Raw genomic sequence first — 57,671 nt, 5'->3', positions numbered from 1 at the left:
GCGTCCGGCCACGATGATCAGGTCACTGCGCTGCAGGCCCTGGGTCATGGCGTCCAGGTCGTAGAAATTCACCGGGATGCCCGCCACGGAGGTGCCCAACGAGCGGCTCTCGATCTCGTTGAAGGTGCTGGTGAGAATTTCGGCGGTGGGCGTCAGACCCTGCGATGGTTTTTCCTGACTGATCGCGAAGATGGTTTGCTCGGCCTTGTCGAGCACCTGCTCCATCGGCAGGCCCTGATCAAAGCCCAGCTGGATCACTTCGTTGCCCGAGCGGATCAGCTGCCGGCGCAGATATTTATCCATCACCAATCGTGCCACCTGTTCGATCGAAGCGGTGGAGGCCACGCGTTCCACCAGCTCCACCAGCCTGCTGCTGCCACCGACCTTTTCGAGAGCACCGGTGTCCGCTAACCAGGCGGTCATTGCTGTGAGGTCAGTCGGTTTGCCCTGGCTATGGAGCATCACCGCCGTGCGGAAGATCTCCCGATGGGCATTGAGATAAAACGCTTCCGGTTGCAGCACGTCGGCTACGCGACCGATGGCATCCGGGTCGAGAAGGATGCCGCCCAGCACCGCTTCTTCCGCTTCCAGGTTTTGCGGCGGGATTGAATCGGGCAGTGCCTCGAAGCTGGGTTCTTCACGCCGTCGACCTTTGCCGAAACCGCGGCGTTCCCCCTCGGTGAACTCGCCACCGGACTCTGACAAGGGAACGCTCACCATGGCGGCAGCAGCTCAGAAAGAAGATTCACTCTGACGCACCTTGTCGATGACATCAGAGTCATTTTTGCTCTGTGCTCAGTAGCTGACCACTTCCAGGTTGATCTCAGCGATCACTTCGCTGTGAAGCTTCACCTGAACCTTGTAGTTTCCGGTCCGATGGATGTCGGGAACTGTGATGTCACGGCGATCCACTTCTTTCTTGGTGGCTTCTTCGATCACTTCAGCCACATCACCATTGGTGACGGTGCCGAAGAGCACGTCGTCTTCTCCGGTTTGCTTCTTCACGGTGAAGCGACCAATGGTGTCGAGGGCGGTGCGGAAGGCGACTGCTTCTTCTTTGAGTGCGGCCTGCCGCTCAACCTCCTTGGCCCTGCGGTGCTCCACCTGCTTCATCACCGCAGGGGTGACAGGCACGGCTTTGCCGAATGGCAGAAGGAAGTTGCGGGCGTAACCAGGCGCAACTTCCACCAGATCTCCATCCCGGCCGAGGCTGAGAACGTCCTCATTCAGTACGACTTGTACGCGCTTGGCCATGGGAGAACGATCCTGACGACATCTGTTTAGCGATCGATAACTTTACGACTTCACGGGCAGGCGCACTTTGGTGGCCAAGCCCAGGGCGCGCATTAGGCGGATGTGCTCCCAGGTGAGGTCGATCTGACCCGCTTGCAGGCCGTGACGAGCCGAGTGGGGAAAGGCGTGGTGGTTGTTATGCCAGCCCTCTCCGAAGGTCAGTGCTGCGACCCACTTGTTGTTGCGGGACGCGTCGCCACTTTCAAAGGCCACGGTGCCCCAGGTGTGGGTGGCGGAATTCACAAGCCATGTGACGTGATACACGAGCACCAGGCGTAAAGGAATGCCCCAGAGCACTAAGGCCCAGCCGCCGGCACCTGTGGCGCTGCCGATCCAGAACAGCAGACCAGCCAGGGGCAGCTGCAAGACCAGGAACCAGTTGTTTAGCCAGCGGTAGTAGGGGTCCTTGGCAAGATCGCCGGCCATGCGGGGAACTTCTTTCATGGCCGGGATCGCATTGAACATCCAGCCCATGTGGCTCCACCAGAAGCCTCGATGGCTGTTGTGGTGATCCGCATCCGTATCGGAATACTTGTGATGATGCCGATGCAGTCCCACCCAGTCGATGGGTCCGTGCTGACAGCTCAGTGCGCCGCAGGTGGCAAAGAATCGCTCAAGCCAGCGAGGCACTCGGAAGGAGCGGTGTGAGAGCAGTCGGTGGTAACCGACGGTGACACCTAAGCAGGCGGTGACCCAATACAGCACCAGCAGGCTGGTGACGGCCGGCCAACTCCAGAAGCCAGGAGCGAGTGCCAGTAGTGCCAGGGCATGGATCACGATCATGAATCCGATCGTTACCCAGCTTTTTTCGGTCTTGGCAGCCATAGGCGCCTTGCTCTTGGAGCGCTGGTAGGGCTTGATTGCCAGCTTGGGGCCACGATGCGAAACTGATTTCCGACTGGGTGGCGACGGCGTTCTAATAGCGCTTGGTGCCATGACTTAGTCCCGGTTGATCTCAGCACACTACACGTGATACGGATACGTATCAATCAATGGATAAGACAAGCGGTTCTGATCATGTGACCAAGGGTTACCGCCAGCGTCTCGAGGAAGGGCGCCAGGCGATGGCCCATCTGATTCATGTGTGGCATGAGCGCAATGGCTGGTCGCACAAGGTGTTGCCTGCCCTGGCTGAAGCGTTGGACCTCGGTCGCGTGCACAATTCACAGATCTCCAATCTCCGCAACGGCAAGCTCTCGTCTCCAGGGCCGGAAGTGTTTCTTGCGCTTGGCCAGGCGAATGCCGTGCTGCATCAGGGCTTGGATCCGATCCGCGATCAGCTGGCGGAAGTTCACCCCGATCTGTTGCGAGTGCTGAGCGACAGTGCAGTTCCTCTGCTCGCGGCCCATGGAGAGCCGCTCGGTGCTGGCGAGCTGCTGGAGATCTTTGTCGGCCTCGGGCCATTGCCGCCAGGTTTCGATTGGCGGATTGATCAAGCGGAAGCGGCTGCCCTGAGTGCGGCGATTGCAGACAGCCTTTGCCGCGGTCAGGCCTGGCGTCAGTGTCGTGATCAGGTGATGGAGGCCTATCCGGTCACCAAAAATCAACGCCGTGATCGTTTTGCCGAAGTGATGGCTGGCCTACGCGAATACAGCGCCGAGGAACTCGATGGAGAGTTCCTCGACCTTCATGCCACACATATGGCCTTAGAAGGCAGCAAGGGCCAGAGTGCTGAAGCGTTTCTGGCCGAATTACGAGCTGCTGCTCAGCCGGGATAACGGGCTTGGCGCACCCGCCTGGTCAGGCCAAGCTTCTGCAGCATCCGGATGTGCATCCACGTGATGTCGAACTCGAACCAGCGCAGGCCGTGGCGTGCGCTGCCTGGATGGGCGTGATGGTTGTTGTGCCAACCCTCTCCGAACGACAACACGGCCACCCACCAGCAATTACGTGAGAGATCAGGGCAGTCGAAATTGCGGTAACCGAAGGCGTGTGTCGCCGAGTTCACCAACCAGGTGACGTGATACACGACCACCAGACGCAGAGGGATGGCCCACAGCACCAGGCCAACGCCGCCTCCATGAATCTGGGCAGCATTGCCGTAGTAATAAAGAGCCAGTCCGATCGGAATCTGCAGCACAAGGAACCAGCGGTCCAGCCAGACATAGAAGGGATCTTTCAGCAGGTCGCCGCCAAATCGTTCCTTGTGCTCAAGAGCGGGAATTTCGTGCAGCATCCACTCGCTGTGGCTCCACCACAGGCCCCTGCCTGCATCGTGATGATCATTGGGTTGATCGGAGAACTTGTGGTGGTGACGATGCAGGGCTACCCAGTCGATCGGTCCGCTTTGTGCGGCCAGGGTGCCCATGATCACCAGCACCCGCTCGAGCCAGCGGGGCACCTCAAAGCTCCTGTGTGCCACCAGACGGTGCAGGCCGAGTGTCACCCCGAGCACCGTTGCCCAGTAGAGAATTCCGAAGGCAATGGCTCCTTGAATGCTCCAGAACCGTGGCAGCAGAGCAATGGTGGCCAGCACGTGCATCGCCACCATGAAGGACGTGGTGCCGCCTTTGAGCTTGCGCTGTTTACGCGGCAGTCGTTCACGGGGCGCCATCACTGCCGCGCGCATGCGCAATTCGCGGTTTGAGGTGGTAGCTGCCGGAGTGGTTGTAACCAAGAAGTTTCTCCTTGAACCAGATCTGTCGAGGTTGGAACGGCTACAGCCGAAACCAAAACAGTTGGTTGGGAGTGTGAATGTAAAAGAAAACAGCAGGCTTTTTGCGGTTCTCCCATGCCACAGGCTTCAAATCGCTACGGAGAGAGCTGTGGTGCAGAGGGGATGAATCTCAGTGAAGCCAGGGAATTTGCTTGCAGCAAGGTCGCTTCTGTACGCGAGCGTCAGCAGCCTTTTGCCCGTCAACGCACCGCGGCTGTGGCCGATCGCCTGCAAAAGGTTCTGGCCGCGTTTGAGGCGGAGCGGGTAGGGACTCAACATTTCGCCTCCGTCAGCGGTTACGGGCACGGTGATCAGGGCCGGGAGGTGATCGACCGGGTGTTCGCACGCGTTCTGGGCGCGGAAGCAGCCGCTGTGCGACTTCAGTTTGTGAGCGGCACCCATGCCATCGCTGCTGCTTTGTTCGGTGTGCTCCGTCCAGGCGATCGCATGTTGTCCATCACCGGGCGTCCCTACGACACGCTTGAAGAGGTCATTGGTCTGCGTGGAGAGGGGCAAGGATCCCTCAAGGACTTCGGCATCGACTACGACGAGTTGCAGCTCAGCGATGCCGGGACTGTGGACGAGCAGGCCCTTGAGCAGGCCTTGGCTCAACCGCGTCGACTGATCCTGATTCAGCGCAGCTGTGGTTACAGCTGGCGCCCCGCGCTAAGCGTGCAAGCGATCGGTCGCCTTTGCTCCCGCATTCATGCACGGCAGCCTGACTGCGTCTGCTTCGTGGATAACTGCTATGGCGAACTGGTTGAGGCCCAAGAGCCGCCTGAGGTGGGTGCGGATCTGGTGGCTGGTTCATTGATCAAAAACCTGGGAGGAACCATCGCGCCCGCCGGTGGCTACATCGCCGGACGCGCCGATCTGGTGGAACAAGCCTGCTGTCGTCTCACGGCACCAGGGATCGGCAGCGAAGGGGGGACTGGTTTTGACTTGCACCGGCTGTTGCTGCAGGGACTGTTTCTGGCGCCGCAGATGGTGGCTGAAGCCTTGATCGGAGCTGATCTCGTGGCTGGTGTGTTCGCTGATCTCGGATTCCCGGTGCAGCCCGTTGCCGGTGCGGCCCGCAGTGATCTGATCCAGGCCGTTCAGCTGGGGGAGCCTGAGGCGCTCAAGCTGATCTGCCGTGCCTTTCAGGCCTGTTCCCCGGTGGGCTCTTACCTGGACCCTGTGCCGGCGGCGATGCCCGGTTATGCCAGTGATCTGGTGATGGCCGGTGGCACCTTTATTGATGGCAGCACCAGTGAGTTCTCCGCTGACGCGCCGTTGCGCGAGCCCTTCAATCTCTACGTTCAGGGCGGGACCCATCACGCCCATGTCGAGCTGGCGCTGATCAAGGCGCTGGAAGCACTGGCTGCGGCAGGACATCTGAATCTGGCGCACACTGATTGAGAGACGCTGGTGCGGCCCGATGGCCTTCGACTTCCCTGCCTCCTACCGCTATGCGGACAGCCATGAATACGCCTGGCAGGACGCTGATTCGATTCGCATCGGCTTGAGCGCCTATGCCGTGGATCAACTCGGCGACATTGTGTTTGTGGATCTCCCCGAGGTGGGTGCTGATCTCAGTCGTGGATCCAGTTTCGGCACTGTGGAGTCGGTGAAGGCTGTGGAAGAGATGTATGCCCCCCTCAGTGGCGCGGTTGTGCAGCGAAATGAAGCTCTGCTGGCCAATCCCGAAGAACTGCAGAAGGACCCCCATGGCGAGGGCTGGTTGCTGGTGATTCGTCCTAGCGATGTCACGCAGCTCGAGCAGTTGATGGATGCCGCCACTTACTCCGCAAAAGTTGCCGCGACCTGATATCACATCGTCGTTCAGCGCAAGTTGCCTAAAGTCTGCGCCTTCTGACGCTGCACCATGACCCTGCTGGACCAGCGCATGGTGGAGACGGCTTCAGCAAAGATTCTCCCGCCCTTCGCCCAGCGCCATATCGGCCCTGGATCTGCAGCCAATCAGCTCATGCTCGATCGGCTCGGCTTCAGCGATCTTGAGCGCTTTCTGCAGGCTGTCGTCCCGCAGGACATTCTTGATTCCAGTCCGCCGCATGGGCAGCTTCCGGACGGAGTTGGAGAAGCCCAAGCGCTCTCTGAACTGCGTCAGCTGGCCGGTTTGAACCGCGTGACGCGGTCGTTGATCGGCCTTGGCTATTACGGCACTGTCACGCCCGCGTTGATCCAGCGGCAGGTGTTGGAAAACCCCTCCTGGTACACGGCTTACACCCCTTATCAGGCCGAAATTGCTCAGGGACGCCTGGAGGCACTGCTCAATTTCCAGACCTTGGTCAGTGAGCTGACCGGTCTGCCGATTGCCAATGCCTCGCTTCTGGATGAGGCCACTGCGGCAGCAGAGGCAATGTCGATGAGCTTTGGGGTTTGCAAGCGAGCTGAAGCCAGCCGTTTTCTGGTGGATGCCGCAGTGTTGCCACAGACTCTGGCGGTTCTGCGCACCAGGGCCCAGCCAATCGGGATTCAGCTCGAGGTGGCTGAGCCGGATCAGTTCGCTTGGGGTGACGATGTGTTCGGAGTGCTGTTGCAGCTGCCTGGACGCTGCGGCCGGCTCTGGGACCCCCGTTCCTGTATGTCCAGGGCCCATGAGCATGGCGCTTTGGTCACGGTGGCCATTGATCCATTGGCGCAGGTCCTCCTTGAGCCGGTGGGTGCTCTCGGTGCAGATATCGCCGTAGGCAGTGCCCAGCGTTTTGGCGTGCCGATGGGTGGAGGCGGCCCCCACGCGGCGTTCTTTGCCACCCGCGATGCCTACCGCCGGCAGGTGCCCGGGCGCATCGTTGGCCAGTCAAAAGATGGCGAAGGCAATGTCGCCCTCCGTCTGGCCCTGCAGACCCGTGAGCAGCACATCCGCCGAGATAAAGCCACCAGCAATATCTGCACCGCCCAGGTGCTGCTGGCGGTGATGGCTTCGTTTTATGCCGTTCATCACGGGCCGGAAGGTCTCGAGGCGATTGCTCGACGCGTGCTGCAGCTGCGCTGTCAGCTCGAAGAAGGACTGAGCTCGCTTGGACTTGCTCTGCCGAAGGGATCTCGCTTCGACAGTGTTGATGTGGTCTGTGCTCAAGCGCCGCACGTGCATCAGCTGGCAGCCCGAGCTGGTTTCAACCTGCGTGTCCTGCCCGATGGTGCGGCGATCGAACAGGCGGAAGGCTTCGGCATCAGCCTGGATGAGCTCAGCGACAACAAGGAGGTGTTTCGGCTGCTGTCGCTGGTGGCTGAGGCCACCGGAGGCCATCTTTCAGACCTGTCGGATACCGCAAAGCAAGAGCAAGCTCTGGCTGGCTTGCCGCTGCGTTCTACCCCCTGGTTGCAGCAGACGGTGTTTCACCGCTATCGCAGTGAGACCGAGCTGCTTCGCTACATCCAGCGTCTGGTCAGCAAAGACCTTTCGCTGGTGCACGGGATGATTCCTCTTGGTAGCTGCACCATGAAGCTCAATGCGGCAGCGGAGCTGGCGCCTGTGAGCTGGAGAGAGTTCGGGAGCATTCATCCCTTTGCCCCCGCTGACCAGCTGAAAGGCAATCAGCGCATGGCGCAGGACCTCGAGAGCTGGTTGGCTGAGCTCACCGGTTTCGCCGGTGTGTCTTTGCAGCCGAATGCAGGTTCCCAGGGGGAGTTCGCGGGTCTGCTGGTGATTCGCGCCTGGCATCAGGCAAGAGGCGAGGGCCATCGCGATGTGTGCCTGATTCCCACGAGTGCCCATGGCACGAACCCAGCCAGTGCCGTGATGGCTGGCATGCGAGTGGTGCCGGTGGCCTGTGATGAGCAGGGGAATGTCGATGTCGACGATCTGCGCAGCAAGCTGTCTAAGCACGCCGATGTCCTGGCGGCACTGATGGTGACGTATCCCTCAACCCATGGGGTCTTCGAGACCCGAATCCGTGAGATCTGCAGCCTGGTTCATGACCATGGCGGTCAGGTGTATCTGGATGGCGCCAACCTTAATGCTCAAGTCGGTGTGTGCAGGCCAGGAGCATTTGGGGCCGATGTCTGCCACCTCAACCTGCACAAAACGTTCTGTATTCCCCATGGCGGTGGTGGACCAGGGGTTGGCCCCATCGGTGTGGGTGAGCATCTGTTGCCATTTCTTCCCGGTCATCCCTTGATGCCCTGCGGCGGTGACCAGTCCATTTCTGCGGTATCGGCTGCCCCCCTGGGCAGCGCAGGCATCCTGCCGATCAGCTGGATGTATCTGCGTTTGATGGGCCCTGCTGGCCTGCGGCAGTCCACCGCTGTGGCCTTGCTGTCGGCCAATTATCTGGCACATCGGCTGGATTCCCATTACCCGGTGCTGTTCCGGGGAGAAGGCGGGCTTGTGGCCCACGAATGCATTCTTGATCTGCGCGATCTGAGGCGCAGTGCCGGCCTCGAGGTGGATGATCTGGCGAAGCGTCTGATGGATTACGGCTTCCACGCTCCGACGGTGAGCTGGCCAGTGGCGGGCACCGTGATGGTTGAACCCACTGAGAGCGAGAGCCTCGAAGAGCTGGATCGCTTCTGCGATGCCATGATCGCGATCCGCGCAGAAGTCGCGGCGATCGAAAACGGTGATAGCGATCGTGAGAACAATCCCCTACGCCGCGCTCCCCACACCTTGAGTGCTGTGACCGCCGACCACTGGGGTCGTCCCTATTCCCGGGAACAGGCTGCCTTCCCGTTGCCGGATCAGCGGCAAAACAAGTTCTGGCCGGCCGTGGCCCGGATTGATAACGCCTATGGCGATCGCAATCTGATCTGCACCTGCCCCAGTGTTGAAGACATGGCTGCCGCCACCTCTGAGGCGATGGGTTAAATTTTTACCGAAATCGGAAATTAATCTTCGATTTTTGATCGTGCAATGAGAACTTTGATCACACTGCACAACATTCACCGTCGCAAATGGGGAATCAATGAGTCGCGACACCAAAAAATCAATTGAATCGACGGAGCAGACCTCAGACTCGCTGCAGCTTCCCGACATTCCTGATTGCCTTCAGGCTGCCCTCGGCCGAGGCCATACCTTGCCGATCGAAGGCACCAATGTGCTGAGAGTTCCCTTTGGAATTCGTCAAGCACGACGTCAGCGTCCCGAGCGTCCTGACCGCTGGGCAACTCTGGTGATCCCTATTCAGTCTCAGGGATCTCCCACGCCACCACCTCAGGCGGCCTGAGTTTTCAGGCGACTGAGATCAGGCTTTTGTCCTGCTCCAGTCGCCAGTCCAACATTGCTTTCACATCCGTCAGCGAGCAGGTCGGGGTGCGAAAGGGCAATAGTCTCATCGGGCTACGTTCGGGTCTAACCAGCCAACTGTTGTTGCGTTGTTGCAACAGAACAAAGCCGCGGTAGCGAACTGCGTACTGAGGATCCCGGGTCAGGTCCATTCGTGGAATGGAAATTGTTAGTGACCTCGCTATTTCAGTGCGCTAGATGTGGTGTGTGTATGAAATCCCGATTCTCTTTTGAATTGATTTCTGTTTGAGTTCAGTGGCCAATCTTGATTCACTGCTTGTTTCTGAATCATTCGCCGGTGAATGCATTCACAGTTGCAGTGGTTTCATTTGCATGAGGCGATCGATGAGGTCGGCAATGCTGTCGTCTTTCGCTGCTTTCGAGTAGTTGCTGAGCAGTTGGCGCCCCACCACCTGTGCGCCGAGATGGGTGAGCTGGATCCGCAGCGACACCAGCAGCTCCATTCCGCCGCCACCTGAGAAGCTGGCCATGGCGATCGGCCGACCGTTGAAGAGCGACCGGAAGTCATCTCCCTGAACAGACAGCCATGCGATGGCGTTGGTCAGAACCGGCGGAATCGAACCGTTGTATTCCGGCGCGCAGATCACCCATCGCGGAGCTGCCATCAATTGTTTCTGTAAGGGCTGCACGCCGTTCGGCATGCCTTGGTCCTTCGCGCGCGGGGTGAATAGGGGCAGCTCGAGGGTGGTCAGGTCGAGCAGATCAGCGCTGCTGCCCTGCGCCTTTGCTTGGTTCACGAAGCGTTGGGCCAGTTTGAGGTTTTCGCCGTTGCTGGCAGCAATCACCAGCACATCAGCACTGTTCTCCTTGCTCATGATCAGCGTTCACGTCGCAGGTTTGAATTGTGACGACTTTTTCAAAAGAGCGACTGCCGAATGGTCGTCGTCGTGTTGGGGTCGCTCTTTAGTAGTTAGCGCCGCTGCGCCGGTGGTGGACTGCTGTGGAGGCTTCCTGATCCAACACCCCGCCGTGATCCAGCTCGGCGTAGATCAGCCAGTGATCTCCGCATTCCATCCGCTGGCTCACGCGACCTTCCAGCCAGGCCAGCGCCTCGGGGATCAGCGGTTGTTCATTCGGACTGGTCTCGAGTTCCAGCCCACTGAACCGGTCGGCGCCAGGTTGAAACGGTTGCAGGAACTGTTTCATTGGTCCGCTTTCTCGCCCCTCAGCCAGAACGTTCAGTGCAAAGCGATCGCCTTTGTGCAGCAGAGCTTCCACGGCGCGGTCTTTGGCCACGGCCACCGTCAGTCCAGGAGGCGTGAAGCTGGCCTGGCTGACCCAGCTCGCCACCATTGCACCACTGAGTTCTCCCTTACGCGTGGTGAGAATGCACAGGGATCCCACCACGCGTCCGAGGGCCAGTACAGCCGGATCGCTGCGGCTTTCGCTCATGCTTCCGGCGTTACGGCGTTGGGCGCGCTTCTCCGCTTGCAGCAGTTTGCGAGCGAAACGGGTGCCGGTTTCCTCCAGCTCCTTCACCTTGGCTCGATCAGGGCTGAATTTGACCCGGATCGGCTCGAAGCCGAAACTGAAGCCGCCATCTCGCAGCTTCGTTTCCAGCAGGTCCACGGCTTCACCGCTCCAGCCAAAGCTGCCGAATACGCCCACTGGCTTGCTGCGGTCACCTTCTGCCAACAGGGTTCCTAAAGCGGAGACCACCGGGGTGGGAGCGTGACCACCGAGGGTGGGTGAGCCGATCAGGATCCCATCCGCAGACTGGATCGCAGCAACCAGTTCTTCCGATGGTGTGAACTCGCAGTTGAGGCTGGTGACTCGGATGTCGGTGCGATTGATGCCCCGCGCCAGGGCATCGGCAATCGCTGATGTGTTGCCATAAGCGCTGGCGAACAGCAGAACCACATTCAGGCTGGATTGCTGGTGACTTTCACCCCAGCGGCGATAGTCATTGAGCAGGCTGCGCCAGCTGGCATCGATGGCGGGCCCATGGGCTGGCGCAATTGTGCGGATGCTCAGTTCCTCCAGCCGCTCTACCAGCAGGTCAACCTTGCGGGCCATCGGTGCCATCAGGCAGTCGTAGAAATGGCGACGCTCTTCTTCGGTGCTGCTTCGGTTGGCTTCAGCCCAGGTGTTGGTGCAGAGGTGGGCGCTGAAGAACTTGTCGCTCATCAACAGTCCCAGGCTCTCTTCGAAGGCCATCAGTCCGCCCGGCCAACGGGGTGTTGGTGCTGGCAGCAGCAGCAGGCTGCGCCCATGGCTCAACTCCAGCGTCTGCTCCCTGCGAATCACTCGCAGCGGCGGGAACTGGGGAAGTGGTGGTTGCTCTTCTTCCACACCGGGGGGCGAGGGCTTGCGTTGGTTCCAGAGCTCCTCCAGCAGCTTGGCCCCGGGATTGGATGCGATCAGCTCGAGGCCTGGATAGATCCCGGCCAGTTCCTTCAGCAACGCCACACGGTTGGGATTCACGTGCCCCACCACAATCAGCAGGGGCTGATCCGTGGTCGGCAAAGCTTCCAGCAGGGCAGGGAGGAAAACGCTGCTGTAGGCCATCCCCGGGGGATGCACCAGAACGCCGGGTTGCTGGACTCCTGCTGCATCCAGCCCGGCTTCAAACAGGAAACTGTTGGCCGTGCTGCCGCGCTCCAATGCGTATTCCAGCTCGAACCGCAGACGCTGAGGGCTCAGTCCGCGCAGGCAGATCAGACTCTGGTCAATTGGCAGGCTGATCACCTGCCGGTCAGCGGATGCCGAGCTGGCCGCGACGGTGGTGACCATCAGTAGTGGTTGCCTGTTTTGCGGTGATGCACGGCGGTTCGCCCGTCGATGTCGGCCACATTGCCTTGCTCCACCAGCGCGTAGATGATCCAATGATCTGGACCTTCCATCCGCTGTTCCACTTGGCAGCTCAGGTAGGCCAGCGCATCCGTGAGCACCGGGCCACCTTCAGCAGCGCCGTGCAGAATGTTTACCCCTTCGAACCGATCGGCGCCGGGGGGGAAGCGCTTGAGGAAATGCTGCATCAGAGGCTTATAGCGGTCTTGCCGCAGCACGTTGATCACAAAGCGATCGCCAACCTGCATCAGCGCTTCAATCGCTCGATCCTTGGCCACGGCAACACTCAGGCCAGGTGGGCGGAAACTCGCCTGGGCGACCCAGCTGGCCACCATCGCGCCACTGCGGCGCGCATCACCTTCGCCCTGGCTCGCTGTCACGATGTACAAACCACCGGTGAGGCGACCCAGCGCCTTGTCGAGGTTGGCGTCAATACTGCGCAGCGCTTCGATCGATTTCTTTCGGGTCAGAATCTGGCCAAGGTCGGTGCCTGATTCCTCGCAGCGTTGGTAATCACCGCCTTGTGGCAGCTGGCGGATGCGCAGCGGTTCAAAGGCAGGTTTCAGGCCTTGGTTACGCAGCTGCTCGGCGACAGCATCGATCGGCTCATCGTTGCCCCCGAAAGCGTCGTAGACCCCCACCAATTGCTTGGGCTGCAGTGCAGCCAGAAGAGTTCCGATCGAGGCCTGCAGTTCACCATCCGGTTCCGCCGGCCAGGTGGGCACCACCACCGCCTTCGCTTCGCCAACCAATGCGGTCAGTTCCTGTGGGTCGGTAGCCCGTAGATCCACCAGCTGAACCTGTGCATCGGCTTTGCCGATGCCGTGGGCGATGGCCTGGCTGAGACGGTCCGAGAAGCCGTACTGGCTGAGATAGCAGACGGCCGCATAGCTGTCGCCCTTGCTGCGTTGGCTGCTCCACTCCCTGTAGTCGTTCAACCAGTGGCTGAGGTGTTGGCGCAGCAGGGGGCCATGACCTACGGCGACGGTGTTGATCTCCGGTAAGGCATCCATGCGCTTCAGCGCTTGCAACACACTGCGGGCATTGGGGCCCATCAGGCAGTCGTAATAGAAGCGGAAGTCCGGTGCGATGGCCCCGGGATCCGTGTCGAACAACTCATCGGAGCAGTAATGCAGTCCGAAGGCATCACAGGTGTAAAGGATGCCGCTGCCGTGATCGAACGAAAAGATCGTGTCGGGCCAGTGCAGGTTCGGGGCACTCAGAAACTCGAAGCGATGCTGCACGTCGCTGTCAGGATTGGTGCCCAGATCCAGCTCGTCGCCGGTTTTCACCGCCCGTGAGTTGAAGGGCCGATGCACCTGGTCCTTGAGGAACTGGATCGCCACCTTCGAACCCACGATCTCGATGTCTGGATTGAGATCGATCAGATCGCCGATCAGTCCTGAGTGATCTGGTTCGGTGTGACTCACGATCAAATGGTCGATCGCTTTTGGATCGATCTGCTCCTTCAGCAGTGGCACCCAGGTGTCGCGGAATTTGGCGTGGCTGGTGTCGATAAGGGCGGTGCGTTCGCCCCGCACCAGGAATGCGTTGTAGGTGGTGCCGTTGCGTAGGCCGAATTCAATGTCGAAACGGCTGCGTTCCCAGTCCAGGGAACGGATGGTGGTGCTGTCTGCCGCGATCGGCTGGCACTGGAGTGAGAGGCGGGGGGTCACAGCAGAGGAGTTCGTGCTGTTCAGGCTTGCCGTGACCATGACCGAATCGAGCGTTGTAACCAACTTTACGGAGATCTTCAGGTCATCGGACCCGGGCTGAGGGCTCCAGCCAGGCGGGGTAACCAGTCCACCAGCCCTGGCACAGCGATGATCAGGGCCAGAACCGCAACCTGCAGACCGACAAACGGCAGGGCGCCTCGATAGATATCTCGCGTGCTCACTTCATCGGGAGCCACGCCGCGCAGATAGAACAGCGCAAAGCCGAAGGGCGGCGTGAGGAAGGAGGTCTGCAGGTTGGCGCCAATGATCACGCCAAACCACACCATCGCTTCGGGCCCCAGCAGCTGGCGTGCTGCAGGCAGCAATAGCGGCACGGCGATGAAAGCGATTTCGAAGAAATCGATGAAGAAGCCCAGCAAGAAGATGATCAGCATGCTGAACACCAGGAAACCCACTCGCCCTCCCGGCAGGTTGAGCAGCAGTTCAGAAATCAGCTGATCGCCGCCCACACCGCGGAACACGAGGCTGAAGGCGGTGGATCCCATCAGGATGGCCATCACCATGGCGGTGGTGCGCATGGTGCTCTCGCAGACATTCGAGAGTTGTTGACGGCTGAAACCGCCATTGAGGCCTGCCAGCACCATGGCGCCGACTGCTCCGATCACGCCCGCTTCAGTGGGAGTTGCAATGCCGAAGAAGATGCTTCCGAGCACCGCCACGATCAGAGCGATCGGTGGCAACACCGACTGCACCAATTGCAGAGGATGACCTGAGCCGGTGAGCTCGGGCTTGAGTTCGGGTGCCAGCTCCGGCTTGAGCGCACTGATCACCAGCACGTAAATGGCGAACACGGCTGACATCAGCAGGCCAGGTAGAAGGGCTCCGATGAAGAGATCGCCCACTGAAATGCCGAGCTGATCACCCAGCACCACCAGAACAATGCTGGGGGGGATGATCTGCCCGAGCGTGCCCGACGCCACAATCACACCTGTGGCAAGGCTTTTGTCGTATCCGGCCCGCAGCATGGCCGGCAAGGAGATCAGCCCCATGGTGGTCACGGTCGCTGCCACCACGCCGGTTGTCGCCGCCAGAAGTGAACCAACAAGAACGACGGCCAATGCCAGGCCGCCGCGCAGGCGTCCCAGCAGCCGGCCCATGGTTTCCAGCAGCCGTTCGGCGATGCCGGAGCTTTCCAGCATCGAACCCATGAACACAAAAGCGGGGATCGCCAACAGGGTGAAGTTGGCCATGATCCCCAGGATTCTTTGGGGCAGGGCGGTAACGAACTGCGGTTCGATTTCTCCGCTGAGCATCCCCAGCAGGGCAAAGATCACCCCAATCCCACCAAGGCAGAAGGCGACGGGAAATCCGCTCAGTAGCGCCACGATCAGCGCCAAAAACATTCCAGGAGCCAACACCGCCGAGGGGTCAAAGCTGATCACCCAGCCCAGGGCTTCGATTTCGATCACAGCGTGGTGCCTCCCTGCTGCTGCTCATCGGCAGCTTGTGTGGCGTCGGGGTTGCTGAGGGCCAGCCGCAGCCGCAGTGCTTCCGCGATTCCCTGCAGCCCTAACAACAGAAACCCAATTGGGATCAGAGATTTCACCCAGGTGCGTGGCAGCCCGCCTGGATCGGGCGACATCTCGGCAATGCTCCAGGAGCGCAGCGCTGGTGCAATGGAGATCACCATTACTCCGAAGGCGAAGGGCAGCAACAGCAGCAGGATGCTGTTGAGCTCCTGACGATTGCGGCGGCGTGGTGACCAGCGGCTCTGCAGCACATCCACACGCACGTGGCCCTGTTTCTGCAGGGTCCAGCCGAGACCGAGCAGAAAGATCAGATCGAAGAGATACCACTGGGCCTCGATCAGCCCGTTGGAGCTGAGATTGATCCCAATGGCAGAGCCCAAATAGCGGCCCACAACGTTCCAGATTCCGATGGCCAGCATCAGCAGTACGGACCAGCGCGCCAGCCAGGCGGCTGCAGCGTTGAGGCGATCGAATAGGCGCACCATTCCGGAGAGAGGTTCGCTCATCCTTCACCTCCCTCGGCGCTGGTGTTGAACTTCGCCAGCGGCAGCTCGTTGATGCGATTCCAGTTCAGCGTTTCTTTCTGGAACAGCCGCCAGCGTTCCAGTAAATCTCGGAAGCTGGCATCGTCAGCGGCCAGATCTGCAAACAACACGCTGGTGGCTTCCTTCGCCGCTTTGAGAATGTCGTTGCTATACGCCTCAAGTTTGATTCCCTGCCGCCGCAGTCTCAGCAACGCCTCGCTGTTGCGTTGTTCGTACTTGCTGAGCATGCCCAGATTCGCCTGGTAACAGGCTGTGCTGAACATGGCCTGATACTCCACCGGCAGTTTGTCCCAGGCACTGCGGTTGACCAGCGCAGTCAGGCTCGGTCCGGGCTCCCACCAGCCTGGGTAGTAGTAGTACTTCGCTGCTTTTGGGAGGCCGAGTTTTTCGTCGTCGTAGGGGCCTGTGAACTCTGCAGCGTCGATCGCTCCCCGCTCCAGTGCCAGATAGATCTCGCCGCCTGGCAAGACCTGAACATTCACCCCCAGGCTGGCCATCACCTTGCCTCCCAGTCCTGGGATGCGCATCTTCAGACCCTTGAGAGACGCCAGATTGTCGACAGGTCGCTTGAACCAGCCGCCCAGTTGACCGCCCGTATTTCCTGCAGGGAAGCTTTTGGCTCCGAAATCGGCGAACAAGGCGTCCATCGCTTCATTGCCGCCTCCCTGATAGAGCCAGGCATTCTGTTGCTGGGCCGTGAGCCCGAATGGCACGGCCGTGCCGAAGGCGAACGCTGGATTCTTGCCCACGTAGTAGTAGCTGGCCGTATGGCCGCATTCCACGGAGCCGGCTTGCACGGCATCCAGTACTTCGAGCCCTGGGACGATTTCACCAGCGGCAAACGGTTCGATCGTGAACCCTCCGCCACTCATCGCCTTCACCTGTTCGCAGATGGTTTCGGCACCTCCGTAGATGGTGTCGAGTGAGACCGGCCAGCTTGTCGCCATCCGCCAGCGCACCTGGGGAAGGCCGCTGCTGCCACCGTTTTCAGCACGACGAATCGTGCAGGCGCTCAGTGCTCCGGCTCCGGCTGCAGCGGCGAGCGCTTGCCTACTGGTCCGGAGCAGCTGCCGACGTTGCATCACGTGCTCCTGGTTTGGTCGCTTAGTAGACGACGCTGTCTGGGCAAGATTATCGATCGGTCTTCGTTTGACCCTGGTTTCGCAATCAAAAAAAGCCCCCTGCGTTGGCAGAGGGCTGAACCGTTCTCTTTTGGTTGAGGCTCAATGCTCTGTAATCAGCTGTCCACTTTCACCGACACGGTGGTGCGGTTGTCGGTTTTGGGCGCCTCAACTACGAGGATGCCGTCGCGGTAGCTGGCCCGAAGACCATCGCGGTCGAGGGAATGGGCGAAGCGAAAGCTGCGGCTCCAGTTGCCGTAGCGAAACTCGCTGAGCAAGGTGTTGTTGGTCGATGCCTCGGCCTCATCGGCTGCATTGGCCTGAGGGTTCAAACGCTCAGCGCTGACACTGAGACTGCGGTCGCTGGCTTTGACGTCGATGCTGTCGTGAGCCACGCCGGGGAGTTCCAGGCGAATGGAGTAGTGATTTTCGGTTTCGTGAATTTCGGCGGCTGGTACACGTTCGACCTGTGAAAGCTGCTGGTCGAGACGCTCGAACAGATCAAACGGTGACTGACGAAGGGTGATCATGGGTAACTCCTGAAGAGTGATGTTGATGGGGTGTTGACATCACCCACAACGCCAATATGTGCGGGCTGATTGACTCTGAGCAGGGGGACAACCGCCCTATTCTGTTCGGTCTAGACTACTGGATTCGGTTGTTACGACTGCTCTTTCGCGACAACCGAACATTGGCGCATGTCGCTCACAGCCAGGACCAGCTTGAGAACGCTGCCGCCTGCCCGCAATTGCGGCCTTTGTCGTCCCAGAGGGTCCAGATTCTTGCGTTGTTGATCATGAATCGTTGACCGGTTCGTGACACCCGCACGCCGCTATAGCCCTCGAAAGCATCTTGGTTCTGCGCGCGTTGCAGGGCGAAAGCGCGTTGCGCACGCGCTGCTACCTCCGCCGTGTAGCGGGAGGGCATGCCGATCATCTCTTGCCAAGACCGCTCCCACAGGCGCAGAGCGGTGGCATTGGCATAAATCAGGCGGGGATCATGTCTGTTGTCGTGGGCGAGAACGGCCATCTCGTTGCTGAACAGGTCCTTGGCCGGGTCTCCACAGTCCAAGTCAAGCAGCGGTCGCTTGAATGCCCGTTTGTGAGACAGGATCAGTCTGGAGATCAGGGACTGCGATTCCTGCGTCTGCCAGGGCTCTGATTCAGCCACCGGCGGCCATGGCTTCCAGCATGGCCCGCTGTGCCAGGGCCTGACCCTGATCACGTAGGTGCTGCAGAAAGCGAGGTCTGGATTCGGGGAAGCGTGGCTCCTCAGCCAGGGGAAGATCGCCTGCCGCATCAAGGCCTGTATCTCCTTCCATCGCGGGGGTGATCACCACCAGATCACCGTCAAGGTTGGCCTCATAACGCCACCAGAGCGTGGGGTCCAGCACTGCTGGATGCGGCGGCGTGATGGTGTCGTCCGAGTTGGACTCGCCGCCATGCGCGGATGGCATTGATTTGCTTTCAGCTTTGGCCTGATCGGCCCTGGCCTGCAGGGCCTTGAGTCGGTGTTCTGCCAGGTTTTCCAGCAGCTTCGTGCGCGTGCGCCCCCTCAGCTGAAACAGCACGAAGGGGTCTTCACTGAAGCGTTCTCCCATCAGGAAGTACACCGCACTGATGTGCTTGCAGGGATTGGCTTTATCCGGACAGCTGCATTCACTGCGCACCTCCTGGAGCTTGAAGGGGAAGAGCCGGCGGCCACTGGCCGCAAAGGCTCGTTCGATGTCCGCAGGCATGATTCCGGCCAGGAGCTGTGCCGACCAGCGGGCCTTTTGCGTTAAGGCTTCCAGCACGAAGCCCCAGTCCTCATCGCTCAGCACATCCAGCCAGAGCTTCACTTTGTATGGGTCTTCATCGGTTCCCTGAACACGGGCATGCACTCGTCGCCCTTCAAAGCGAATCGATGTCACGTGTCCTTCACGGGCGTAGGTCCAGGCCCGTTCGAGGCGTTTTTTGAAGCGGTAGGAGTTGATCAGCTCCATCCACTGTTCAACCCACCAGGGTTGCTGCCCAAGTCCCTCGTCACTCAGTGAGGTGTTGATGCCGCTGCTGTTGGGGGTGATGGTCATCGCGTCAGGAGGGATTGTCTTCCAGGCTCACCAGCTCCTTGAGCTGGCCCATTTCGAGTCCTCCGAGCCATTCCTCGCCGGAGCCCACGATGTCTTCCGCCAGTCTGGACTTCTCGCGGATCATCCGGTCAATCTTTTCTTCCACCGAGCCGCTGGTGATGAACTTGTGCACCATCACGCGGTTGGTTTGTCCGATGCGATAAGCCCTGTCTGTGGCTTGGTTTTCCACCGCTGGGTTCCACCATCGATCGATGTGGAACACATGGCTGGCACGGGTGAGATTCAGGCCCACGCCACCGGCCTTGAGTGAGAGCAGGAACAGTTGTGGTCCGCGGGGATCTTCCTGAAAACGATCCACCATGGCCTGCCGCTCTGTCTTGCTGGTGCTGCCGCTGAGGAAGGGCACCTCGCTGCGCCAGCGGCGTTGCAAATACTCCCTCAGCAACGTTCCCCATTCCGCGAATTGGGTGAAGAGCAGAGCGCGGTCGCCGGCCTCGACCACTTCTTCGAGGATTTCTTCGAGACGTTGCAGCTTCGCGGAACGTTGCAGGAAATCCTCGCTTGCGTCCTTCTCCTTCAGCGCAAGGGCGGGATGGTTGCAGATCTGTTTCAGGCGGGTCAGCAGTCCCAACACCTGTCCGTGGCGTTTGCCCCGCGGAGCACGGGCAATGGCATCGAGGGTGTCCTCGACGGTTTTGGCATAGAGCGATTTTTGTTCCTTGCTCAGTCCGACCCATTCGCTCAGTTCCACCTTCTCCGGCAGATCAGAAATGATCGCCTTGTCGGTCTTCAAGCGCCTGAGGATGAAGGGTCCCACCCGCGACTTGAGGTCACGCAGTGACGACATGTCGCCATAGCGCTCGATCGGCATGCGATAGCGCTGGCGGAAGAATTCCTCCTCACCCAGAACCCTGGGGTTGAGGAAATCCATCAGGGCCCACAACTCACTCACTCTGTTCTCCACCGGCGTACCGGTGAGGGCGATGCGAAAGCGCGTGCCCTTGCGGGTGCGGGCCAGATCGCGCGTGGCCTGGCTCTGTTTGGCCGAGGGGTTCTTGATGGCCTGAGCCTCATCGATCACCGTTCCCTGCCAGTCGAAGCTTTCCAGCAGTTCAATGTCCCGCTGCACCAGTCCGTAACTGGTGAGAACCAGGTCGACATCTTTGAGAGTCTTTTTGAGAGCAGCCAGAGTTGTGGGCCGTTTGGGGCCGTAGTGCTCATGCACGTTGAGCTCAGGCGTGAAGGCTGCGGCCTCCCGTTTCCAGTTGGTCAGCACCGATGTCGGGGCCACCAGCAGTACGGGCTTCTTCAGTTCCTGTTCCACCTTGAGGTGTTGCAGGAAAGCCAGCAGTTGGATCGTTTTGCCAAGGCCCATGTCATCGGCAAGGCAGGCCCCCTGGTCGAAACGGTGCAGGAAGGCGAGCCAGCCCAGCCCACGCTCCTGATACGGCCGCAATTGTCCACAGAACCCTTCGGGTGCGGGCAGTGGATCCGGTGATTTCTGCTGGTGGTACTGCTCAAGGACCCCCTGAAGCCGGGGGCCGGCATCGAAGGCATGTACGGGCAGCCGCATCAGCGTGTCGCCCTCGGTGGCGGTCAGTCGCAGGGCATCGTCCAGGCTGAGCTCAGGATTGGCGCCACAGAAGCGTTCAGCGTTCTTGAGGTCATTGGGCCGGAGTTCGATCCAGGCTCCCTTGTGACGCACGAGTGGGCTGCGTTTTCCACTCAGGCGTTCCAGTTCGCGCAGGGTGAGTGTGACGCCGCCGATCATCAACTCCCAGCTCCAGTCGAGGCTCTCGCCCAGGGTGAAGCCGCGGGACCGCTCGGGCAGTTCCGCTTTGATAGCCAGTCCCAGGCGGCTGGCCAGCCCGCCGGAAAGGCTCGGCGGCAGATCGACGCCCACACCCACATCGCGCAATTGGCGTGCGGCCGTGCGCACCAGCACGAAGGCTTCGGCAGGGGTCAGCTGCATCGCTTCCGGTGTGGCGCTTTCGAGGCCCCGCTCGATCGGTGCGAACACCGTCAAGGCTCGGCCCATGCCTTCCAGCAGCACTTCGCTTGGATGTTCCACGGGAATCTCTCCCAGCTGAAGACCTTTGGGGCCTGCAGCCCATGCGGCACTGGCCGGCAGCTTCAGGGTGGGGTCCGATTCCGCCTGCAGGAAGAAGCGCAGGGGCCAGAGTTCTTCACCTTCAGAAGGTGTGGCCAGCTCGAGGCAGGCCCGTGCCGCAGCAACATTGCCGGCCACGCCCTCTCGCCAGTGGTGGCTGGCGGTGGCTAAACGCTCGGCCTCCTCATCATTGAGGTTGATCACGCCGGTCTCGGAGCTGAGAGCCTCTTCCCAGGCGCAGAGCAGTGGGTCCAGGCCTTCTTGATCAGGGCTGAAGCCTTTGCGCAGCTGCGCATCCAGCAGGTCTTCCAGCAGGGTGGCCACGCGCAGCCGGCCGCTGCGGGGTCGACAACAGGCCACGGGATTGGCGGCTCGCATCGCCTCCGGTCGCAACCGGGTCATGCGGTTGCTGCGTCGCCCGGTCGGTTCGCGCCAGGGCAGGGCACAGGTGGCAACCAGGGGGAGTCCTGCCGCCAGATCCTCCAGCCGGCGTCGGTCTTCCTCCCGATTGAGCAGTGGCACCCAGCGGGCTCTGTGCGGGTAGCCCTCGCCTTTGCTCAGCTCCACCTGGGGCAGCCAGCGGCCCCGTGCCACCAGGCTCAGGGCCCAGCGCTGCATGTGGCTCCACCAGCGCAGCTCATCGGCCAGATCCGGATGACGACCGGAAAGCGGCAGTTTGGCCAGCCACTCGGTGGCAGCCATCGGTTCGATGGCCAGGCCCTGCACCTGCCAGGGCCACCATTCGGTGGTCTTTGGAATCGGTTCACCGGCCTGCAGTGGCAGACCGCACCACGGTGGGTCGTCCTCGGAGGCTGTCTCTGCGGCTGCTGAGCGCTTGCGTTTCGCTTTGACACTGCGACTGGGCAGGGTCAGGCAGGCCGTTGCGTCAATGATTCCGTCTGGGAGTAGGTCACGATCCGTGAGCAAGGTCCGAAGTTCCTCAGGGCTGAGGGTGAAGGGATGAATGGCGGGGGTGGCGCCCGGTCCCATCGGCTCGGCCACACGCCAGGTGTCAGCCCACACGAGCAGAGCAGCTCGACCGGAGCTGCTGGGAGTACGAATGGCCGGAAGCCAGGTGGCGTGCAGCAGGCTCATGGCCGCGACGCAGACAACATGCGTTGGGTTCCGTGTAGCAGGAGCGAACTGCCGATCAGCGGCAGCCACCCCATCACGAGATCCTTCACTAATGATGCCAGGGAATCAGCATCTGCCCAAGGGGAGGGCAGGCACATTCCCAAACTGCGGATCCCGCAGACGGCTCCGACGAGCCCAGCCTGCAGGTGAGAGTCCTCCGGATCCACACGAACAAGATGGAAGGCCAGCAGTCCGTAGAACAGTCCGCAACCGGTGGATCGCACCGCCTTATCAACACCGAAGGGCAGGCTGAGCAGCCCTGCCGCTAGTCCTGCGATCAGGGCCCAGCCCAGGGAGCGCAGTCTCAACGCTGCGCGACTCTGCTCGTCGGTGCTATCGGCCAACGTCGGTGGCAGCTCAAAGGCGATCATGGCTGGAGGACCTGCTGTTCAAGCCCGAACCCGCCATGGCTGTTGCACGATCGTCGCGAAACGAGGCAGCTGGTCCCCGCACTGGTGCGGAGATCCGGGAAGCGTTCCTCGCTTTTTATGAGCAGCGTGGTCACAGGCGGATGCCCAGTGCCTCTCTCGTGCCTGAGGACCCCACGGTTCTGCTCACGATCGCCGGAATGTTGCCGTTCAAGCCGATTTTTCTCGGTCAGCAGCAACGGCCTGCCCCCTGTGCGACCAGCAGCCAGAAGTGCATTCGCACCAACGACATCGAGAACGTGGGTCGTACTGCCCGGCACCACACCTTCTTCGAGATGCTGGGCAACTTCTCTTTTGGGGATTACTTCAAGCAGCAAGCGATTGAGTGGGCCTGGGAGCTGAGCACGGTCGTCTACGGCTTGGATCCCAAAAATTTGGTGGTGAGCGTCTTCCGGGAAGACGATGAAGCTGAGCAGATCTGGCGTGATGTTGTCGGCGTCAATCCGAAGCGCATCATCCGCATGGATGAAGCCGATAACTTCTGGGCTTCAGGCCCAACAGGACCCTGTGGTCCTTGCTCGGAGATTTATTACGACTTCAAGCCCGAACTCGGTGATGAAGGAATCGATCTCGAAGATGACGATCGTTTCATCGAGTTTTACAACTTGGTGTTCATGCAGTCGAATCGCGATGCGGAGGGCACGCTCACACCGCTGGCGAATCGCAACATCGACACGGGGATGGGTCTGGAGCGCATGGCTCAGATCCTGCAGAAGGTTCCCAATAACTATGAAACCGATCTGATTTTTCCGCTGATTGAAGCGGCAGCTGATCTTGCTGGTGTCGATTACCACCAGCTCGACGACAAGGGCAAAACCTCGCTCAAGGTGATTGGTGATCACAGTCGCGCCGTGACGCAGTTGATCAGTGATGGCGTCACGGCCAGTAATCTGGGCCGCGGCTACATCCTGCGCCGCTTGCTGCGTCGGGTGGTGCGGCATGGACGTCTTCTGGGCATCGACAAGCCTTTTCTCAAGGCCATGGGTGAGGCGGCTATTGCGCTGATGCAGGCGGTGCATCCTCAGTTGTTGGAGCGCAAGCAGGTGATCCTGGCGGAGCTGCAACGCGAGGAAGCCAGGTTCCTGGAGACCCTGGAACGGGGAGAGAAACTGCTGGCGGATGTGCTGGCGGCCCAGCCGAAACAGATCAGCGGTGTGCAGGCTTTTGAGCTGTATGACACCTATGGATTCCCGCTCGAGCTCACGCAGGAAATTGCTGAAGAGCACGGTCTAGCCGTTGATCTGGCGGGATTTGAACTGGCGATGGAGCAACAGCGTCAGCGCGCCAAAGCCGCTGCCGTGAGCATTGACCTCACGCTGCAGGAAGCCATTGATCAGGTGGCTTCAGGGATTGATGGAACCGATTTTCGTGGTTATGAGCAGCTCGAGCAGAGCAGCAGTGTGCAGGCTGTTGTAGTGAATGGTGACCCCGCTCAACAAGCTGTTGCCGGTGATGTTGTGCAGGTGGTACTGGACACCACTCCCTTCTATGGCGAGGGGGGCGGCCAGGTGGGTGATCGCGGCACCCTGGCGGGCGAAGGTCATGACGGCGATGGCCTGATTGTCAGCGTGGAATCAGTGAGCCGGAACCGCAGCGTGTTTGTGCACAGCGGCCGGGTTGAGCGCGGAACACTTGCCGTCGGCGATGTGGTGCAGGGTCGTGTCGACCGGACTTGCCGTCGCCGTGCCCAGGCGAATCACACCGCGACGCATCTGTTGCAGTCGGCCTTGAAACAGGTGGTGGATCCAGGCATTGGCCAGGCCGGATCGCTGGTGAACTTCGATCGTTTGCGTTTCGACTTTCATTGCCCGCGGGCCGTGAGCTCCGAAGAGCTGGAGCGCATCGAGGTTCTGATCAACAGCTGGATCGCCGATGCCCATGAGCTCCAGGTGCAGGAGATGGCGATCGACAAGGCCAAGGCTGCTGGCGCTGTGGCCATGTTCGGTGAGAAATACGCCGATGTGGTGCGCGTTGTCGATGTGCCTGGCGTGTCGATGGAACTCTGCGGTGGCACCCACGTGGCCAACACCGCTGAGATCGGTCTGTTCAAGATTGTCAGTGAAAGTGGTGTGGCAGCGGGCATCCGTCGCATCGAAGCTGTGGCGGGGCCAGCTGTGCTCGCCTACCTCAACGAACGCGATGTTGTGGTGAAGCAGTTGGGAGAGCGATTTAAAGCCCAGCCTGGCGAGATCGTGGACAGGGTGAGCGCTCTTCAGGACGAGCTGAAGACCACGAGCAAGGCGCTGCAGGCTGTGCAGGCGGAGTTGGCGGTTGCCAAATCAACCGCCTTGGCCTCTAAGGCGATTGCTGTTGGCGACTTTCAGCTGCTGGTTGAGCGTCTTGATGGTGTGGATGGCAGCGGTCTGCAAGGTGCTGCTCAGAACTTGAGCGATCAACTGGGTGAGGGTGCAGCAGTGGTGATTGGTGGCCTGCCGGACCCTGCCGATCAGGGGAAGGTGATTCTGGTGGCAGCCTTCGGCAAAGCTGTGATCGCCAACGGACAGCAAGCGGGCAAGTTCATCGGCGGGATCGCCAAGCGCTGTGGTGGCGGTGGTGGTGGCCGCCCGAATCTGGCTCAGGCCGGAGGTCGTGATGGTGCTGCTCTCGATGGAGCCTTGGACGCTGCAAGGCAGGAGTTGGGGGCAACTCTTCAATCAGACGTTCGGGGTTGAGATTGCTGACTTAGGACAGTATGTCGCAAATAGTTTTTATCTGTCTTGTGACTTTATGGTCAGTGGGTGATTTTGATTGGGTTATTTCTCTTGATGGGTTGCGCTCATGACGCCGCGCCATAGCGCGCTATCAAGATCAACCATTCGCCGTTCTTTTGTGGCCAGATTAATAGGGACATGGGTGAAGAAATTGTTCCAGTAACCAATGACAAGATTCGTTTTCCCGCTCATTCCTGCATGGACGGCATATTCGGCAAGTAGCTGGCAAAAAACAGCATCTGAAGCATTGGCTGCAACGCTTCGGATGTGGTAACTCGGGTCAAGATACTTGATGTTGATAGTCATATTGTTTTGCTTGAAGTGAGCTGTCAGCTCTTCTTTGAGCAATTCTCCGATGTCCTCTTTAAGGATGTTTCCGGAAGCATCAATCTTGCTCTCGTTGCTAGCAAAGAGTTCTTGTCCTGCTCCTTCTGCAACGACAATCACGGCATGGTTTTTTTGTTCAATCCTCCGTTGAATGGCAGTGCAGATACCGTTCGGCCCGCCTATATGAAAAGGGGTTTCTGGGATTAGGCAGAAATCAACCACAGAGTTTGCGAGAGATGCCGTGGCAGTGATGAAGCCAGAGTCTCGTCCCATTAACTTGACGATGCCGATGCCGTTTTCAGCCCCTTCTGCTTCGTGTTGGGCTGATGTGATGATTTCCGAGGCTGTTTGTACTGAGGTCTCAAAGCCGAAGGTTTTCTCGACAAAGCCGAGATCATTGTCAATGGTCTTTGGGACTCCGACAATGCTGATGTTTGCTTTGCGACCGATTGCTGCTTCCGCGATCGCCTGTGCACCCTTTAAGGTTCCATCGCCTCCAATGCAAAAGAGAAGGTTGATTCCTCTTGCTTGGAGCATGTCCACCATCTCCTCTGGATCCTGACTGCCTCTGGACGATCCAAGTATGGTTCCGCCCTGTTTATGGATCTGATCGACGATCAGAGAATTGAGTTGAATTGGTGGATGAGTTGATGCCTGCGTCAGTCCTTTATATCCATAGCGGATACCAAGAATATTTTTAACTCCGTAATCCTGCTCGAGAATATTGACCAACCCTTTAATGACATTATTCAGCCCTGGGCAAAGGCCTCCGCATGTGATGATGGCGGCCTGGGTTGATTCTGGATTGTGAAAAATTTTTCGACGGGCGCCTGCTTTTTCAAAAGAGGGTAATTCTGCGCATATTTCCAGTTGATGCTTCAGATTTTTGAGTTGGCTCGAAAATATAATGCGCTCTATATCTTCTACGAAAACCGCATTTCTACTAGGATTTGAGTATTGACTTTTGCCAAGCTGTTCAATTCCAAAGTCGAATGCAGACGGGTCATTCAGAACGTTTTCGTATGCCATGAGTTCTCAAATGCTGCTTGCTCCCAATCTGGCAATTGCTCCTCGTCTCAGCAACGCGTAAAGGATCTTTTTTTGCCTTTTGATTGATTAGTGGCGCTGCCAGACCTTTTCTGTCAGCCTTGGATAAATGTGGGTTACATGTGTTGAGGCAATCGGTTCGTGTGCAGGCCGCCACAGGTTTCTTGATGGGGACAGCTTTGTTGTGTCTGCCAGCACAGGCGGCTCAGCCACGCATCGTCGAGGTTCCCAATGGCCCTGCCTTTGTCAAATTTTCCGGTAAGACAGAGGTAGATGCACGCTCTGGTCAGTTGTTGCGTACTGATGCGTTACTGCGCACCACAAAGCCAGGGCGCATGCAAGTGATGCTTGGCACCGGCCGCCAATTCAGGATGGGAGGTGATGCGCAGCTACGTCTTGGTTCTTCCAGTGTCGAATTATTGAAGGGATCGATCATCGGTTGGATCAATCCAGGCACCCAGACCCGTCATCCGTTCACCATTAAGACTCGTCTGGCTACGGCCTCCATCCAAGGCACCACGGTGTTTATTGAGTTCACCGACAGTCAGTTCAAGATTTTCAGCTGGGAAGGCAAGGTCTTGGTGACGACCAGGAGTGGTCAGCGTTTCACTTTGAACAGTGGTCAACAGCTGTTGTTAGATCTGAAACGCGTTGAACCTGATGATCGTGTTCAACAAGATGATCCGCTTGCTGTCTCGTGGGCGACACCCGTGGTGATTGCGGAACAGGAGGTTGAACGTCGACTCCAGAAGAGCCGTTTGATTAACGGGTTCTCAATACCTCTGGACACGCTCCCTGAAATTGAGCGAGAACTGGGAGTTATGGCTCCATCCCCTTGACAGGATTGATGCGTCAGCGCCTGATTCCTATCGTTTGGCGCACATCCTTGCTGATGCCTCTGGTGCTTGTGCCATGGCTGGCGCGCTTGGATGCTGTAAGTCGGCAGCTGCTCTTTCAGTGGCGTGGCTCGATTCCCGTTTCTGATGACGTCGTGTTGTTGGGGATTGATGAGGCCTCCCTGGATCCACAGTGGACCGAGTTCGGTCCTTGGCCCTGGCCGCGAGAGAAGCAGGCTGCGTTGGCACGACAGGTTTTGCGGCAGGGTGCCCGTCGTGTTGTGTTCAACATCGTTCATGCGGGCCCAAGTGGTCATGGCCCTGAGGATGACATTGCTTTTCAAGATGTTCTAAAGCCATGGCAAGACAAAGTCCTGCTCAGTTCAGCCCTTGTTCGACAGCAACTGGACGATTCCGAACAGATTCAATTGCGTCGTCCCTGGGATATCAACCACCAGGCGGGTCTGTCTGTTTTTTCCATGGATGACTTTGGTGTTGTGCAATCTGTTCCTGGCCTAGGGAGACTCCAGTCCATGTTGGAACCGTTCCCCAGGCCACATCCCCTACCACTGGCACATTTGGCAGCAGAAGTAACCCCATCATCCGGTGATGACGGGATTGATTTCCTGGGGCCGAGCGGATCGATTCCGGTGATTCCCGCCTGGGCTGTGGGCACGCTTCCGGAGGACACCTGGCGGAACAAGATCGTCATCATTGGTTCTACGGCTCCCTCTCTTGGTGATCAGCTCGAGACACCGTTTGGACAGCAGAGCGGTTCTGAGGTGTTGCTTTCAGCTGTCTCCGGCTTGCGCAGCGGACGAGGCTTCCGCAGTCCGGAAGCTATTCCGCTGGCTGCGCTTGTCGTCATCTGGTTGCTGTTGTGTAATTGGCGGATTGCTGGGCCATCGACGGCGCTTGGTACGGCGATCGTCTCCACTGCTCTTGGGGCGTTGACGATCGGACTGACCGTCGTCTCCTGGTGCTACGGCATTTGGTTGCCTGCAGCTGCCTTGACGTTGATGCCTTTCGTCGCCGGAGGTCTTCGTAGTGGGGATTTGTTTCAGCAGGAGAGCGCACAGCGTCGATTTCTGCACTCCGTTTTGTCTAGAAGGGTCTCGCCGAATCTCATGCGCGACATGCTGCGTTCGGGTCAGGAGAGTTGGATGTGCCTGGGGGGTCGACGTGAGCGATGCGTGGTGCTTTTTACTGATCTGGTCGGATTCACTGCCCGCAGCAATGTGATGGATGCTGAGAGTTTATTTGGTTTGTTGAATCGATATTTTCAGGCGATTGCAGCACCTGTACTGCTCGAACAGGGGCTGTTGGACAAATTCATTGGGGATGCTGTCATGGCGGAATTTGGTGTTCCCGTTCACCGTGGCGATCGGGTCGAGGCGCTGGCGGCCGTGCGCACTGCTCTCGCGATGCAGGCGAACCTGGAGGAGTTGAACAGAGAGCTGGAGAAGGAGGGGCTAGAACCTTTGCATCAGGGTATTGGCATCCATTGCGGTGAAGTAATTGCCGGCAATCTTGGCTCGAGCGATCGACTGGAATACACCGTGATTGGGGCGACAGTGAACTTGGCCAGTCGACTTGAATCCCTGACACGTCAGTTTCCGGATTACCCGATTTTAATGAGTAGTGATGTTCGAGATCAAATCCTAGACGATGTGGTTGTTGAAGATTTGGGGGCACATCTTGTTAAGGGTTGGCCAGAACCGATCAAGGTTTTTGGTCTGGTATCTCTTCGCTCTTCTCATGATCGGGTTAATTGATTTGCTTGATTTCATCCTGCATCGATGACTTTCTTTTGTCCTTTGAGGTAGGCTTCCAAAATACGATTTGGAAGGAGTTCGCGATTTTCTTTGGCGGAGAGAAGGTAGTCGAGAATGGCTTCGCCGCTTTGAGGGTTGGTCGCAAAAGGGATCTGGTAGACATCACAGAGACGTCCAAGAGCTTCGATATCGGCGTGGTGTGGGTGAGAAGAGAGTGGATCTCTGAAAAAAATTACGCCGCTGATGTTTTGCGTGGAAATCAATGTTCCCACTGCTTGGTCTCCGCCAAGGGGGCCTGATGCGACTTTGCGGCTGAGGCACATGCCTGTTTTTTTGTACAACATACTGCCGGTTGTGCCTGTTGCGATGAGGGAAAACTTGTCCAGTTTCTCAGTGTGAATGCTGCAAAATTCCATTAGGCTTTCTTTCATATTGTTGTGAGCGATAAGCGCTAAGTATTTGCGCTTGTTGATGTATGTTTCTGCTGCGTTCTGCTGAGCGCGAGCGCGTTCAACGGCCTTGAAAAGTTCCCTGAATTGAAGCGCGAGCCTTTGATTGGTCTTCAAAAAATTTTGGAAATTGTGAATGGTGAACAGGCCCACTGTTGTTTGCTCCATGGCTTGAACATCTGCCACGCGTGTTGCTTCATCCGAGAAGAGGCTTTCGCCTAGAAAATCACCTGTCGTAAGGAGTGCAATTTGTCTCTCGTCTTCAAGAATCTGAACCCGGCCATTCACAAGAAATGCCATGCAGTCGGCAGGCTCTCCTTTGTGCATCAAGATGCTGTCCTTGTCGAACGTTTCGATCGACATGTGTTGGGCAATCAGTTCAATGTCTTCAGCGCTGAACGAATGCTTCAGATTTCCCTCATTTTGCAGGGTTTCGATCAGGACGTTGCGATCCATAAGGGCTCTGCTCTTTGACTGACCTTAAGGGTGTTGGTCTCGAAGGGCTGTGTGGTTGTTCTATAAATTTGCCCTGTGTTTCTTTTCACAGGATGTTGATCAACATGAATTCCTTCCTCTGAGTGCTTCGACTGCCAGATCGTGTTGAATTGCCAGGCCTGCAATAGCTTCCAACAAGTGATAGTAAGCAGTCCGACGGGTCCTCCACTACGCATAATTAGACGTTTAGAACACGATTGGCGAAGAACCTCACTGCTTATATGGCCTTGATGGACGTCCATGGCTCATTCGATCTCGGCTGATTTCTGTGATGGCTGTGAATCATTGAGAAGGAGTTCGCGCCTGACGCGGAATTCAGCGGAGAGGGGGTCGCTCTCTCAAGGTTTTTCCGGTGTTTCTGCCAGTCGCCTCAACCGCCGGGCTGCGTTGGATAGTGCTGGATCAGAGCAGTGCTCCAGTTCGCTGCAGCACCGGTTCAGTGCGGAAGAATGCTCTTGATCCAAAGCCCCAAGGGCTTCAAGGATCAAAGCCAGATGGCGGTTGGTTTGGCGGCAGCGGTTGCTGCTTAGAGCCAGCAGTTCCATTACCAGGTCGCTGTCGTAGATGGAAGCTTTAAGTAGATCATCCGCCTTAACCACAAGGATCTCGGCCGGTCCACGACTCACTATGACGCTTGCGCTGTGGTGTTGATCACCGATCAACGCCATTTCTCCTACCAGTTCATCCGGTCTGATTTGGGCGATCACTTGAGGCGTGCCACCTGGTTCACAGCGCTCAACTTTCAATTCCCCTGTTTGCACAATCAGCACCCTTACGGCTGGTGTGTCCTGTTGGATCAGCACGTCACCCACAGCTGCTGTGAGCGTTTGATGGCTGATTGTGGAGAGATGGGTGCTCAGCAACATCCGCAGACGATTGCGAATCTGGCTGAGCTGTTGGTTCTCGCTCTTCATGCATGGCCGGTAGCCGCTGCATGCATGCTGGCTGTACCTGCCAGGTCAGGCATCTCTACTCTCCTTAGCGTCATGTTTCGATGTTGCTCAATGGCCAGCCCCTTTGTGGAGGATCTGATCCTGCTGGTGTTGGCGGCTCTGGATGGGGGCTGGGACCTGGTTGGGGGTTGCGCAGCGACGCCCTGAGTTGAGTCGTTCAGCTTCGGCGCAGCTGCTGCAGCCTCTGCAGCTGTCTGCTGGCCTTGGCAATGCAGAAGTGGACCCCTCCCAGCTTTGTTGTGACCTGTTCGATTCTCTCCTGGGAATCGTCATGTACGGCTTCGATTCCGCTTAGCAGCATGGCGATGACCTGATTGCCGCGACGGCAGCGCTCACTCACCAGTGACAGCATTTCTACGACAAGATCACTGTCAAACAACATGGCCTGGAGCAGATCCTGCCCTTGAATGGCCAGAAGTTCTGCGGCTCCCCCCACAACTCGGAAGTCGGCGTAGTGCTTGCCATTGGCGAAGAAGCCAACTTCACCAAGCAATTCCACGGCCTCTACTTCGGCCAGCGTGTGGATCTCAGTGCCGTTGTGGATGTCGACTGCGATACGACCATGGGTTAGCAACAATAAAGTCTCCACCGAGTCGCCCTGGTGAAACAGAATGTCTCCTTCGGCTGCGACGATCTGCTCAGGATTGAGCTCCTGCTGGTGTGTGACCAGCAGGAGTTTCAGTCGTTCTCGGAAAGCCTGCAACTGAGGTTCATCTCCCCACATGGCTTCACGGCTGCTCTTTCCGTAATAACCCTATTCGTTCAATAACGTTCGCGCGCACGCAAGGATCAGCTAGGGGTTGCTTCAGGAAGCCTTAGCTCACTACGCCACTCGTTCAGGGGGCGATCCCAGCCCTCTTCCAGTTTGCGTGCGATTACAAGCTCAGCATCGAGTCCCATCTGGAAGCCCTTCGCTAGTGCGCGCAGCATTGGAGCCAGAGGCTCATCGTTTTGAAGTGCCGTGAGCATGCCTCCGAAGATCAGCATCACGGCCAGTGGTGATCGGTTCTGGGCAAGGTTGAATCCCTGCAGGCCCAGTTCACTCACGCCATCGATTCCAAATCCGGTCAGTACATGAGTGATGTCATGGGTTTCCTTCAGACGGTGCACGATGTAATCGCGCTGATCGTTGATCGGAGAAGGGTCGATCAGTGTGTCGGGAGTGATTCCCTGGCTGATGAGCTGATCGGCGTAGCAGCGTCCGAGCGTCCCCTCGGGAAGTGTTTGGAGTGCCGACAAGTCAATTGGCTGTGGACGCCAACCAGCGTTCACCAGTTGGGCAAAGGTGGGGTTGTCCAGCAGATGGCGAATCATCTGTTCGGCAAGCGGGCTGTCCTTCAAGCTGGCGCCCACGGCGAGGACGCTGTCGAGAGAGCCAGGGTTTTTCAGAAAGGCCGCCAGGCTGGCTAGCAGCTTCAGGCTCTGTAGACGTTCTCGGAGATTGATTTTCATGGATTTGCAGCTTTTTTGAGCCGGCGTTGTTTAGAAAGAAGTTGTGAATAGAAATTTAAATGATTTTGGCTTTTTGGTTTAAGCAGTCTTCGCAAAAAAACTGATAATGCGGATCGCCTGAGATGTCAATGTTTTCTGATATTTAACAGAAAATAAAAGGACTTTAATCGATCTAGCTTGTTGAATATGAGTTTTGCTTGTTTCTTTGGGTTTAGTTTGCTTCGATTGTGATGCGTTCTAGTCACCAGCTGTCACTAGATGATGAGTCATTATCGTTTGAGTCGTTGGTTACTGGATCTGGCGTTGGTTGGGGGTCTGGCGTTGGTTGGGGATCTGGCGTTGGTTCGGGATCAGGTGTTGGTTCTGTTTCTTTTTCATTTTTCTCTTCAGGTTGCTCAATTTTCTCCTCTGTCTTTGGAAGTTTATTGTTGGGAACAACAAGATTATTTGCGCCTCTTCGGCGTGGGTAGGGGGTCCTGGCATCGATTAGCCAGTCGGAGCCCAGAATCGCCAGAAGTGTTCTGTTTGGCTGGCCATAGAGCTGTTGATAAACAAGATTGATAACTTGGCTTTCTGGCAGAAGGTTTTGCCCACTCATCGTCTCGATGATCAATTGTGAGAAACGCTCCTTGCTCATTATTTGCCGACTTAGTAATACTCCATCTGGGTTGAAGATGGCTGCTTCGCCTGATTTAAAGCGCATAGTTTGTATCTCTGCATCTGCGTTGCTGATCATGTTGTTGATATTCGCTGGTTGGATCTTCTGTGCAGCATCAGGCTTTTGGAGTCTGTTGCTATTCCTCTGTCCCATCGCGATTTGGGTCGGGTTGCCCGTCTTGAACTCCCTGGCTTGCCATGGCATCGGTGATGCAAGTACCTGAGGCTGAACGTTGGGATCTTCGACAAATCCTCCTTTGGTGGCGAACCGGTAGCTGACCTGTCCTCCCACCACTGTGTCAAGAAGATTGTCGTATTGGCCGTAAGCCGAAAGTGTTAGCTGGTTGCCTATGGGGACATTGACTCCAATCCTGCCTCCTCCAAACGATTCGCCAACACCATGGAGCAAATAGGGGGAGAGTGACAATGTGATGGATTGGTCTCCTAAGTCAGCAATTGGGATGCCGACTTGGCCAGCTGCATATCCCAGGTTGTTGGCGCATTGATCGAGTGGAATTCCACCATTGACTCCGAATTGCCATCGTCCTTGTTGCCAAAGACCTCCTAGGGCTAGTTGAGATTGAAAACAGTCATCGCTATTCCAGCCGTCGTACCCCAGTAAGAGTGAATGGATGCTCTGGTTTTTAGGATTGAACCACTTGTATCCAAGTTCGGTGCTGGCACCCCAGGTGCTAACGAAGTTGCTGCTTGCGGTGGTGTAGCTGTACAGAAGATTGCTCCCCAGGCTTTGCTTGAGCGGCACAAAAACTGATGCGTCACCAAGAATTAGTCCTGCTGCTTCCCCTAGAGCCTCTCCGGATGCGTTGCTGCCCCAGGCGCTTGATCCGAAGCCAATGACCGGATTCAGCTTGGGGTACATGGAGAGGATGTCTCGAGAGCTCTCTTCTTCTTCAATCTCGACTGCATCACCTACGACGGCTTCGCCACTTAGGACCGCTAGCTCGTAATTGCCATCTTCCTGAATATTCAGTACGTATGTGGTGCCGCGGATGCCTAGCACTTTGGTGCCAAGGCAAGCATTTTGGGGACCGTTCACCAGCACCTGGCCGCGATCAAGGCGAAAGCAGTCCTCTCCAAGGCGGATCAGACTGTTATTCCCCAGAAAGCCCAACGCTCGTCGATCAAACAGCACTTCAGCCCTGCTGCGGCCGGTGCTGAGTTCCTGGCCACGGTCTGCGGTGTCTTCAACGGTTGCTTCCCGCCGATCGATGAATACTTCTCTGCCATCGATGATGCGTCGGATCATGGCGCTGTTGAACGGAGCTGATTCAGCTGCCGCAGGCATCAGAGTTGCTGCGCAAGCGATACCCAACAGCTTTTTGAACACGAGAATGAACGCTTGAACACAGACTGTTGTTACTGATCTGTTTCTGATCAGGTGTGCTCTTTCGTGTCAGTTTTAAGTGCGAACACCCGTTGCTCGCCTTGCCCACGGATGGGGAATGTCCCCAGGTCCTGTAAAGGCCAGTCGCCCGCAAGATGTTCCGCCACGGCAGCACTCATCACAATTGCCTGCCCGCATTGCTTGGCAATCGCCTCCAGGCGGCTGGCTGTATTTACGGCATCGCCGATCACGGTGTAGTCCATACGGCTTGCGCAGCCGATGTTGCCGCTCACAACCCAGCCGTAACTGAGCACCACCACCTGATCCCATGGTGATTGTCCTTCGGCGATCCAGGCACGATTGAGAATGGCGAGTCGTTGCTGTAGGGCGATTGCCGTTGTGACCGCAGAAAGCACATTGGTGCTGCTTGTTTTCTGTATTGGAGCCCCAAATACCGCGAGCACGGCATCGCCAATGAATTTGTCGACGGTGCCTTCTTCGGAATGCACTGCATCAACCACTTCGCTGAAGTACTGGTTGAGTCGAGTAACAAGTTCTTTGACGTTCCCTTGCTCTGTCATCTCCTGTGTGAAGGCGGTGAATCCACGTATGTCGCTCATTAAAATCACCACATCCGTTAATTTCCCGTCCAGCAGTTCATCGGCTTCTTCAGGCTGATCAGCGATCTCAGCGGCCACTGCAGGAGAGAGATAGCGCCCGAGCGTGCGGCGCAAACGCCGGCGTTGCCACTGCAGTCGCATGGTTGCATCGGCACTCGTCACGATCCCCGTGACTGCCACGCTGCCCGCTACCCCTAGAACCGGCAGCAGAAGGCCGCCCCAGACGATCAGACCTGCACTGCCTGTGACCAAAAGCCCTGCTGCGCCCAGCAGCAATCCCAGGCGAGGCAATGGCCGTTCAAACCGGGCCGCGCACACCCCGGTGAGAATCACCAGTATTGCCATCACCAGGTTCCATCCCGGAGGTGCAGGGATCCAGCGCAGTGAACGTGAGTCAAGACGGTTGGCCAGTTCCGTCGCATGCAGTTCCACTCCCGGCATGCCCTCCGCGCCTGAGAACACGGCGGGGTGGCGATCCTGCAACACTGCTGCCGTCGGTCCTACGAGAATCAGGGCATTGCGCAGCCGCCCGGACTTTTTGATCGATGTATAGGCCTGCGGTTCAAGTAGTTGCCAGATCGAGAGGGTTGGAATCGTCCTCGGCGGACCGTAAGGATCCAGCAGGTCGCGGCTGTGGATGCTGAGATCGGCAGACTCGTTCTGTTTCTTGAGCAGCGCGATGGCAAGGCCATCCGGGATCGCAGCATTCAGCTGTTCACGCATCGACTGAGTGACCTGCCCCGGACGGCGTCGGATCACTCCATCGCTGTCCGGTTCGCCGTTGAGCAGTCCTCGATGGAGGGAGCTGTCACCAGGCCGCAGGCCTGGCGTGACATCCAGAAGGGACATCCCTGCAACGGGTCCCCGGGTGCTGAGAACCTGAACGCCAAGAACCACCTGTTCACGATGACGTTGCAGTGCCTCGGCAAATTTCGCATCGTCTGCGTCTCCATGGCTGCTGGGCGATTCGAAGAGAAGGTCGAAACCCACCACAGTCGCTCCTGCCTCGATTAAGCGATCCAGCACCGTGGCATGAATTTGTCGAGGCCAGGGCCATTGGCTCAGGCTTTGCAGCAGCGGATCGTCGCTGAGATCCACATTTGCTGCCTGTTGCAGGCTGAAGTCGTCAATGGCCACGATCATCAACCGATCTGGCACTTGTCGGAGTCCGCGGGTTTCCTGCACGACTCCGGCAAAACGTAACTCCAGGCGGCTCAGCCAGGTGCTGTTCAGTCCACTGCTCACAGCGACCAAACCACTGAGGATCAGGACGGCACTGTGGCGATGCAGCCATTGCGGAAGAGATGGTCTGCTCATGACTGGTCCAGTTTCTGCGCGAAAGGCCACAGCTGCTTCGCAGTACCAGAGACAGCCCCGTCGGCCAACTGGTTCAGCTCCTTACAGAACCGCTCCAGCGAGGGAGCATCTTCTGTGACGAGTGCCCCGAGACCTTCCAGAATCAGTGCCAGCAGTTTCATTAATAGAACGCTGTCATAGAGGCCGCTTGCTGAAGGTCACTCCTCTGCACGGCTGGCACGCGTTCAGTCGGTGTGTTCTGCTGCATCACCATCTCTCCGAAGTACCTCAGACCCGAACGTTCTGCCTTGGCAGAGTGGGTGACGGCTTGATGTCACCATCGTCATGGTGATCTTTTGGCTTGCCTTTCTTCCGGTCGCATTCCTTATCAACGATGTCTGCCCTCACACCTGAGGAACTTGGCTCCATGCCGTTGTTCGCCTGTCTGACGGTGGAACAGCTGACGCTGCTGCTTGATCGTCATCGCGTGATCAGTCATCAGCTTGACCAGGTGATCGTGATGGAGCAGGACTGGGGGGAATCACTGTTCTTGATCCGTGACGGCTTGGCCAAGGTGCGGACGTACACAGCTGATGGGGATGAAGTGATCATGTCTCTGCTGGGCCCCGGAGATTTATTTGGTGAGATGGCTGCACTGGATGGAGCTTTACGCTCTGCAGATGTGGTTGCCTTGACGCCTCTGCATTTGATCAAGATGCGGATGTCTTCATTTACTTCGCTGCTGGGTCAGCTCGCTCCATTCGCGCTGGCGTTGGCAAGGTTGGAGGCCAGTCGATTGCGTGATCTCAACCAGCGTTTTGCTTTACAGAGCGCCGATGCCACTACTCGATTGCTGGATGCGCTGGCCTATCTGGCTTGCAAAAGCTCAGGAGGGCAAGATCTGCAGACAGAACTCCCGCCTCTTGCTCAGAGGGAGATTGCACTTTTGGCGGGTCTGGCCAGGGAGACGGCTTCACGCACCCTGAGCAAGCTGCGTTCTCGCGAAACGATCACTGAGCAGAACGGCCGCTTGCGTCTGGCTGATCTCAAGCCGCTTCTCAAACGTGGTCTGATTTCCTGATACTTCTGTTGGTCTGAGTGATCACTCCCCTCTCGGGAGGCTGAAAAGCCTCTGCATGCGTGCGATTAACGCGAGCCGCCGGGACTCAGCATGTTGCTGTTGGTTCGCTTTGAGTTGCTGTCGACGTGTGGCCATGATCGAGCCCATGGTTTCGAGAATTTCAGGCTGTTCTTCGAGCAGTGGCAGAAGGTGTTTGCGTTCGATCTCGATCAAGACGCATTCGCTTTTGCAGATCACACTCGCTGAGCGTGCTTCACCGGTGCAGAGCGCCATTTCACCAAAGGTGTCACTGACCTCAAGATCTGAGACGTACCGACTTGGATGGCTAGTAGAGCTGGTGGCGTTTGCCTGGAAGACCTCCAGTGTTCCTCGGACCACGAGATACAGACTGTCACCGCGCTCTCCTTGTCTAACGACCGATTCACCGGGTGCAAAGGTCTCGCAGCTTGCCCTGCCCGCCAGCATTGCAAGCTGCTGCTCATTGAGATGCCCGAAGATTTCCGTTGAGGCCAGGAGGTTTTGCTTTTGTTCCAGAGTGATATCGCTGGATGGCAACTTGGCTTCGCTTGGCTTGGTACGAACGTCTCGGATTGGGTAGGGAATTGACTGGTCAATGCGATGCAGGGCATACCAAATCTGTTCAAGCACTGTGCTTTTCAGCTGGCGCAATTCCAGTGGTGATCTTTGCCAGGTCAGCAATCGGTAGGTGATTGAGCTGTCTTCAAAGGACGATACCCAGACTTTTGGAGTGGGTTGACGGAGCACCTTGCGGTTGTGTTGAAGAGTTTGTTGGAGCAGCTGGATCGCCTGGCTTGGAGGCAGGCTGTAATCCAATCCCACATCGATCATCTGTCCGACGGGTTCTTCAGGTTTGAAACGTCGCAGCCCTTCCACGGCAATGCGGCTGTTCGGTACCACGGTGATTGAGCCGTCCAGTCCGCGCACTCGGGTAGTCATTAAACGGAGCGATGTCACGACGCCTGTTGCTGAATCCAGATCAATCCAGTCCCCTTCTTCGAACGGTGAATCAACTTGCAGTGAGATCCCTGCAAACAGATTTTTCAGCGTTTCCTGTGCGGCAAGACCGATGACGGCGGTCACGACGGCTGAGGTGGCTGCCAGTCCGACAAGATTGACCTGGAAATCTCGGTGAATCACCACCATCGTTACGACAGTGATCACTGCAAGGGTGAGCAGGTCGCGCAGGATCTTGGCAGTGGGTTTCCACCAGCCGAGCTCAGCAGGAATTTGCAGGATGGCCCATGTCAGGATTCGGACCAGGTTCAGAGCCCAGAGGAGCGTGATGGCTGCTGCTATCGAGCTCTTCAGCACCGGCAGCTCCCCGTCGCTGACGATTTCAGCCAACTTGTTCAGCACAGGGATGCCGAAGGCTGCAATCAGAGGCAGTCGTAAGGGAGGTGGGCTGAGCTGTTGACGTTTGCAAACCCGATGGACCGTCAGGAGTGCCACGATCAACAGAAAGCTCAGAGTCAGAGTCATTGCAGCTCAGTCCTGCAGATATGTGCTCTGGCGAAGGCTGATTTCCAGATGGTCCATCAGTCGTCGTGCTTCGGCGATCTTGAGCTGATTTCCTCGGATGGAGCGCTCACTGGCGACACGCAAACGTTCCAACAGAGATTCCGGGTTGTGTTCCATCGCCATCAGCACCTCGGCGTTGGTGTCGCCACGTACGACGTGATCTACTTGGTAATCCCCTCCGGGTGCCAAACGAATGTGCACCGCATCCGTAGTGCCGAACAAATTGTGCAGATTTCCCATCACTTCTTGATAGGCCCCTCCCAGAAACATCCCGATCAGATACGGCTCTTCTGAACGCAGCGAATGCAGCTCCAGAAGTTGCTTGCTGCGCCCATCGGCAATAAAGCGATTGAGGCGACCATCGGAATCGCAGGTGAGATCAGCGAAATGGCCCAGCTCAGTCGGTTTCTCTCCCAGCCGGTGGATTGGCATCAGCGGGAAGAGCTGCTCAATGGCCCAGGTGTCGGGCGCAGAGCGGAAGATAGATAAGTTCGCGTAATAGGTCAGCGCCAGAACAGCCGGTAATGCTTGAAGTTCTTCGGGGAGCACGGCGTTCTCAGGGAGTTTTTCCACCAGAGCCCGTGCACAGGCCCAGGTGAGTTGCTCCGCCTGGCTGCGTTCGGTGAGGCTTAGATAGCCGAGCCTGAATGCAGCTAAGGCATCGTCCTTGAATTTGAGGGCATCGTTCCATGCTTCCTGCAGTCGGGATACATCCGCGCTGCCGTCACTGGCGAGCGTCTTGATGCCTTGCAGTGTGTCGTGCAGGTTGTGCACGACCAGTGATTCGTCGTCGGATGGTGAAGGTGTGGTCTGGGGCAGTCCGCCGGTGCCAAGAACGTTGAACACCAGCACAGAGAAATGGCTGGCGATGGCCCGACCGCTTTCGCTCACCAGCGTCGGGACAGCAACTCCATGGGGTTCACAGCCTTCCTTGACGGTGGCAACCACGTCGTTGGCATAGTTCTGCAACGAGTAATTCGTCGAGGCGGCTGTGGCTGTGCGACTGCCGTCGTAATCGATGCCCAGTCCTCCTCCCACATCCAGATACCCCATCGGGGCTCCGAGTTTGTGCAGCTCCACATAGATACGGGACGCTTCTTGTAAGGCGTCCTTCACGACACCGATGTCGTTGATCTGGCTTCCGACATGGAAGTGGAGTAAGCGCAGCTCCTCGAGCAGATCTGCCTCGCGAAGAGCTTCGACAGTCGCCAGGATCTCGGGAACTGGCAGACCAAATTTGGCTTTGTCACCGACCGAGTTGCCCCAGCGGCCGATGCTCCTGCTCGACAGTCGAGCGCGGATCCCGATCAGAGGTGCAGCGCCGAGTTCCTTGCTCGCATCAATGATCCGTTGAACTTCATCGGCTTGTTCGATCACGACCACTGGGCGCCTGCCCAGGCGACGGGCAAGGATCGCCGTTTCGATATAGCGCTGATCTTTGTAGCCATTGCAGATCAGCAGCGCTTCGGGATCGTCAATGAGCGAGAGAGCAATGAGAAGTTCTGCCTTGCTGCCGGCTTCCAGTCCGAAGTGCCAGCGCTTGCCGCAGCTCACCAGCTCCTCCACAACGTGGCATTGCTGGTTGCATTTCACAGGGAATACCCCCTGGTAGCGACCGCTGTAGTCGTATCGGGTGATCGCTCGCTCGAAGGCGGCATGAAGGCTCTCGAGCCGGTCTTCGAGGATGTCGTCGAAACGGATCAGCAGCGGCAGGTTGAGGTTTCTGCCCTGCAGGCCTTTCACGAGTTCCACCAGATCCAGACTTCCGCCACGCTCTCCACGGGGTTGCACGCTCACATGGCCGCGAAGATTGATGGAAAAGTAAGGATCCCCCCAACGTTCGAGTCCATAGAGCTCCGAGCTGTCCTGAATATTCCAGGCAGGGGTCGGCGCTGATGTTCCGTCGCTCTGCTCACGTCCTGGTTGGTTGGCGTCGGCGAGCACCATGCGTGAGAAAGCACTGTGATTCTTGGAGCAAATCTAAGGAGCCTGCATCAGAGCAGCAGAAACACACGGTGCGCGGTTTGCTTGCCAAGGGGGTGGGTTTGCACAGAGGATGCCGGCCTTCTGTCTTGTGATTCTTCATGACCACCGAACGCACGTTCATCGCCATCAAGCCCGATGGCGTCCAGCGCGGGCTGGTGGGTGAAATTCTTGGTCGCTTCGAGCGCAAGGGTTTCAAACTTGTGGGGTTGAAGCAGATCACCCCCAGCCGCGATCTGGCTGAACAGCACTACGGCGTTCATAAGGAGCGCCCCTTCTTTGCTGGCCTGGTCGATTTCATCACCTCTGGCCCTGTGGTGGCCATGGTCTGGGAAGGGGATGGTGTGATTGCCAGTGCCCGCAAGCTGATCGGTGCCACCAAGCCCCTCGAGGCTGAGCCCGGCACCATTCGTGGTGATTTGGCTGTGAATATCGGCCGTAATGTGATCCACGGCTCTGATGCCCCTGAAACCGCTCAGATTGAGATCGGTCTTTGGTTCCAGGCTTCTGAGCTCAATGACTGGACTCCTTCCGATCAGGGGTGGCGTGTCGAGAGCTGAGCAACTGCTCTCCAGGTCGTTGCTTATTTCTGGTTGACCGCAGCCTCCTTGCCGTTTCGTTATGGAGGCTTTTTACGTTGAAAAGCGATGCCAGCGGAAGCTCGGCATCAGCTCGGCAAGGTCGTTTCGGGGTTCGTTCCCACTGGCGATGTCGGCGATCAGCTCAGAGGTGGCACTGGCCATCAGTACGCCGTTGCGATGATGGCCACAGGCAAGAAGCAACCCTTCGATTGGGCTTGGGCCGAGCAGTGGCCCCTCATCTGGAGTGCAGGGTCTGAATCCCCACCATCGTTCCATCGGCGGCCAGTGGATTGCTTCTGGCAGCAGTTCGGCAATTCCTTCTTTGAGCCTGGTTTGGCCTTGAGGCGTGAGTCCTTCGCTGAATTCCGCTTCAGGTTCCGATGTGGCACCCACCACTACGAGGCCATCGTCTCTTGGAACCATGTAAATCCCTGGCCCGAAGATCACCCGACGCAGAGCTCCGCGTGGCGTTTGTAGAGAGAGCATCTGCCCTTTGACAGGGAATACCGGTAACTCAGGCAGTAGTCGGGCACTCCAAGCTCCGCTGCACAGCACTGTCTGGCGACAGGGGAGAGAGATCAAACCCCCTTCCGAGTCACGTGCGCGGATACCACTGAGCACTCCCTGCTCATGGATCAGCTCGAGGACCTCAACTCCCTCCTGAAACTGCACACCGCGATCCACGCAGGCGCTCTCCAGAGCTCGCATGAGCTGACGTCTGTTATCGATCTGGCCGTCCTGGGCGAACAACAGTCCAGCGGTCCAGTTCGAGTGGATGCCAGGTAATTCCTGCACCAGCTGCTCGCGGTCCAGGTGCTCGCCAAAAGCCGCTGTGGGGTAAGCGTCCCGTTCGTTCGCGCTGTGGAAGGGCACCACGATGCCAGTGGAACGAAGCCCGCATGGGAGACCACTATCGGCCTCGATCTGGGCGACCCAGCTGGGAATGCGACTCAGACTGAGTTGTCCGAGGCGAAGTAACGCTCCTTCGAGGCCTTCGGCGTGGGGCGCCAACATCCCGGCCGCAACGAAACCAGCTGCTTCGCTGCGCCGTCTGCTTAGCACCGTCACTGGGATTCCACGGCGTGCCAGTTGATGGGCGATGGCCAGTCCCATCAGCCCTCCACCAAGGATGAGCACCGGTTGAGGGCCTGAGCTGTCTGAGACGGTCATGACCGAATTTCTAGCCTTTCCATAGGATCAAGCCCTCATCGATCCTCTCAACGGATGTCGGCATCTGCAGCGACTGAACAGGCCTGGGAAGCTGTGATCGGCCTGGAAACCCATGTGCAGCTGGGCACCGACAGCAAAATTTTCACGGCAGCTTCCACCACTTTTGGGGATGATCCCAACACCCACATTGATCCGGTGGTGTGTGGTCTGCCGGGAACGCTGCCGGTGTTGAACCAGAAGGTGCTCGAGTATGCGGTCAAGGCTTCGATGGGCCTGAATCTGAACGTTGCGGAGCACTGCAAGTTCGATCGCAAGCAGTATTTCTATCCGGATCTACCCAAGAACTACCAGATCACCCAATACGACGAGCCGATTGCGGAAGAGGGTTGGATCGAGGTGGAGGTGGCTGAAAAGGGCAAGGACACCTATCTCAAAAAGATCGGCATCGAGCGCCTGCACATGGAAGAGGATGCGGGCAAGCTTGTCCACGCCGGCAGCGATCGTCTGGCGGGATCCACTCATTCGTTGGTGGATTACAACCGGGCTGGAGTAGCGCTCGCAGAAATCGTTAGCAAGCCCGATCTGCGCACCGGTCGTGAAGCGGCTGAATACGCGTCGGAGGTCCGTCGGATTGTGCGTTACATCGGAGTGAGCGACGGCAACATGCAGGAGGGATCGCTGCGCTGCGACGTGAACATCTCCGTGCGCCGCGGTCCCGATGCCCCCTTCGGCACCAAGGTGGAGATCAAGAACATGAATTCCTTCTCCGCGATTCAGAAGGCCTGCGAATACGAGATCCAGCGCCAGATCAAGGCCTATGAGAGCGGCGAGCCGATTGTTCAGGAGACTCGCCTCTGGGATGAGGGCAAGCAGCTCACTAAGAGCATGCGTAGCAAGGAAGGGGCCAGCGATTACCGCTATTTCCCTGATCCTGATCTGGGGCCCATCGAAGTGAGCGTTGAACAGCGTGAGGCGTGGAGGGCGGAACTGCCTGAATTGCCAGCCGCCAAGCGGCATCGCTACGCCGATGATCTGGGTCTGTCTCAGTATGACGCTCGCGTGCTCACCGATGAGCGACCGATGGCCGATTACTTCGAGGCTGTGGTGAGTGACGGTGCTGACGCCAAGCTCTCAGCCAACTGGATCACAGGCGACATTGCTGCTTATGTGAACAGCAACCGGCTGAGTTACTCAGAACTCCCTTTCCGTCCTGATCAGCTGGCGGAGATGGTGAAGCTGATCGACGGCGGCAAGATCAGCGGCAAGATTGCCAAGGAAATCCTGCCCGAACTGCTCGAAAAGGGCGGTTCACCCAAGGCGATTGTGGATGAACGCGGTCTGGGAATGATCAGCGACCCTGCGGCGATCACCGCCATTGTTGAAGAGCTTCTCGCCGCTCATCCCGACGAGGTTGAGGCGTTTCGTGGCGGTAAGACCAAGCTTCAGGGCTTCTTTGTCGGACAGCTGATGAAAAAGACCGGTGGCAAGGCTGATCCCAAGCTCGCCAACCAGATCCTTAGCCAAAAACTCAAGGGGTGAGCCTGGGTCGATAGACCTGGCAGCGATCCATTCCCTTGATCGCCTGCTTACCGAGATTGTCCGTGGCGATCTCACCCCCAGCAAGGAGTGCGGTTTGCTCATCCATCAGGATCGGTGTGCCGAGCTTTCTGGTTAGTGATTCCAGGCGGCTGGACAGATTGACTGTGTCGCCGATCACGGTGAAATCCATCCGTTGTGGACTGCCGATCTGGCCAACCACCGCTTCCCCGCTGGCCAGGCCGATGCCACAGCTGAGTGGATCAAGGCCCCTATCTGTCCAATCCTGATTCAGTTCTTCCAGGGCCTTATGCATGGCTGTGGCACAACGAACTGCCTGCATGGCTTCCAGCTCAATCCCTCGGCTGACCGGTGATCCAAAAACGGCCATGACGCAATCGCCGATGAACTTGTCGACCGTGCCCCCATGCTCGGTGATCACCTCCACCATTCGGCCCAGGTAGCGATTTAGCTGATGGATGAGCTCTTCGCTGCGCCCTTGTTGCGACCGTTCCCGGGCTAGGGCCGTGAATCCCTCAAGGTCACTGAACAGCACTGTCACTGCAAGTGTCTTGCCCCTCAGAATGCCTTCGGCGCTGTCGCGGTCTCTGAGGATTTCCTGGACCACGCTGGGAGAGACGTAGCGCTCAAAGGTCTGGCGGAGCCGTCGACGCTCTTGCTCTTCACGCCAGAAACTGCTGACGGCAAGTGTGGAAGCCAGACCAACTACCCCGGCGCTTGGTGCCAGCAAAGGCAGCACGGTCTGGCGTTGCACAAGCGTGATGATGCTGATCAGAAGGAGGCTGCTCAGGCCGAGTGAGCAGCTGACCAGCCGCCAGCGCAGAGTGAGCCGCTGCGTGGCCACAGTGGCAATCAGCCAGCTGCAAGCAGCGCTGAACAGAGCTTTCTGCCAGGGATGCTGAGGCCATTGACGCAGACCGCTGCCGTCGAGGTCATTGGCTGTTGCTGTTGCCAGGAGTTCCACCCCCGACAGGGTCCCAAAGGGTGTGGACTGGCCGCTCTGGTTGTCTTCCAGAGTTGGACCGATCAACACCAGACTGTCTCGGAGCCTGGCTCGCAAAGGGTGATTTCGCCAGCGCCGCGGGTCCAGCACTTCCCAGGCTGAAAGTCGGGTGATGGTTCCCTCAGGTCCATACAACCGCAGCGAACGATCAGCCTGATCGAGCGGTGGTTCGAGCCCGGCGATCTTCAGCAAGGCGGAGGGTAGGGATTGCTGCAACGCGAAGCCGTAGGGCCGCAGCACCCGTTGTCCATAGGCTTCTGGATGTGGACCGATACTGCCGTCTTCGGCGTTGAGCATGTTGGTGAGGCCCAGATAGGGCAGGCCGCCCAGAGCATCCAGCAGGGTTGATGCGGGGGGCTCGAGGGAGAGCCCGCCCGCCCCCTGGCGATCTACCGGTTCCATCATTTCGGCGGCCAGAGCCACAGATGAACTGTGGCGCTTCAGTGTTTCCGCGAAGCGGTCATCATCCTCCGGGCCATAGATGCTTTGCCCGGCAAACAGCACATTGATCGCTACACCACGACTGCCAGCTGCGATGACGCGTTCAATCAGCTTCCCGTAGACCGCTCTTGGCCAAGGCCAGCGGTCGAGACCTTCACTCCAGGGAGCTGGTTCCGGATCCTCCAGAACCCAACGTGCCTGTTGCAGGGAAGCATCATCCACGGCGATGACCACCACCTCTGCTGGCGGTTTGCTGGGCCCAGCCCAGAGTGTGATCTGATCGCTGATGTCTTTGGACCAACTGCGCCAAAGAGCAGGTGGCCAGCCGCTGAGGCCACCACAGAGCAGTCCGAACAGCGTGATCGAGATGCTTGTTCTGGTCCTGCCGGTGGTGGTTCTCATCCGCCGTGGTGCATGGAGTTGGGGTGATCAGGTCATCAGAAGAAACGAACTGGGCTTGGCACGCTTGGCAGGCTGGGTGTCATTCGGATCTGGCTGCCCGGCACGCTGGGGATGCGTAAACCAGGCACATTCAGATTCAGATAACGCCTGAGATCGGCCAACCCCGGCAATGTCGCTGTGTAACCGACGAAAAGGGGACCATCAAGGATTCTCTGGTAGTCCCCGGCAGCCAATTGCAGTAGTCCGATCACCACACCCGCAGGGCTGAGTCGAAGGCGTTGGCCTGCTTCAACGGTGACGGCCTCCTGTTCACCGCTGTTGTCCGACACTTCAACGGATCCTTCCAGTACAGCCAGATCTGTACTGCCGTCATCACTGATTTTGAGAACGTAATTGGTGCCTCGAACGCTCAATCGGCTTGAGGCTGTGCAACCGTCCTGACGCCCTGAGATCAGAATCTGGCCTTTATTCAGCAGGAAACAGCTGCTGCCGAGCTTGACCAGCGATTGGCGGTTGATTCGACCGACAGCACCACCGCTGAAGGCAATTTGGCCGCGGCTCAGGCCTGTACTGATGACTTGTGGCGGCTGGGCCTTTTCTTTGACTTTGGCTTTTTGATCGTCGATGAACAGCTCGTCTCCGTCCAGGATTTCTTGGATGGTGGCTTTTTGGGAGTCAGCAAAAACCGGAGCAGTTCCAGCCAATGAGATTGTCAGGCAGGAACTGAAGACGACCATCTGGCGGAAGAAGCTCATCGGTTCGATCGATCTGATCAATCGAATCCTGCCATCGTTCGCTGAGTGTGACTCTGAGTTCGTTTCAACCGTCTGATTGAAATGTTGTTAGATGCACTGATCGTTGTCAGTGTTCAGCTCTTAGGGGATCAATTCCTCACTGGGATTGATCAGCGCAAGCCTGGTCTGGATCTGTCGTTCCCAGAGGATTGGTGCTGAGCAGTTGTCAAGCAGCAGGTCGGCCTGTTCGCATTTCCGGTTCATGGGCCATTGAGCGTTGATTCTTGCTTCGGCCTCGGCCGTGCTGAGAGCGTCACGTTGCTTCAACCGCTCAAGCTGCTGTGCCGGTAGGCAGTGAACCACCCAGATTTCGGAGACTAGTTCTGTGAGATCGGCTTCAAACAGAAGCGGAATCATCAACACAACGGTTGAAGTCTCTGGATGCTTCGCCAGTTCAAGCTCGAAGCGCGCACGGACCAGTGGGTGGATGGTCTGCTCGAGCCATCGTCTTTCGTCTTGGTTGTTGAAGACGATTCTGCCCAGCTCGCGACGATTGATGTTGCGTTGACCTGAGCTCTGCTCAATGTCGCAATCCGGTACAGCTTCAACCTGTCGTCCATAACGCTTCAGCACGGCCTCTGAGGTCTGACTTCCAGCCTTCAGCGCTTCATGGGCGTAGCGGTCTGCATCCAGCACCACAATCCCAAGGTCTTGCAAATAGCGTGCAACGCTGCTTTTGCCGCTGGCGATGCCACCGGTGAGACCGATGCGGTGCTGAGCACCGTGCCAGCGGGATGTTGCACTCAAGTGCCAGTGCTCGATGACTGATTCCAGTCTGTAACTTGCCCGTTGTTCATAGCGGTGCATGGGCGTTTTGAATAAGCCGTGTGGATCGCTTGTTCAGTCCTTCGATGGCGCAATCTTCCAGCTGGACTCTCATTGAAGGCGGTGTCACTGCCCCCAGTGGCTTTCAGGCCGCCGGCATGACAGCTGGTCTCAAGGACTCCGGAAAGCCGGATCTGGCTCTGGTGCTGGCGCCGCAGGGTGCCGTCTGTGCCGGTACTTTCACCACCTCGATGGTGCGTGCGGCCTGTGTGGATCTCTGTGCTGAGCGCCTGCAAGCCAGCGAGGGATGTTGCAGAGCTGTACTGATCAATTCCGGACAGGCCAATGCCTGTACGGGTGATCGTGGCCTGATCGATAGCCAGCGCGCCACTCAGGCTCTGGCAGACCGACTGGGCCTGGCGAGTGATCAGGTTTTGATCTGCTCGACGGGCGTCATCGGCGTTTCAATCCCGATGCAGCTGTTGCTGGCTGGTCTGGATCCGCTCGTGGAGGCTCTGGCAGTCGATGGCGGTTCGGCGGCTGCGAACGCAATCCTCACAACGGATCTGGTTGACAAGCAGATTGCTGTTGAGGCCGAGATTGAAGGCCGCATCGTGCGCATTGGCGGGATGGCCAAAGGTTCGGGAATGATTCACCCGGATATGGCCACGATGCTCGGCTATCTCACTTGTGATGTCGGAGTGCCAGTAGAGGTCTGGCAGGCGATGGTTCGCCGCGCCGCTCAGCGGTCGTTCAATGCCATCACCGTGGACGGCGATACCAGCACCAATGACACGTTTTTGGCTTTTGCCGCGGGTGAACCTCTTCCGGTCCATCAGCTCGATCGGCTTGAACAGGGCGTGACTCTGGTCGCTCAACACCTCGCGCGTTCGATCGCTCGAGATGGAGAGGGTGCGACCTGCCTGATCGAAGTGCGGGTGGAGGGAGCTGTATCAGAAGCAGATGCTTTGCAGATGGCCCGCACCGTGTGTGGATCATCGCTGGTGAAAACAGCTGTGCACGGCCGTGATCCCAACTGGGGCCGCATTGTGGCGGCGGCTGGACGCTCGGGAGTGGCCTTTGACGCGCAGGCAGTTTCTCTCTGGATCGGAGGGCATCAATTAATGGAGAACGGTCAGCCGCTTGGCTTTGATCGGGCGGCGGCGTCCACCTACCTGCGAGAGCGTGCTTCCGGGCGCTACCTCGACGACGATGCTGTGTTGATTCGTCTGCTGATCGGCTCCGGTCCTGGCAAAGGTCGTGCCTGGGGGTGTGATCTGTCCGATCAATACGTGCGCATCAACGCCGATTACACGACTTGAATGTCGCACAATCGCAAATAGTCTTAACCCAGGACTTCTAATCGTGAGAATAAAAAAGGGTTAGCCGTAAAATATACCGGTATTGGAGAGATTTAAGCAAGGGCTCCTTACCAGCCAGAGCCAACATTTGCGGTTGAATTAGTCTTGTCTTCGTTTGTGAATAGGTGGGAGTATTTGCTATTCTGAACATTATTTGTCAGCCATAAAGCGGCGCAGGCAGTAGCAGCCAAAAGAGCACGTAGCACCAGATGTGGTATGTACTGTCAAAATCACTCTACTGATGGTGTAGGGAGTTTGCAATATTTGAAACACAGCAGTTGTTTGATTCGATCTGAGCGAAATCCAATAATCAGCATCGGCTATATGACGCAATGATGGGGTGTGCCGGATCTCCGGTGTTGTTCATGTTCGTTACAGCGATGACCACGACCACCTCTGATCAGCAGCGGTCCCGCCGACCTCGTTATTGGGTTGGTCCTCTTGTGGCGGGTGCTTGTTTTGCTTTCGGTTATGGCATCACTCAGCGGGTGGTGCTGATGCGGCAGGCCTCGGAAAAGCCCCAGCAGGCCACGTTTCGCCAGAACAGCTTTCCTGGAGAGAGCTTGGATGGGTTGAGACGACGGTATGGCGCTGATCAACCGTTGATGGGTGATGTTGCTGCGCAGGAGGCTCTTGATGTTGAGCAGCGCCAGGCCAATGAACAGGTCGAGGCCATCGCCAAGCAAGCGCAGCGGACTGCTCTGCCAGAGCCTGGGACGGATCGAGAGGAGCCAGTGTCAACTGCACCATTGGCGGTACCTGCTCTGGATCTTGACCAGCCTGAGAGTTCCGATGGGGCTCAGCCTGCTGCGGTCTTGACTCCCAACTCCGAACCGGTTGCGCCTGAGCCTGCGGCTGCCATAGACCCTGTCATCGAGCCTTTTATTCAAGTTGCTCCGGAACCGAAACCTGCCGCTGTAGCCACTCCTGAGCCTGTGGTCACTCCAGCCCAACCAGCCATTGATGAGTCGCTCATCTTCAAAGCACCAGCGGCCATTCCACCAGCAACTCCCTGAGCTTGGTCACAACCCTGTCGGCGTATCTGCCACAGTTTCTGCATCGCTAGTCAGGCCATGACTCCCCCGGACGCCCTGTTGAGAGCGGCGATGAACCGACTAATCGCCCGGGTGGGTGAAGGCGTGGCCGATGCAGCTGCGGGTGTTGCTGTCGCTGTTCAAGATGCCCCTCAGCGCATTCGGCAGGAATGGGATCTGTTTCAGGAAGAGGTGAAGGCAGAAGCCGAACGTTTGCAATACGAAGACCAGCCCCACACCGCATCCGCATCTGATCGCTCTGGCACAGAGCCTGAGTCGCTGCAGCAGCGCATCGATCGGCTGCGTGCCCAGGTTGCTGACTTGAGCATGCGCTTGGAGGAACGGTCTTGAGTCGTTGGAGGGGGAGGGCTCTCCCTTTGCGCAGGGGGCTGAGAGCTCTGCGCATTTGGCGCACGGTGTTGGTGCTGCTGTCTTTGCTTTGGTTGGACAGCTGTGGCTGGACGTATCCAGGCGGTGTTTCTGCGGAGCGGCGTCAGACCCGTCAGCAGCAGCGTGCCCGCTGGCTGACCAGGGAATTGCTCCATCTCGGTTCGGCGTTCATCAAGCTCGGTCAATTGCTTTCGGCACGTCCTGATGTGTTGCCGGCGGGCTGGGTAGCTGAACTGGCCGATCTGCAGGACAAGGTTCCGGCTTTCCCGTTTGATCAGGCCCAGGCTCTGTTGGAAGCAGAGCTGGGTGCGCGCTGTGCGGAGATCATTGATCTCGATGAGAACCCGCTTGCGGCTGCATCGTTGGCCCAGGTGCATCGAGCCAGCCTGCGCAGTGGTCGTCAGGTAGTGCTCAAGATTCAACGCCCCGGTCTGGAGTCGCTCTTCCGGCTTGACCTGGAAGTGATGCAACAGGTGGCATCCGTGCTGCAGCGTCATCCTCAGTGGGGCCGAGGTCGTGACTGGGTGGCTATCGCTCAGGAATGCCGGCGTGTGCTGTTGCGTGAGCTGGATTTTCGTCTGGAAGCACAGCACGCTGCTCGCTTTCGTCAGCAGTTTCTGGATGACCCCCGCATTCGTGTTCCCGGTGTGATTTGGGAGCTGAGTACACGTCAGGTCCTGTGTCTCGATTACTTGCCGGGTATCAAGATCAACAATCGTCCTGAACTCCTCGCGGCTGGCATTGATCCGTGTGAGGTCGCTGAGATCGGTGCCGCCAGCTACCTGCAGCAGTTGGTGCGTTTCGGCTTTTTCCACGCCGATCCCCATCCCGGAAATCTGGCGGTTGCCAGCGATGGTGCTCTGATCTACTACGACTTCGGAATGATGGGGCAGCTGTCCGAGCGGTTGAGACGACGGCTGGGTTCCATGGTTCGGGCAGCGGCGTCTCGCGATGCATCGGCTCTGGTCGAGGAGATGCAGGTGGCTGGTGTGATCGCCACAGATGTGGATCTCGGGCCTGTGCGACGTTTGGTTCGTCTGATGCTGCGGGATGCACTCACTCCTCCCTTCAGCGCTTCGGTGATCGACAAATTGTCGGGTGATCTCTACGAGCTGGTTTATGGCCAACCGTTTCGTCTGCCGGTGGAGCTGATCTTTGTGATGCGAGCGTTGTCGACTTTTGAGGGCGTGGGACGCAGCCTCGATCCCGGCTTTAGCCTGGCGGGGATTGCTAAGCCTTATCTGCTGCCTCTCATGACTTCCAGTGGATCCGGTTCCAATGATCTATTCAATGAACTTGGCCGTCAGGTAGGCGCCCTGAGTTCTCGGGCCGTAGGGATTCCCCGTCGCTTGGATGAAAGTCTCGAGCGACTCGAACAGGGAGATCTGCAGCTCCAGATCCGTATGGGTGAATCGGATCGTCAGTTCCGCCGCATGGTTACCGCTCAGCAATCCATTGGTCAGTCAGTACTGCTCGGAGGACTGGCTCTGGCGGCGGCTGTCATTGGTGCCAGCGTTCGTCCGCTCTGGGCTCTGCTCCCACTGGGTGCGGCTGTCCCGGTCGGGATGGGCTGGCTCAAGCTTCAGGTCAAACTTCGCAAGGATGCCCGCATGGAATCCTTGTCTTCTTCACAACGTTAAATCGGGTTGATTGCCAAGTCCTGGTTGGTTTGAGGTGAATGATTCAAGTAGGTCGATTAATTATTTGATCGCAATTATTGATAAAACAGTAGCTTTCTTCGATCATATTGGCGAACAGCTCTAAATGTTTGTTGTTACTTACTCGCGGAAGTCGTGATTCGTTGATGCAATAATTTTTCCTGATGGGTTCAAATTTAAATTTCCTCTTGCCCTTGCCTGATTGATCTGGAATCTTGCTTTAAGCACCATAAACATGCCATTTACTCTTGGAATGAAAGAGTGAATGGCGGCTTTCATGCGTTCTGATCAACTTATTCAGGCGTTGCCGCGGGGGCCCTGGCCCACTGCACCGGCATACACAGCCTGGCTGCCCAGTTCATCCTCAATGCGCAGCAGCTGGTTGTACTTGGCAACGCGCTCACTTCGGCTCAGAGAACCCGTTTTGATCTGGCCAGCCCGTGTGGCGACAGAGAGATCGGCGATGGTTGTGTCTTCGGTTTCACCGCTGCGGTGGCTGATCACGCTGGTGTATCCCGAGCGACCGGCGAGGTCGATGGCCTGAAGCGTTTCAGTGAGAGAACCGATCTGGTTCACTTTGATCAGGATCGAGTTGGCGGTGCCGCTGTCGATGCCCTGTTGCAAGCGCTTGGTGTTGGTCACGAACAGGTCGTCACCCACCAGTTGCACCTTGCCGCCGAGGCGCTCGGTCAGCAATTTCCATCCCTCCCAGTCATCTTCGGCAAGGCCGTCCTCGATTGAAACGATGGGGAACCTCTCAACCAACTGTTCAAGTTGGCCGACCATTTGAGCGCTGTCATAGCTGCCGCCATCAAAGGCATAACGACCATTCTCGAAGAATTCGGTACTGGCAACATCCAGAGCTAGAGCGATCTGTTCGCCAGGCTTGTAGCCGGCCTTTTGAATCGCTTCCACCAGAATCTCGCCCGCTTCCACGTTGCCCAGGTCAGGAGCGAAGCCTCCTTCATCACCCACGGAGGTGCTCATGCCTTTGTCCTTAAGCAGTCCCTTCAGGGTGTGGAACACCTCGGTGCCCATGCGCAGCGCCTCTCGGAAGCTTGGGGCGCCATGGGGAACCAGCATGAATTCCTGGAAATCCAGGCTGTTGGCGGCGTGCGCGCCACCATTGATCACATTCATCAGTGGTACCGGCAACAGCGTGGCCATTGGTCCGCCCAAATAGCGGTAGAGCGGCAGTCCAAGACCATTGGCCGCTGCACGGGCATTGGCCATACTCACCGCCAGGATTGCGTTGGCGCCGAGGCTGGACTTGTTGTCGCTGCCGTCGAGTTCCAACATCGCTGCGTCTACGGCTGCCTGATCCAGGGCCGAGAGTCCACAGAGGGCGGGGGCAATGCGCTCCTCGATGTGATTGACGGCCTGGATTACGCCCTTGCCCATGTAGCGATTGCCGCCATCGCGCAGTTCGTGGGCTTCGTGGGCACCGGTGCTGGCACCACTAGGCACGATGGCCCGACCACTGGCTCCACCTTCCAGCAAGACCTCGGCTTCCACCGTTGGATTTCCGCGGGAGTCGAGCACCTCACGGGCCACGATGGTGTCGATGACGAGGTCGAGGGAATCGAACACGTGATGCGGATCAAAGACTTGGCGATCCTATGGGTCCCCCTGCAACCCTGATTCCTCATCCCTGCCAACAGGCCGCGACCCCTGCTGCTCCTCTACCGCTGATCTTGGGGATGCACCATGCTGGTGACAGCGATTGACCCCGATCATGCGCATGCTGCACACCATGCTTCGGGTTGGCGATCTTGAGCGATCGCTCTCTTTTTATACCGATGTCCTGGGCATGCAGTTGCTTCGCCGCAAGGACTATGCCTCCGGTCGTTTCACACTGGCCTTTCTGGGATACGGCGACGAAAAGGATCACACCGTGCTGGAGCTCACGCATAACTGGGACACCGAGCATTACGACCTGGGTGATGGGTATGGCCACATCGCTCTCGGGGTGCAGGACATCCATGCCACCTGTTCGGGCATCGCTGAGCGAGGTGGAAGGCTCGTGCGCGCACCGGGCCCGATGAAGCACGGCAGCACGGTGATCGCTTTTCTGGAGGATCCCGATGGATACAAGGTGGAGCTGATTGAGCTTGCGTCCCGATCGACGGTCGCTTGAGTGGAGTCGCCCGCGATGACATCCGATTTCGGCGTGACCCCTCAACCTCCAGCCAGTCTCACGGTGGAGCCAGACCGTTTCAGCGATGACGCCTGGGAGCTGTTGCTCTCTGCCCAGGATTCAGCCCGTCGCTGGCGTCACGGTGATCTGGATGTGGAGCATTTGCTCCAGGCTCTGTTCAGTGATTCACGCTTTGAGGCGGACGTGGCCGCATTGCCACTGCCTCAAGACCAGTTGCTCGATCAGCTCGAGGGCTTTCTGGAAGACCAGCCCATGGCCCGAGGTGATGAGCTGTTTGTCGGTGAAGATCTTGAAATCTTGCTCGAGGCGGCCGACAGCGTGCGTGGGCTCTGGGGGTCAAGGCTGATCGATGTGTCGCATCTCTTGATCGCCATCGGCCGTGATTCACGGATCGGAGCTGATCTGCTATCTCGTTTCGGCTTGCCGGCCGATCGCCTGGAGGCCGAGCTGCGCATACCCACCCCATCCGCTGCCTCTCCACCGCTCCATCCTCCTGCTCCTGGCATGCGTTCAGCAGCGCCAACTCCTGTTTTTCCACCTGTTCAGTCGTTGCCTGAGCCTGTTCAGATCGGGCAGGGGCCTTCGGACCCCCTTGAAGATTCGGCGATTGAACTTGCCAATGAGCCAGAGCCCATGGCGCTGGATCGTTATGCCCGTGACCTCACTGCCGCTGCGTCGCAGGGCCTCCTGGATCCTGTGGTGGGCCGTGATAGCGAGATCCGCAGCTTGATCAAGGTGCTCTCGCGTCGGGGTAAGAACAATCCGGTTCTGATCGGAGCGCCCGGTGTGGGCAAGACGGCCATCGCCGAGCTGCTGGCCCAACGCATCGTTGCCGGCGAAGTCCCGGAATCGCTTCAGGGATTGCGGCTTGTGGCCTTGGATGTGGGTGCTCTGATCGCTGGCGCCAAATTTCGCGGGCAGTTCGAGGAGCGCCTGCGAGAGGTGCTGCAGGAGGTGAGTGATCCAGAGGCTGGAGTGGTGCTGTTCATCGATGAATTGCACACCGTGGTCAACAGCGACCGCTCCAGTGCCGACGCTGGCAGCCTGCTCAAGCCTGCTCTGGCCAGAGGCGATCTGCGTTGTATTGCTGCAACCACGCCAGAGGATTACCGCCGGACAGTGGAGAAGGATCCAGCCCTGAACCGTCGCTTTCAGCAGGTGCAGATCTCCGAGCCTTCGATCGACCACAGCGTAGAGATTCTGCGGGGCGTGAAGGAGCGCTACGAGCTGCATCATGGCGTGACGATCACCGACGCCGCAGTGAAGGCTGCTGCACGCCTTGCCGATCGATACATCAGTGATCGTTGCCTGCCAGACAAGGCCATCGATCTGATCGACGAAGCGGCGGCACAACTCAAGATGGATGTGACGTCTAAGCCCCAGGTGGTGGAGGACGCTGAGATGGATCTGCGTCGCGTTGAACTGGCTGTGCTCGCGGCAGAGCAGGCTCCTGAATCGGAGCGTGTGCAGCTTCAGCGCCAGCGACTTGAGGCTTCGTCTCAACTCACTCAGCTGCGTGAGCGCTGGCAGGCAGAGCGGGAACAGCTGCAGGAACTGCGCCATCTACTGCAGGAAGATGAGGATCTACGCCATGCCGTTGCTGAAGCAGAGCGCCAGGGCGATCTTGAAGAAGCTGCGCGGCTTCAGTACGACCAGCTGCATCGTCTCCAGCAGCGTCGCAGTGACCTGGAGGAGTCGCTCAAGAAGGCGCAGCAAGACGGCACGGCGCTGTTGCGGGAGCAGGTGGAAGCCGAGGACATCGCCGATGTGGTGGCGCGCTGGACAGGGATTCCCATCCAGCGCCTGCTGGCAGGCGAACGTCAGAAGCTGCTGGAGCTTGATCAGCGCCTAGGGGAGCGTGTCATCGGCCAGTTCGATGCCGTGGGGGCTGTGGCTGCGGCGATTCGCAGGGCCAGAGCTGGCATGAAGGATCCTCGACGCCCCGTGGGTTCATTCCTGTTTCTGGGACCGACAGGTGTGGGCAAGACCGAACTGGCTAAGGCTCTCGCTGGCCAACTGTTCGATGAGGAGGAGTCCATGGTTCGCCTCGACATGAGCGAGTTCATGGAGCGCAACGCGGTCGCGCGCTTGCTCGGGGCCCCCCCCGGTTATGTCGGTTACGAGGAAGGAGGGCAGCTCACCGAAGCGGTGCGTCGTCGTCCGTACGCCCTGTTGCTTCTCGATGAGGTGGAGAAGGCTCACCCTGATGTGTTTAATGTGCTGTTGCAGGTGTTGGATGACGGACGTCTCAGCGATTCGCAGGGGCGCACGGTCGATTTTCGCCACACTGTGGTCGTGATGACTAGCAATCTGGCCAGCCGGGCCATTCTTGAATCATCCCGCCAGGACAGGGAAGCGGGAGCTCCGAGTGATCCATCCGCTCTAGATGGGGCTGTCGATGAAGCTCTGGGGCGACATTTTCGGCCTGAATTCCTGAACCGCATCGATGAAGTGATCCGGTTTCAGCCTCTAGGACTTGCCGATCTCAACAAGATTGTGCGCCTGCAGTTGGCTGATCTGGCCATGCTGCTGAGAGAGCAGGGGCTGGAGCTGCGCGTTGAGGAAGGTGTGATTGAGGCGATCGTTAGCCTCGGTTATGAGCCGGAGTATGGAGCGAGGCCCTTGCGCAGGGTGCTGCGTCGTCGTCTGGAGAATCCCCTGGCAACTGAGTTGCTGGAGGAGCGTTTCAGCGGTGCTCAGGCGGTTCGTGTGCAGGCTGGAGCGACTCCGAACGATCCCTTCTTGTTCGAACCTGAATAACCTCTTATTGAGGCGTCCGGTACGATATTCAATTGCTGTCACGTGCCTTCAAAGCCGGCGTCAGCACCGGCCCAGACGACTTTTTATCCGTCATCCGTGACCAGCCCCACTTCCGAGGACACCACAGCAGCGACGACGCCCCCCTCATCAGGCCCTGAACGGCCTGAGAAAAAGGGCGGATTTCTGCAAGCCACCTTTGAAGAGTTGAAGCTTGTGGTCTGGCCCAGCCGACAACAGCTGTTCAGCGAATCCATCGCTGTGATCCTGATGGTGAGCCTCTCCGCTGCGGCCATTGCAGCTCTGAGTCGCTTCTACGGCTGGGCTGCGTCCCAGGTGTTCCGTTGAGTCCTTATCCGGTCTGATCCGGTGCATTTTTCCAGTTCATCCTTCGCTCCTGCCCTGCCTCGTGTCTGATCTCGATCAAAGCCAG

General features: G+C 58.1%; 51 protein-coding genes (1 of these 51 only partly in view). 19 read left to right on the top strand and 32 right to left on the bottom strand.

Features of this window, described 5'->3' with window-relative positions; genetic code table 11:
- The 3 genes from dnaB to DXY37_RS05830 all read right to left on the bottom strand — a co-directional run.
- On the bottom strand, positions 1–720 hold the 5' portion of the coding sequence (gene dnaB / locus DXY37_RS05840) for a replicative DNA helicase (RefSeq protein ID WP_115125780.1). The gene continues 699 nt to the left of window position 1, outside the view; 720 of the gene's 1,419 nt are visible here — the first part of the coding sequence; its start codon is at positions 718–720; its stop codon lies beyond the left edge, outside the window.
- A gap of 75 nt (positions 721–795) precedes the next feature.
- Complete coding sequence (gene rplI / locus DXY37_RS05835) at positions 796–1,254, bottom strand: 50S ribosomal protein L9 (protein ID WP_115125779.1); 459 nt, start codon at positions 1,252–1,254, stop codon at positions 796–798.
- A 42-nt stretch (positions 1,255–1,296) separates the two neighbouring features.
- On the bottom strand, positions 1,297–2,118 hold the full coding sequence (locus DXY37_RS05830) for an acyl-CoA desaturase (RefSeq protein ID WP_371637913.1): 822 nt from the start codon (positions 2,116–2,118) through the stop codon (positions 1,297–1,299).
- 167 nt (positions 2,119–2,285) lie between these two features.
- On the opposite strand from DXY37_RS05830, the gene DXY37_RS05825 reads away from it, so the two are divergent.
- Complete coding sequence (locus DXY37_RS05825; protein WP_115125777.1) at positions 2,286–3,011, top strand: hypothetical protein; 726 nt, start codon at positions 2,286–2,288, stop codon at positions 3,009–3,011.
- Here DXY37_RS05825 and DXY37_RS05820 read toward each other — a convergent pair.
- Positions 2,999–3,862, bottom strand: coding sequence for an acyl-CoA desaturase (locus DXY37_RS05820; protein WP_369818485.1), 864 nt, complete (start codon positions 3,860–3,862; stop codon positions 2,999–3,001). The genes DXY37_RS05825 and DXY37_RS05820 overlap by 13 nt on opposite strands.
- Positions 3,863–4,072: 210 nt before the next feature.
- Here DXY37_RS05820 and DXY37_RS05815 point away from each other — a divergent pair, with 210 nt between their 5' ends.
- The 4 genes from DXY37_RS05815 (at position 4,073) to DXY37_RS05800 (ending at position 9,117) form a co-directional block, all read left to right on the top strand.
- Positions 4,073–5,350 (top strand): methionine gamma-lyase family protein, encoded by a 1,278-nt coding sequence (locus DXY37_RS05815; protein ID WP_115125995.1) that lies wholly within the window; start codon positions 4,073–4,075, stop codon positions 5,348–5,350.
- A gap of 19 nt (positions 5,351–5,369) precedes the next feature.
- Complete coding sequence (gene gcvH, locus DXY37_RS05810) at positions 5,370–5,759, top strand: glycine cleavage system protein GcvH (RefSeq protein ID WP_115125776.1); 390 nt, start codon at positions 5,370–5,372, stop codon at positions 5,757–5,759.
- A gap of 57 nt (positions 5,760–5,816) precedes the next feature.
- Positions 5,817–8,759 carry an aminomethyl-transferring glycine dehydrogenase gene (gcvP, locus tag DXY37_RS05805; RefSeq protein WP_115125775.1) on the top strand — a complete coding sequence of 981 codons (2,943 nt, stop codon included), beginning with the start codon at positions 5,817–5,819 and terminating at the stop codon, positions 8,757–8,759.
- 97 nt (positions 8,760–8,856) lie between these two features.
- Positions 8,857–9,117 carry a hypothetical protein gene (locus DXY37_RS05800; protein ID WP_115125774.1) on the top strand — a complete coding sequence of 87 codons (261 nt, stop codon included), beginning with the start codon at positions 8,857–8,859 and terminating at the stop codon, positions 9,115–9,117.
- A 4-nt stretch (positions 9,118–9,121) separates the two neighbouring features.
- Here the strand turns inward: DXY37_RS05800 and DXY37_RS05795 are convergent, their stop codons facing one another.
- From DXY37_RS05795 to DXY37_RS05740, 12 genes are all read right to left on the bottom strand, one after another.
- Positions 9,122–9,328 (bottom strand): hypothetical protein, encoded by a 207-nt coding sequence (locus DXY37_RS05795; protein WP_115125773.1) that lies wholly within the window; start codon positions 9,326–9,328, stop codon positions 9,122–9,124.
- Between the two features lie 156 nt (positions 9,329–9,484).
- The gene (locus tag DXY37_RS05790) at positions 9,485–10,012 is read right to left on the bottom strand and encodes an NAD(P)H-dependent oxidoreductase (RefSeq protein ID WP_115125772.1); all 528 of its coding nucleotides are present in this window, start codon (positions 10,010–10,012) and stop codon (positions 9,485–9,487) included.
- An 88-nt stretch (positions 10,013–10,100) separates the two neighbouring features.
- Positions 10,101–11,930, bottom strand: coding sequence for a diflavin flavoprotein (locus DXY37_RS05785; RefSeq protein WP_115125771.1), 1,830 nt, complete (start codon positions 11,928–11,930; stop codon positions 10,101–10,103).
- A complete protein-coding gene (locus tag DXY37_RS05780; RefSeq protein WP_115125994.1) occupies positions 11,930–13,702 on the bottom strand; it encodes a diflavin flavoprotein in 1,773 nt (590 codons plus the stop codon). The genes DXY37_RS05785 and DXY37_RS05780 overlap by 1 nt, the downstream gene beginning before the upstream one ends.
- A 38-nt stretch (positions 13,703–13,740) precedes the next feature.
- Positions 13,741–15,132 carry a TRAP transporter large permease subunit gene (locus DXY37_RS05775; protein ID WP_115125770.1) on the bottom strand — a complete coding sequence of 464 codons (1,392 nt, stop codon included), beginning with the start codon at positions 15,130–15,132 and terminating at the stop codon, positions 13,741–13,743.
- Positions 15,129–15,698, bottom strand: coding sequence for a TRAP transporter small permease subunit (locus tag DXY37_RS05770; protein ID WP_115125769.1), 570 nt, complete (start codon positions 15,696–15,698; stop codon positions 15,129–15,131). The genes DXY37_RS05775 and DXY37_RS05770 overlap by 4 nt, the downstream gene beginning before the upstream one ends.
- Positions 15,695–16,819: a TRAP transporter substrate-binding protein gene (locus DXY37_RS05765; protein ID WP_115125768.1), complete on the bottom strand. Its 1,125-nt coding sequence runs from the start codon at positions 16,817–16,819 to the stop codon at positions 15,695–15,697. Before DXY37_RS05765 ends, DXY37_RS05770 begins: the two co-directional genes overlap by 4 nt.
- Before the next feature lie 155 nt (positions 16,820–16,974).
- Positions 16,975–17,388, bottom strand: coding sequence for an Hsp20/alpha crystallin family protein (locus DXY37_RS05760; RefSeq protein ID WP_115125767.1), 414 nt, complete (start codon positions 17,386–17,388; stop codon positions 16,975–16,977).
- Between the two features lie 175 nt (positions 17,389–17,563).
- Positions 17,564–18,028: an MEKHLA domain-containing protein gene (locus DXY37_RS05755; RefSeq protein WP_115125766.1), complete on the bottom strand. Its 465-nt coding sequence runs from the start codon at positions 18,026–18,028 to the stop codon at positions 17,564–17,566.
- A complete protein-coding gene (locus DXY37_RS05750; RefSeq protein ID WP_115125765.1) occupies positions 18,021–18,929 on the bottom strand; it encodes an SWIM zinc finger family protein in 909 nt (302 codons plus the stop codon). Before DXY37_RS05750 ends, DXY37_RS05755 begins: the two co-directional genes overlap by 8 nt.
- Positions 18,930–18,933: 4 nt before the next feature.
- Positions 18,934–22,134: a DEAD/DEAH box helicase gene (locus DXY37_RS05745; protein ID WP_115125764.1), complete on the bottom strand. Its 3,201-nt coding sequence runs from the start codon at positions 22,132–22,134 to the stop codon at positions 18,934–18,936.
- The gene (locus DXY37_RS05740; protein WP_115125763.1) at positions 22,131–22,544 is read right to left on the bottom strand and encodes a hypothetical protein; all 414 of its coding nucleotides are present in this window, start codon (positions 22,542–22,544) and stop codon (positions 22,131–22,133) included. Before DXY37_RS05740 ends, DXY37_RS05745 begins: the two co-directional genes overlap by 4 nt.
- Before the next feature lie 35 nt (positions 22,545–22,579).
- Here DXY37_RS05740 and alaS point away from each other — a divergent pair, with 35 nt between their 5' ends.
- Entirely contained in the window at positions 22,580–25,273 is a 2,694-nt protein-coding gene (gene alaS / locus DXY37_RS05735) for an alanine--tRNA ligase (RefSeq protein WP_115125762.1), read from the top strand.
- A gap of 81 nt (positions 25,274–25,354) precedes the next feature.
- Here the strand turns inward: alaS and DXY37_RS05730 are convergent, their stop codons facing one another.
- Positions 25,355–26,668, bottom strand: a complete 1,314-nt coding sequence (locus tag DXY37_RS05730) for an ATP-dependent 6-phosphofructokinase (protein WP_115125761.1) — start codon at positions 26,666–26,668, stop codon at positions 25,355–25,357.
- 161 nt (positions 26,669–26,829) lie between these two features.
- Here DXY37_RS05730 and DXY37_RS05725 point away from each other — a divergent pair, with 161 nt between their 5' ends.
- Both DXY37_RS05725 and DXY37_RS05720 read left to right on the top strand, forming a co-directional pair.
- Positions 26,830–27,525 (top strand): FecR family protein, encoded by a 696-nt coding sequence (locus tag DXY37_RS05725; protein WP_136975561.1) that lies wholly within the window; start codon positions 26,830–26,832, stop codon positions 27,523–27,525.
- Positions 27,526–27,533: 8 nt separating this feature from the next.
- A complete protein-coding gene (locus DXY37_RS05720) occupies positions 27,534–29,297 on the top strand; it encodes an adenylate/guanylate cyclase domain-containing protein (protein ID WP_136975560.1) in 1,764 nt (587 codons plus the stop codon).
- An 11-nt stretch (positions 29,298–29,308) separates the two neighbouring features.
- On the opposite strand, the gene DXY37_RS05715 is transcribed toward DXY37_RS05720, so the two are convergent.
- The 5 genes from DXY37_RS05715 to DXY37_RS05695 form a co-directional block, all read right to left on the bottom strand.
- Entirely contained in the window at positions 29,309–30,202 is an 894-nt protein-coding gene (locus tag DXY37_RS05715; RefSeq protein ID WP_115125758.1) for a methylglyoxal synthase, read from the bottom strand.
- Positions 30,203–30,579: 377 nt separating this feature from the next.
- Positions 30,580–31,155, bottom strand: a complete 576-nt coding sequence (locus DXY37_RS05710; RefSeq protein ID WP_115125757.1) for a cyclic nucleotide-binding domain-containing protein — start codon at positions 31,153–31,155, stop codon at positions 30,580–30,582.
- Positions 31,156–31,351: 196 nt separating this feature from the next.
- Complete coding sequence (locus DXY37_RS05705; protein ID WP_115125756.1) at positions 31,352–31,918, bottom strand: cyclic nucleotide-binding domain-containing protein; 567 nt, start codon at positions 31,916–31,918, stop codon at positions 31,352–31,354.
- 65 nt (positions 31,919–31,983) lie between these two features.
- A complete protein-coding gene (locus tag DXY37_RS05700) occupies positions 31,984–32,646 on the bottom strand; it encodes a Coq4 family protein (protein WP_115125755.1) in 663 nt (220 codons plus the stop codon).
- 241 nt (positions 32,647–32,887) lie between these two features.
- Positions 32,888–34,360 (bottom strand): hypothetical protein, encoded by a 1,473-nt coding sequence (locus DXY37_RS05695; RefSeq protein WP_244276899.1) that lies wholly within the window; start codon positions 34,358–34,360, stop codon positions 32,888–32,890.
- Between DXY37_RS05695 and DXY37_RS13580 the strand changes: the two genes are divergently transcribed.
- Complete coding sequence (locus DXY37_RS13580) at positions 34,346–34,591, top strand: hypothetical protein (protein ID WP_244276897.1); 246 nt, start codon at positions 34,346–34,348, stop codon at positions 34,589–34,591. The two genes, DXY37_RS05695 and DXY37_RS13580, sit on opposite strands and share 15 nt — an antisense overlap.
- Before the next feature lie 107 nt (positions 34,592–34,698).
- Here the strand turns inward: DXY37_RS13580 and DXY37_RS05690 are convergent, their stop codons facing one another.
- Both DXY37_RS05690 and DXY37_RS13285 read right to left on the bottom strand, forming a co-directional pair.
- Positions 34,699–36,585 (bottom strand): CHASE2 domain-containing protein, encoded by a 1,887-nt coding sequence (locus DXY37_RS05690; RefSeq protein WP_115125753.1) that lies wholly within the window; start codon positions 36,583–36,585, stop codon positions 34,699–34,701.
- On the bottom strand, positions 36,582–36,746 hold the full coding sequence (locus tag DXY37_RS13285; protein ID WP_170951800.1) for a hypothetical protein: 165 nt from the start codon (positions 36,744–36,746) through the stop codon (positions 36,582–36,584). Before DXY37_RS13285 ends, DXY37_RS05690 begins: the two co-directional genes overlap by 4 nt.
- Before the next feature lie 212 nt (positions 36,747–36,958).
- On the opposite strand from DXY37_RS13285, the gene DXY37_RS05685 reads away from it, so the two are divergent.
- The gene (locus tag DXY37_RS05685; protein ID WP_115125752.1) at positions 36,959–37,645 is read left to right on the top strand and encodes a Crp/Fnr family transcriptional regulator; all 687 of its coding nucleotides are present in this window, start codon (positions 36,959–36,961) and stop codon (positions 37,643–37,645) included.
- 21 nt (positions 37,646–37,666) lie between these two features.
- Here the strand turns inward: DXY37_RS05685 and DXY37_RS05680 are convergent, their stop codons facing one another.
- Entirely contained in the window at positions 37,667–39,145 is a 1,479-nt protein-coding gene (locus tag DXY37_RS05680) for a mechanosensitive ion channel family protein (protein ID WP_115125751.1), read from the bottom strand.
- A 6-nt stretch (positions 39,146–39,151) separates the two neighbouring features.
- A complete protein-coding gene (speA, locus tag DXY37_RS05675; RefSeq protein ID WP_244276895.1) occupies positions 39,152–41,131 on the bottom strand; it encodes a biosynthetic arginine decarboxylase in 1,980 nt (659 codons plus the stop codon).
- A gap of 137 nt (positions 41,132–41,268) precedes the next feature.
- Between speA and ndk the strand changes: the two genes are divergently transcribed.
- Positions 41,269–41,727, top strand: coding sequence for a nucleoside-diphosphate kinase (ndk, locus tag DXY37_RS05670; RefSeq protein ID WP_115125750.1), 459 nt, complete (start codon positions 41,269–41,271; stop codon positions 41,725–41,727).
- Between the two features lie 72 nt (positions 41,728–41,799).
- Here the strand turns inward: ndk and DXY37_RS05665 are convergent, their stop codons facing one another.
- Complete coding sequence (locus tag DXY37_RS05665) at positions 41,800–42,918, bottom strand: FAD-dependent oxidoreductase (RefSeq protein WP_115125749.1); 1,119 nt, start codon at positions 42,916–42,918, stop codon at positions 41,800–41,802.
- Positions 42,919–42,972: 54 nt separating this feature from the next.
- Here DXY37_RS05665 and gatB point away from each other — a divergent pair, with 54 nt between their 5' ends.
- Positions 42,973–44,457, top strand: a complete 1,485-nt coding sequence (gene gatB / locus DXY37_RS05660; protein WP_115125748.1) for an Asp-tRNA(Asn)/Glu-tRNA(Gln) amidotransferase subunit GatB — start codon at positions 42,973–42,975, stop codon at positions 44,455–44,457.
- Here gatB and DXY37_RS05655 read toward each other — a convergent pair.
- The 3 genes from DXY37_RS05655 to coaE form a co-directional block, all read right to left on the bottom strand.
- On the bottom strand, positions 44,447–46,321 hold the full coding sequence (locus tag DXY37_RS05655) for an adenylate/guanylate cyclase domain-containing protein (RefSeq protein ID WP_115125747.1): 1,875 nt from the start codon (positions 46,319–46,321) through the stop codon (positions 44,447–44,449). The two genes, gatB and DXY37_RS05655, sit on opposite strands and share 11 nt — an antisense overlap.
- Positions 46,322–46,356: 35 nt before the next feature.
- Positions 46,357–47,076 carry a FecR domain-containing protein gene (locus tag DXY37_RS05650; protein ID WP_136975559.1) on the bottom strand — a complete coding sequence of 240 codons (720 nt, stop codon included), beginning with the start codon at positions 47,074–47,076 and terminating at the stop codon, positions 46,357–46,359.
- A gap of 120 nt (positions 47,077–47,196) precedes the next feature.
- A complete protein-coding gene (gene coaE / locus DXY37_RS05645) occupies positions 47,197–47,862 on the bottom strand; it encodes a dephospho-CoA kinase (RefSeq protein ID WP_115125992.1) in 666 nt (221 codons plus the stop codon).
- 71 nt (positions 47,863–47,933) lie between these two features.
- Here coaE and argJ point away from each other — a divergent pair, with 71 nt between their 5' ends.
- From argJ to DXY37_RS05625, 4 genes are all read left to right on the top strand, one after another.
- Positions 47,934–49,202, top strand: coding sequence for a bifunctional glutamate N-acetyltransferase/amino-acid acetyltransferase ArgJ (argJ, locus tag DXY37_RS05640; protein WP_371637968.1), 1,269 nt, complete (start codon positions 47,934–47,936; stop codon positions 49,200–49,202).
- Between the two features lie 419 nt (positions 49,203–49,621).
- A complete protein-coding gene (locus tag DXY37_RS05635) occupies positions 49,622–50,257 on the top strand; it encodes a hypothetical protein (RefSeq protein WP_115125990.1) in 636 nt (211 codons plus the stop codon).
- A 57-nt stretch (positions 50,258–50,314) separates the two neighbouring features.
- Complete coding sequence (locus DXY37_RS05630; protein WP_115125745.1) at positions 50,315–50,626, top strand: hypothetical protein; 312 nt, start codon at positions 50,315–50,317, stop codon at positions 50,624–50,626.
- 26 nt (positions 50,627–50,652) lie between these two features.
- A complete protein-coding gene (locus tag DXY37_RS05625) occupies positions 50,653–52,305 on the top strand; it encodes an AarF/ABC1/UbiB kinase family protein (protein WP_115125744.1) in 1,653 nt (550 codons plus the stop codon).
- 138 nt (positions 52,306–52,443) lie between these two features.
- On the opposite strand, the gene DXY37_RS13280 is transcribed toward DXY37_RS05625, so the two are convergent.
- Positions 52,444–52,602, bottom strand: a complete 159-nt coding sequence (locus DXY37_RS13280) for a hypothetical protein (protein ID WP_170951798.1) — start codon at positions 52,600–52,602, stop codon at positions 52,444–52,446.
- Between the two features lie 18 nt (positions 52,603–52,620).
- Positions 52,621–53,913 carry a phosphopyruvate hydratase gene (gene eno / locus DXY37_RS05620; protein ID WP_115125743.1) on the bottom strand — a complete coding sequence of 431 codons (1,293 nt, stop codon included), beginning with the start codon at positions 53,911–53,913 and terminating at the stop codon, positions 52,621–52,623.
- 145 nt (positions 53,914–54,058) lie between these two features.
- On the opposite strand from eno, the gene gloA reads away from it, so the two are divergent.
- The 3 genes from gloA to secE all read left to right on the top strand — a co-directional run bounded on the left by gloA (position 54,059) and on the right by secE (position 57,586).
- Positions 54,059–54,460 carry a lactoylglutathione lyase gene (gene gloA, locus DXY37_RS05615; protein ID WP_115125989.1) on the top strand — a complete coding sequence of 134 codons (402 nt, stop codon included), beginning with the start codon at positions 54,059–54,061 and terminating at the stop codon, positions 54,458–54,460.
- Positions 54,461–54,475: 15 nt separating this feature from the next.
- Positions 54,476–57,241 carry an ATP-dependent Clp protease ATP-binding subunit gene (locus DXY37_RS05610; protein ID WP_115125742.1) on the top strand — a complete coding sequence of 922 codons (2,766 nt, stop codon included), beginning with the start codon at positions 54,476–54,478 and terminating at the stop codon, positions 57,239–57,241.
- Positions 57,242–57,337: 96 nt separating this feature from the next.
- Positions 57,338–57,586, top strand: coding sequence for a preprotein translocase subunit SecE (gene secE, locus DXY37_RS05605; protein WP_115125741.1), 249 nt, complete (start codon positions 57,338–57,340; stop codon positions 57,584–57,586).
- Positions 57,587–57,671 lie beyond the last annotated feature (85 nt).

This window comes from Synechococcus sp. GEYO, from assembly GCF_900473955.1.
Taxonomy (GTDB): domain Bacteria; phylum Cyanobacteriota; class Cyanobacteriia; order PCC-6307; family Cyanobiaceae; genus Synechococcus_C.
The sequence above is the reverse complement of the archived record's forward strand: the minus strand, read 5'-3'. Positions and strand labels throughout refer to the sequence as shown.

Bases quoted from the DNA above. Each gene is read 5' to 3' on its own strand.
- rplI (WP_115125779.1), bottom strand. From the start codon at position 1,254: ATGGCCAAGCGCGTACAAGTCGTACTGAATGAGGACGTTCTCAGCCTC.
- DXY37_RS05830 (WP_371637913.1), bottom strand. From the start codon at position 2,118: ATGGCTGCCAAGACCGAAAAAAGCTGGGTAACGATCGGATTCATGATC.
- DXY37_RS05825 (WP_115125777.1), top strand. From the start codon at position 2,286: ATGGATAAGACAAGCGGTTCTGATCATGTGACCAAGGGTTACCGCCAG.
- DXY37_RS05820 (WP_369818485.1), bottom strand. From the start codon at position 3,862: ATGCGCGCGGCAGTGATGGCGCCCCGTGAACGACTGCCGCGTAAACAG.
- DXY37_RS05815 (WP_115125995.1), top strand. From the start codon at position 4,073: ATGAATCTCAGTGAAGCCAGGGAATTTGCTTGCAGCAAGGTCGCTTCT.
- gcvH (WP_115125776.1), top strand. From the start codon at position 5,370: ATGGCCTTCGACTTCCCTGCCTCCTACCGCTATGCGGACAGCCATGAA.
- gcvP (WP_115125775.1), top strand. From the start codon at position 5,817: ATGACCCTGCTGGACCAGCGCATGGTGGAGACGGCTTCAGCAAAGATT.
- DXY37_RS05800 (WP_115125774.1), top strand. From the start codon at position 8,857: ATGAGTCGCGACACCAAAAAATCAATTGAATCGACGGAGCAGACCTCA.
- DXY37_RS05795 (WP_115125773.1), bottom strand. From the start codon at position 9,328: ATGGACCTGACCCGGGATCCTCAGTACGCAGTTCGCTACCGCGGCTTT.
- DXY37_RS05790 (WP_115125772.1), bottom strand. From the start codon at position 10,012: ATGAGCAAGGAGAACAGTGCTGATGTGCTGGTGATTGCTGCCAGCAAC.
- DXY37_RS05785 (WP_115125771.1), bottom strand. From the start codon at position 11,930: ATGGTCACCACCGTCGCGGCCAGCTCGGCATCCGCTGACCGGCAGGTG.
- DXY37_RS05780 (WP_115125994.1), bottom strand. From the start codon at position 13,702: ATGGTCACGGCAAGCCTGAACAGCACGAACTCCTCTGCTGTGACCCCC.
- DXY37_RS05770 (WP_115125769.1), bottom strand. From the start codon at position 15,698: ATGAGCGAACCTCTCTCCGGAATGGTGCGCCTATTCGATCGCCTCAAC.
- DXY37_RS05765 (WP_115125768.1), bottom strand. From the start codon at position 16,819: ATGCAACGTCGGCAGCTGCTCCGGACCAGTAGGCAAGCGCTCGCCGCT.
- DXY37_RS05760 (WP_115125767.1), bottom strand. From the start codon at position 17,388: ATGATCACCCTTCGTCAGTCACCGTTTGATCTGTTCGAGCGTCTCGAC.
- DXY37_RS05750 (WP_115125765.1), bottom strand. From the start codon at position 18,929: ATGACCATCACCCCCAACAGCAGCGGCATCAACACCTCACTGAGTGAC.
- DXY37_RS05745 (WP_115125764.1), bottom strand. From the start codon at position 22,134: ATGAGCCTGCTGCACGCCACCTGGCTTCCGGCCATTCGTACTCCCAGC.
- DXY37_RS05740 (WP_115125763.1), bottom strand. From the start codon at position 22,544: ATGATCGCCTTTGAGCTGCCACCGACGTTGGCCGATAGCACCGACGAG.
- alaS (WP_115125762.1), top strand. From the start codon at position 22,580: ATGGCTGTTGCACGATCGTCGCGAAACGAGGCAGCTGGTCCCCGCACT.
- DXY37_RS05730 (WP_115125761.1), bottom strand. From the start codon at position 26,668: ATGGCATACGAAAACGTTCTGAATGACCCGTCTGCATTCGACTTTGGA.
- DXY37_RS05720 (WP_136975560.1), top strand. From the start codon at position 27,534: ATGCGTCAGCGCCTGATTCCTATCGTTTGGCGCACATCCTTGCTGATG.
- DXY37_RS05715 (WP_115125758.1), bottom strand. From the start codon at position 30,202: ATGGATCGCAACGTCCTGATCGAAACCCTGCAAAATGAGGGAAATCTG.
- DXY37_RS05710 (WP_115125757.1), bottom strand. From the start codon at position 31,155: ATGAAGAGCGAGAACCAACAGCTCAGCCAGATTCGCAATCGTCTGCGG.
- DXY37_RS05705 (WP_115125756.1), bottom strand. From the start codon at position 31,918: ATGTGGGGAGATGAACCTCAGTTGCAGGCTTTCCGAGAACGACTGAAA.
- DXY37_RS05700 (WP_115125755.1), bottom strand. From the start codon at position 32,646: ATGAAAATCAATCTCCGAGAACGTCTACAGAGCCTGAAGCTGCTAGCC.
- DXY37_RS05690 (WP_115125753.1), bottom strand. From the start codon at position 36,585: ATGAGCAGACCATCTCTTCCGCAATGGCTGCATCGCCACAGTGCCGTC.
- DXY37_RS13285 (WP_170951800.1), bottom strand. From the start codon at position 36,746: ATGAAACTGCTGGCACTGATTCTGGAAGGTCTCGGGGCACTCGTCACA.
- DXY37_RS05685 (WP_115125752.1), top strand. From the start codon at position 36,959: ATGTCTGCCCTCACACCTGAGGAACTTGGCTCCATGCCGTTGTTCGCC.
- DXY37_RS05680 (WP_115125751.1), bottom strand. From the start codon at position 39,145: ATGACTCTGACTCTGAGCTTTCTGTTGATCGTGGCACTCCTGACGGTC.
- speA (WP_244276895.1), bottom strand. From the start codon at position 41,131: ATGGTGCTCGCCGACGCCAACCAACCAGGACGTGAGCAGAGCGACGGA.
- ndk (WP_115125750.1), top strand. From the start codon at position 41,269: ATGACCACCGAACGCACGTTCATCGCCATCAAGCCCGATGGCGTCCAG.
- DXY37_RS05665 (WP_115125749.1), bottom strand. From the start codon at position 42,918: ATGACCGTCTCAGACAGCTCAGGCCCTCAACCGGTGCTCATCCTTGGT.
- gatB (WP_115125748.1), top strand. From the start codon at position 42,973: ATGTCGGCATCTGCAGCGACTGAACAGGCCTGGGAAGCTGTGATCGGC.
- DXY37_RS05655 (WP_115125747.1), bottom strand. From the start codon at position 46,321: ATGAGAACCACCACCGGCAGGACCAGAACAAGCATCTCGATCACGCTG.
- DXY37_RS05650 (WP_136975559.1), bottom strand. From the start codon at position 47,076: ATGAGCTTCTTCCGCCAGATGGTCGTCTTCAGTTCCTGCCTGACAATC.
- DXY37_RS05635 (WP_115125990.1), top strand. From the start codon at position 49,622: ATGACCACGACCACCTCTGATCAGCAGCGGTCCCGCCGACCTCGTTAT.
- DXY37_RS05630 (WP_115125745.1), top strand. From the start codon at position 50,315: ATGACTCCCCCGGACGCCCTGTTGAGAGCGGCGATGAACCGACTAATC.
- DXY37_RS13280 (WP_170951798.1), bottom strand. From the start codon at position 52,602: ATGAAAGCCGCCATTCACTCTTTCATTCCAAGAGTAAATGGCATGTTT.
- gloA (WP_115125989.1), top strand. From the start codon at position 54,059: ATGCGCATGCTGCACACCATGCTTCGGGTTGGCGATCTTGAGCGATCG.
- DXY37_RS05610 (WP_115125742.1), top strand. From the start codon at position 54,476: ATGACATCCGATTTCGGCGTGACCCCTCAACCTCCAGCCAGTCTCACG.